The following is a 55,749-nucleotide window of genomic DNA, read 5'->3' on the forward strand; positions in this document are numbered from 1 at the left end:
GCACGACATCCATGACAGCCTTGAAGACCTGGTTCGCATACACGCCTGGGCGAATGATCTGACAGGCATGCTCCACACCGCGCAGCAGAGCATGATGAAGACGACGTGCTTCCAACGGTGCCTCGCCAAGCACGGCATTGCGCGCGATGTCTGCGCGATAGTGACCAAAGCGGCCGCCGACATCGAAGCGAATAATCTCCCCCTCTCGCAGCTGACGCTCCGAGGGTTGGACATTGGGCAGTGCGCTGCGCTCGCCAAATCCGATGCATCCCAAGACGGGCATGGCCCCTTCGACGACAGTTTGAACGTGAAACGCGCGAGCCAGCTCATGCTCGCTTGCGCCCTCCCGCACGACAGACAGAGCAGCTGCGATCGAGCGTTCAGAGATCTGCGCGATTTGACGCAAACGTTCTATCTCGACAGGTGTTTTTATAGCTCGGACATGTCGAAGCACGCCGGCTCCAGGAACCCAGATGACGGTTGGCAAGGCTTCCTTAAGCTGCTCAAGATAGCCTTGCTCAAGACCCGTCTCATCAATTGCGATGCGTCCCGTCTGAAGTCCTTTGTCTTTCAACGTTTCAATCAACGCTGTCAGTGCGTCGCTATAGGAGAGCTCTTCGCGCAAAGCGAGGTGCCGTTTATCGACGGGATTGCTAGCGGCATCGGAGTCCATTTCAATGTGGAATTCGCCGTAGCGACGCACATCCTCAACCTGAGGGGCCTGGTCGGCGACAAGATCCAGCGTACTCGTGCCCGTTATGATCGCTGGTTTAGCTAGATCGGCCCGCGGCCAAACCACATAGGCCTGGGGTCCGCGTCGTATCCATTGTGGCAGAGCCCAGAAATTACTGAGATAGGTTACGTTTTCAGGGCTCGTTGCGATGATGGCATCGAGGGCTAGCTCGGCCATACGGCTGCACAGTCGCGGTTGGTTAAGGAGCATCGCGCTAATCCTCTCCTTGTGGGTTGGCGTCGTCGCGATAGCCAAGACGCATCGAAATCCGCGCGACGGCGGCGGCGATTTTCTCTCCGACCTGAGGGAGTTCGACTTGAGGCCCGACAGCTTTGGGATAGGCCACGCTGATCGCCCCGACGAGCGTACCCCTGGCATCTCGAATGGGAGCGCCCACAGCGATCAAGCCGGCAAAGTTCTCATCCAGCGACGTCGTATAACCTGTGGACCTCGCAGCCTGAATCTGACGGTTTAGTCGGTCGATATCGGTAACCGTGCGCGGCGCAAGGCGTTCGAACGGCCCCGCTCCGAGAATAGCGACGATCGCATCACGATCGAAATCGAGGAGCAGGGCCTTACCCATTGCGGTTGAGTGAAGAGCAAAAGTCTCGCCGGCCGACGAACGGATTACAACGGGGCTCCTACTTTGGGCGACACGTAGATAGATGCCCTGATCGCCGCGTCGAATACCTAGGAAGGCATTGAAGCACCCCTCCCCTGCAAGAGTGTCGAGTTCGATTTGCGAGGCTCGTATCAGCCGGTCCTCGCGGAGCATGTGCTGAGTCAACGAGACGAGGGCGGGGCCAAGCCGATAGCGGCGGGTCGCAATATCCTGCTCGACATAGCCGTGATCGGCCAACGTATTGAGGATGCGCTGGACGGCGGGAGGACTGAGATCGAGATGGCGGGCGATCTCTCGAACGCCAAGAACGCCCTGGGCCTCTCCCAGCTTCCGCATCACGCCAAGTCCCCGCTCAAGCGAAAGATTGCCGGACATCTGTGTTCCTTAAATCGGAATAATGTTCCTTATTTTGATCAATACAGCATGCCAACTCCATGTGTGTCAATGTCGAATGTTCACTATAGTGTGTCGTCCTAAAGTGAACGCCGTGGCGACCATGACGCCATGGATGTTTTTGCGTTGGTGGGGCTGAATCTTCAGCGACTGCGCCGGAATCGCCAGGTTTCGCAAGAGGAACTGGCCTTTCGCGCAGAATCGACGCGCGGCTATCTGAGCGGCATCGAAAACGGCAAGCGTAATGTGACGATCGAAGTCCTCGACAGATTGGCCAGAGCGCTCGAGGTCGACATCGCAGAATTTTTCATAAACCCGCTTGAGGCTAGGCCACCTGCAAAAAACAGGTCACTTAAGAAGCGCGCGGTTAAGAAATCAGCCCCAAAGCAGAAGCCAATTCGTGGCCGCCGCGTGAGATAGGCGGTTCCTTACGATTGAGCGCCGCTCTCCGCCTTCATTCTTGCTGGCAAGTCCCGATCGAGCATCGAATCCAAATCGAGTTGTAGCGCGATAACGATTGCCTCGACCTTATCGAGTGTGGGCGAATTGGCTTCGCGTTCAAGTTTCCCGATGTAGCCGCGGTTGGTTCCCGCAAGGCTCGCCAATTGGCTCTGAGTCAGACCTGCTTTGCTCCGCAGGAGCCGCAAATTGCGGGCAAAAATAGCCGTCAATTTCATAGCGCAAGCGAGCCAGAAGCACGCTACGGCATCCACCTACTATAGTACTCATTCGTATTCTGCTTACTTGCTCGGCGAACGATCTGCGAGCTATGGTCCTTGCGTATGAGACAATAACCTCAAGAAGTTTGTAACGGTGCAATCAGTATTCCAAAAGGCATTGTTTGAGACCCTGGAGGCGATACATCGAATTGACCGCGCCTCCACCCCACGCGAAATCGTGGCTGAGCTTCACTCTGGCACTGAACACTACGGCGTCACAGCCAGCATCATCACGGAGCTGCCTTCACCCACAATCGATGACTGGCAAGATTGCATCCTGGCGAACGGGTTACCCACTGAGTGGTATGTTCGCTACATCGCCGAGAAGCTCTATCGCCACGATCCCTGTGCGGAGCGGTGTCGTATGACTGTCGAGTCCTTCTTCTGGCACGAACTCGACCAACGCACTATGACGCCATCGGCAAAAGAAGTCTTGGTGAAGGCGGCCGAATTCGGCCTGTCCGACGGTTTATGCATACCGTTTCACCTACCAACCTCATATCCTGCGGCCGTCGCCTTGGCTGGAGAGCGCTTCGACCCACCACCCTACGCATGCACTTTTCTGCACGCCCTTGCCTGGCACGCCCTTCACGCGGCGCTGCGACTTGCTGATCCATCCAAGTGCGGATCCGTTACGGGACTTTCAGAGCGTGAACGCGAGATACTGCAGTGGACAGCGTCAGGTAAAACAGCCTGGGAAATATCTCGAATTCTGGGAATCTCTTGTCATACGGTCAACACACACCTGCGAAACGTTCGACAGAAATACGATACAGCTAATAATGCACATTCAATTGCCGAAGCAATTCGAAGGCATGACCTTCAATTTTGACAATAATATATAAAATACCCAAATTATTTTGAGATATTTCTGCAGCACCCATCTACCTAAATCATGCGATAGGCAAGAAGTCAGGTGACCGCCCTAATTCCTTTTTGGGATCGGCAGCATTCGCTAAAAAGGAGTCCTACGATTGTCGATTGATTTGCGACATATTCGCTACGCGATTGCCGCTGCGGATCACGGCAGTTTTCGACAGGCAGCTCGTGTGCTTGGTGTGCAGGGCTCTGCGCTCAGCCGGCGTATTCGGGATTTAGAAGATCAGAGCGGCGCCTCCCTGTTCATTCGCCACAAAAAAGGAGTTGCGACTACCTACGCCGGCCGATATTTTGTTGAACAGACGCGCCACGCCGTAGAACAAATCGAAAGAACCCAAAAATACATCGGAGCTTCGGGGCGAGGCGAGAATGGTATAATTAGAATTGGCCTTAACTTTTCGATCGGGTCCAGCTTCCTATCAGAAATTATTAAAAATTTTTATGACAAGCACTCTGCTGTACAGCTTGAATTTTCTGATGGAATTCTGTCTGAGCAACTGATACGCCTTCGCGATTATCGCCTTGATGTTGTCTTTATGATGGGACTGGGCGCAATTGCAGGTCACGAAACACTGGGACTGTGGAGAGAAGACATCTATGTGGCTATGCCGGCAGGCCATGAGCTGCAAGACTACACACAGATCGAATGGCAAGATTTAAGGCAGCATCCCCTTGTTGTCAGCGATATGGCCCCTGGTCCCGCAATAGTGGGCCATATTATCGAGCACGTCATGAAGTTTGGACATGCGCCTCGCATTGAACGCCAAATGATTCATCGCGATACACTCATGCAAATCGTTGCATGCAACCGGGGGCTGACCTTGGTCAATGAAAGCATGTCAACGACGCGATTTCCTGGCGTGATTTATCGCCGCTTGGTCGCGCCTCCCATCTCATTTCAAGCGGTCTGGTCCGCCACAAACGACAATCCACCTTTCCGGCGTTTTTTGAGCCTAGCCAGAGCCACATCGAATGTCTTTGATCACGATAAGTTAAATCGAGAGCCCCGTTTCCAGAGGACGACGCAGACGCCGCAATATCCTACTTATTCGTCTTCCGACCCTTAGCAAATCCGCGATCGGTTGCCATGAACCGCTCCAGCATGGGAACGATCAGCCTGACTGCATCGGGAGGCTTGGCTGCGCTCTCGCGGCCCAGGATTTCGGCATAGGCAACAAGATCGCGATGAAGGCCGGCCGGCAGATCCAGCGTCACCTTGACCGGTTTGTCGTCGGCAATCGGTCCGAGCTTCAATTTAGTCATGGTCATCCTCTGTAGGGTTCGAAGACGAGGTCGCGGGTGACGATGACGCACACCGGGAATCCCGGGCGAATGGTCAGTGTCGGCGCGACGTTGAGTTGGCGGCGGATGATCTGCTGACCAGCCTCGTTGATGGTGTCCTGCGTGCCGTTGCGGATCGCGCGCAAAAGCCGATTCTGGTCATCGACGGCGAGTTCAGCCCCGACCGCAAGCAGCGTCGACAGACCCGCCGCCTTGGCAAGATCCCACCAGTGGTAATCGACACCATCCTCAAGGCCGGCATAGCCTTGCGGATCAGCACCCGGCTGACGCTCCAGGACGATAGAGCGTCCATTCGGCAGGATCAGCCGATTCCATACGAGCAGCACCCGGCGCTGGCCGAACTGTACGTTATTGTCATATTGGCCGATGATCCGGGTTCCCTGCGGCACGAGCAGAATACGCCCCGTCGGACTGTCATAGATGTTTTCTGTGACCTGCGCCGTGATTTGGCCGGGCAGATCCGAACGGATGCCCGTCACGAGCGCAGCTGGAATGACGGCACCGGCCTGCAGCACATAGGGCGATGCCGGCGGCATGACGTGGTCGGGCGCAACAGTGCGCCGATCCGCTACAGCATTGAGGAAGGCCAGTTGCTTGTCCTGCGCGGTCGGGGCACCGGCCTGACCGCCGAGATCAAGCCCTGCAAGACCCGGCGTCTGTCCGCCGGCTGTTCCCGCCACCGCCGATCCCGCCCGTGCCTGGAAGAAGACGGTGCTGGTACGGGCCGCCTCTTCCTCGGCCCGACGGCGTTGCTCCGCCTCATCGACGCCCGGCGTGGGAACCGCCGGCGACACGACGGGTTGCCCTTTGTTCTGCGCGTCCAGGATCGGACGGCCGAGGTCACCTGGTAGTGCCGGCCCGAGGATCGGACCGGTATAGTCGCGCGGCAGGCCGGCAAGGCCATCGGCGGGCTGCCGATTGGCGGTGGAATAGAGCTCTTCACCGCCCGATCCGCCGCCGGGGCCTTGAAGAGCATAGATCAGCGCCCCGCCGATGCCGAGCGAGGCGACGACACCCATGCTGATCAGCACCTTGCGCGACAGCCGGGTCACACGTGGCGGTTCAGCCCGCAGGCGCATGGCTGCGGCGTTGTCGTTCTCGGTCATGACGAAGGCCTCGCATCGGTCCGCACGATCCTGACGGTCTGCTGGCGATCGCCGCTGCCAAGACGCAGTTCGGCCGCGCCGAACAGGCGATCGACGATCTGGATGTGCTGGTAGGTGCGGCTGTTGGCGATCTGGGCTTCGCCGTCCGGGCCGATGACAAAGAGAGGCGGCATTTCGCCTTGCACGATACCGCGTGGGAATTCGACATAGACGCGTCGGCCATCATCATAGACGGCAAGGGGTTTCCAGGGCGGATTGTCACCGGTGAGGCCATAGCGATAATTGCGTGCCGCGACCGCGGGAATAGCCGGGACGGGTGGGACGACTTGGCGCTGTGCGCCGGCCGATCGAGGATAGGCCCAGGAGACAGCCGGCATGTAGGGTTTTTCGCCAGAGCGCAGCTCCAGCATATAGGTGCGACGGTCGGTGGTGATAACGAGATTGGTGGCGATACCCGCGCGGCTGGGTTTCACCAGAACATGAACGCGTCGTGTCACGCCCGATCCGCTCTCGGTGTCACCAATGATCCAGCGGGCGGTATCGCCGGCGGCGATCGGCCCAGATCCGGTCAGGCTCTCGCCGGGCTCGAGCGCGATATCACTGATCTGGCCGGGGGCGGCATAGACCTGATAGAGAGCGCCCTCCGACCAGGGATAAACCTGGATTGCGTTGTAATAACCTTCGCGGCGCGGCTGGACGCGGGCGGCGGCATTGGCATTCTCGACACGAGCCGTGGGTGCTGTCGCGGCCGCTCCGCCGCGAACCGGCGACCAAGCCGGGGGAGTGTGCAGCGGCCGCAGCCGATCGTCGGTGGCTGCGGTCGGTATAGCCGGAAGTGGCGGCACGTCTTTGTCATAACGGATTTCAGGTGGCTTTTGCGGCGTGGCGCAGCCTGCCAGCATGGCGCCAGAGAACAAAACGGCCGCTATTGCGGATTTACGGAAAATCGCATCGCCTTCTTTATAGGTCCTTAGCCAGCTCATTGGCTCATCTCCCGCGACCAGTTGATGGCATTGACGTAGATCCCGAGCGGATTGGCCTTGAGGCGGTCGGCATCACGAGGCGGCTGGATGGCAATGGTCAGGATCGCGGTCCAGCGTTCGGTCGCAGCAAGCTTGCCGTCCTCATAGCGACGCTCCATCCAGGAAACGCGGAAGGAATCCGGCGAGGCGCGGATGACCGACGACACCTCCACGGCGATCTGCTGCTTGCCGACCTTGGCGAAGGGATCATTGGCGCGGGCGTAGTCGTTGAGTGCCCCGGCGCCGCGGTCCGTCGTCCAGTCGTAGGCCCGCAGCCAGTTCTGGCGCACGATGACCGGATCGGCGGGAATGGAACGAACCTGCTCGACAAAACGAGCAAGATGCCAGGCAATCTGCGGATCGGTCGGGCGATAGTCGGCCACAGCGGGCGCCACGGCCTGCGCCTCACCGAGCTTGTCGACCTGAACCACCCATGGCACGACCGTGCCGTTGGCCGATTGCCAGACCAGGGCTACAGCAAAGCCTGTCGACAGGATCAACGAGCCGAAGGCCATGTAGCGCCAGTTCCTGGCCTGCAGGCGGGCCGAACCGATACGCTCATCCCAGACGTGGGCGGCCTTCTGGTAGGGGGTCTCGGGTTCGGGAGTCCTGCCGTAATGCGCGGCATGCCGCCGGAAAAGGTTCATGAGCGGTCACTTTCGGAAAGATTGACGGAGGAGCCGGTGCCATGGCCGTCGCCAGAGCGAATGGCATGGGCTGCCGTCTGGACGGCATGCGCTGTGTGGATGGATCGGCGAAGACGCTGTGCTCGGCCTGGTGCGGCATCCACGGACCGGGTCTGTACGGGCGATGCCTCAGTCGCAGGACCAATCGTCCCCTTGGTCGAGGAACCGCCAGTCACGGAGAAACCGGATTTGACGCCTTCGGCATAACTGGATTTGCCTGATGCAACAGCCCTGCGAAGCGGCGAGACCACCGCGCTGCCGGCACTCCCTGCTGCTGCCCGTCCTACACCACCAAGACCGGAGGCGACGCCAGCCGCGCCAGACTTTCCCAAGGCGCCCAGCGAATAGGCTGAGCTCGCAGAGCCCGCTGCGGTCGCGCCAGCGCGAATGGCGGCAGCTCCACCGGAGAGTGCCGCGGCCCCTCCCCTTGCTGCCAGCATCGCCCCGCCGCCGACGGCAAGGGCGGCTCCGCCGGCAACCAGCCCTGTGCCGACGGCAGCACCAGCGCCAAGCTGCGGCCCACCGGAGACCAAGCCATTGGCGATGCCGGGACCAAAAATGCCAAGGCCGAGGAGCGACAATGCGGCGAGGACAACAGCCATGGCGTCGTCGATGGTCGGCGTCCGCCCGCCAAAGCCCCGAGTAAACTGATCGAACAGGGTCGAACCGATGCCGATGACGACGGCGAGGACCAGGACCTTGATGCCAGAGGAGATCACATTGCCGAGCACACGCTCGGCCATGAAAGCGGTCTTGCCGAACAGGCCGAACGGGATCAGCACGAAGCCGGCCAGTGTGGCGAGCTTGAACTCGATCAATGTAACGAAGAGCTGGATCGCCAGGATGAAGAAGGCGAGGATGACCAGCGCCCAGGCAAACAGCAGGCAGGCGATCTGGATGAAGTTCTCGAAGAACGCCACCCAGCCCATGAGGTCGGAAATCGATTCGAGCAAAGGTCGAGCAGCGTCGAGGCCGGTTTGCGCAACCTTGCCGGGACGCATCAAATCGGCTGCCGAAAAGCCGGTTCCACTGGCCTTGAGGCCGAGGCCCGCGAAGCTTTCGAAGACAATCTTGGCCAGATTGTTCCAATTGGAGATGAGATAGGCGAAGGCACCGACGAACAGCGTCTTTTTCACCAGCCTGGCGATGATGTCGTCATCCGCGCCCCAGCTCCAGAAGAGCGCCGCCAGCGTCACGTCGATGACGATCAGCGTGGATGCGATGAAGCCGACTTCACCGCCGAGCAGCCCAAAGCCGGAGTCGATGTAGCGGGTGAACACCCCGAGGAAATTGTCGATGATGCCGCTACCACCCATGCGTCAACGTCCTTGGTTCGAGGGTGATGAGAGCGGCTCGAATGTCCGGCCGAGAAAGCGATCGCGGGTCTGGCTCCACACACGCAGGCACTCGGCGTCCTCGACCGCCTTTTGTCCAAGCTGCTGGCAGCGGCGCTGACCTTCACGCAGCGGATCGCCATCGGATGGGATCAGGCGCATTGGCGAAGTCGGCGACCTCTTTTGCCTATCGATCAGTTCGATCACCGTCACCGTCAGGGCGACAGCGACGAACACCATCGCGCCGAGGCGCGTAAACGTCTTGCCGTCCATGACGATATCCCTCTCCACCTCAGTTGCCGTTGTTGAACATCCGGGCATTGCCCGGTTGATAGGCCGAGCCCGGCGTGAGGAAGCGACGACGTTGCTCGCGTCCTTGTTCAGCCGCGGCGGCGCGTTCCGCATCGGTCAGCGCTCCGGCCCGGCCATTGGCGGCGAGCAGTGCGAGCAGATCGGAGAGTTGCTGAGATTGCAGAGCGAGAATCTGATTGCCGGCTTGGGTTGCCTGCAGCGCACCGGTCGCGCCCTGGCTCTGGTTGACCAGGGTCGACATCTGCGTCCGGTTCGCATCGATATTGCCGACGACACCGGCCTGCACCCGCATGGCGTCCTGGAGACTGCCAACCGTGTTCTGCCAGCGCGAGCGGGCGTCGGCGACGAGTTGCCGGTCGCTCGCAGATAGCGAGACAGTCGCGTATTTTTGGCTGAATATCTGGTCGACCTTCTGGACGTCGAAGGCAATGTTCTGCGCCTGGTCGAGAAGTTGCTGGGTCCTGCGAACCGACTGCTGGATCTGCTGAAGCGAGGAGAAGGGCAGGCTCGCGAGGTTGCGCGCCTGATTGATCAGCATCTGTGCCTGGTTTTGCAGTCCGGTGATCTGGTTGGTGATCTGCTGGAGCGAGCGCGCGGCCGTCAGGACGTTTTGCGTGTAGTTCGATGGATCGAACACAATATCCGCGCAGGCCGGCGGCACCATCATCGGCGCCAATGCCAGGGACGCAGAAAGCAGGGTCGTCGCCAGAACGGCAGCGTGTGGTCGGAGATGGCGAGCTCTCATGACTGAGTCTCCTGTTCGGATGAGGGGATCAGAGGTGGAATAAGATCGATCGCCCAACCGGTATTGCGGGCCTCGAGCCAGGCTTTGAGAAAGCCCTCGCGGCCATGCTCGGCGAGCAGCTTGCCAATGAGCGTCTGATCGGATTTGGAGGATGCGGCGCACAGCGCCAGGCCAACTTCGGACAGGCCAAGCTCGAAGAGGCGATTGCCGCGCCGCGACTGGCAGTAGTAGTCGCGTTTGGGTGTTGCCCGCGCGAGGATCTCGATCTGCCGGTCGTTCAGTCCGAACCGGCGATAGATCGCGGTGATTTGCGGCTCGATCGCGCGTTCATTCGGCAGGAGAAGCCGGGTCGGACAGCTTTCGATGATCGCCGGCGCGATCGCCGAATTGTCGATGTCGGACAATGACTGCGTGGCGAAGATGACGCTGGCGTTCTTCTTGCGCAGCGTCTTCAGCCATTCGCGAAGCTGGCCGGCAAACCCCTCATCATCCAGCGCCAGCCAGCCCTCATCGATGATGAGCAAAGTCGGACTTCCATCGAGACGGTCGCCCATACGATGGAACAAATAGGACAGCACGGCCGGCGCCGCGCCAGTACCGACCAGGCCTTCGGTCTCGAAGACTTGCACGTCGGCGCCCCCGAGATGTTCTGCTTCGGCATCGAGCAGCCGGCCATAGGGACCGCCGACATAGTAGGGTCGCAGCGCCTGTTTGATGCTGTTTGACTGGAGCAGGACCGCCAGGCCCGTGATGGTACGCTCTTCGATGGGGGCGGAAGCGAGAGAGGTCAGCGCCGTCCAGATATGGTCCTTGACCTCCGGAGTTACGGGTACACCCTCGCGCGTCAGGATCGCGGCGAGCCAGTCAGCCGCCCAGGCGCGTTCATAGGTATCGTGGATGCGACCCAGCGGCTGAAGCGCGACGGAGGCGTCGGAGCCTTCGGTCAGGCCGCCGCCGAGATCGTGCCAATCGCCGCCCATGGCGAGTGTCGCGGCCCGGATCGAACCGCCGAAATCAAAGGCGAAGACCTGGGATCGCTCGTAGCGCCGGAACTGCAAGGCCATCAGGGCCAGCAGCACGGATTTGCCGGCACCGGTCGGTCCAACAACGAGCGTATGACCGACATCGCCGACATGAAGGGATAGCCGGAACGGGGTCGAACCTTCCGTCCTGCCGTAGAGCAGCGGGGGCGCATCGAAATGCTCGTCCCGTTCCGGCCCCGCCCACACGGCGCTGAGGGGGATCATATGGGCGAGATTCAGCGTCGAGATCGGCGGCTGGCGGACATTGGCATAAGCGTGTCCGGGCAAGGAACCGAGCCAGGCATCGACGGCATTGACCGTCTCGATCATGGCCGTGAAATCGCGGCCCTGGATGACCTTCTCGACCAGGCGGAGCTTTTCGTCGGCAAGGCGTGGGTCGGCGTCCCAGACTGCGATGGTGGCCGTGACGTAGGCCATGCCGGCACGGTCTTGTCCGAGTTCCTGCAAGGCGAGGTCAGCGTCACCTGCCTTGTTCGCCGCATCCGTGTCCACGAGGACGGATGCCTCGTTGGTCATGACTTCCTTGAGAATCGCGGCGATGGATTTTCGCTTGGCGAACCATTGCCGCCTGATCCTGGTCAACAGCCTAGTGGCATCGGTCTTGTCGAGAAGAATGGCACGCGTCGACCAGCGATAGGGGAAAGCCAGCCGGTTGAGGTCATCGAGCAGACCGGGCGTGGTCGCGCTCGGGAAACCGACGATCGTGAGGATGCGCAAATTCTGATCGCCCAGACGCGGTTCCAGGCCGCCAGTCAATGGCCGATCGGCCAGCAATGCGTCGAGATAGATCGGCGTCTCGGGGACACGGACGCGATGGCGTTTGGTGGAAACGCACGAATGCAGATAGGTCAGCGTCTCGGCGTCGTCGAGCCAGCCGCATTCCGGCATGAAGCCATCGAGCAGGGCCAGAATGCGGGTGGTGCGATCGGCAAAGCCTCGCAGGATCTCCGACGGATCCACGCCAGCGCGTTCCTTGCCCTCATAGAGCCATGTCTCGGCGCGCGCCGCTTCCTCGGCTGGCGGCAGATAGAGCAAAGTCAGGAAATAGCTTGAGATGAAATGGACGCCCTGCTCCTCGAAATCAGCCTTGCGCTCGGCATCGACGAGGCTGGAGGCTGGATCGGGAAAGATGCTGTCGGGATAGGTCGCCGTTTCATGTCGCTGCGCCTCGACGAAGATGCTCCAGCCCGAGCCGAGGCGGCGGAAGGCGTTGTTGATGCGGCCGGCGACCGCAACCAGTTCGGCCGCGACGGCAGAGTCCAGATCGGGACCGCGAAAGCGCGCGGTGCGCTGGAACGAGCCATCCTTGTTGAGCACGATGCCCTCGGCCACGAGCGCAGCCCAGGGCAGATAGTCGGCAAGACGTGCGGCGGAGCGGCGATATTCGGCTAGGTTCATCATGGCCGCCGCTCACACCGAGAGATGAGCGGGAATGCGCAGATGCCGGCGTCCAACTTCGATGAAGAGCGGATCGCGCTTTGCAGCCCAAACCGCCGCGAAATGCCCGATGGCCCAGATCAACAGCCCGACGAGCCACAGACGCAAACCGAGGCCGACCGCCCCTGCCAGCGTGCCGTTCACGATGGCGATGGAACGAGGCGCGCCGCCGAGCAGGATGTGCTCGGTCAGCGCGCGATGAACCGCAACCGTGAAACCCGGCACGGCGTCGAGTTGCTCAAAAGCCATCGCCATCAGACCAGCGCTCCGCCGCCGAAGGAGAAGAAGGAGAGGAAGAAGCTCGAGGCTGCGAAGGCGATCGACAGGCCGAACACGATCTGGATCAGGCGGCGAAAGCCGCCCGACGTATCGCCGAAGGCAAGCGCGAGGCCGGTTGCGATGATGATGATGACGGCGACGATCTTGGCGACCGGCCCCTCGATCGACTGCAGGATTTTCTGAAGCGGCTGTTCCCATGGCATCGACGAGCCGGAAGCATCGGCGGCGGAAAGGAGGACGAGGTTGACATAGGTGACGGCAGCGGCAGTCGCGACCGTGTGGCGGACGCGCATGGTGGTGGTTCGGATCATGAGAAATCTCCTGTGTTCGAGGTGTCTTGGGTGATGCGGTAATCGCCGTCCGGGCCGAGCCCTTCGATGAAAGCGAGTTCGGTCAATCGCCTTGCAGCACCGCGGCCCGACAAAACGGCCACGAGATCGACGGTCTCGGCGATCAGGGCGCGGGGAACGGTGACGACCGCTTCCTGGATGAGCTGTTCGAGCCGGCGCAACGCGCCGATACCCGATCCGGCATGGATGGTGCCGATGCCGCCCGGATGGCCTGTGCCCCAGGCCTTCAGGAGATCGAGGGCTTCCGCACCACGGACCTCGCCGATGGGAATGCGGTCCGGCCGCAGGCGCAACGACGAGCGCACGAGATCGGACAATGTGGCGACGCCGTCCTTGGTGCGCATAGCAACTAGGTTGGGTGCCGCGCATTGCAGTTCACGCGTGTCCTCGATGATGACGACGCGATCAGTGGAATTGGCGACCTCCGCGAGCAAGGCGTTGGTGAGCGTCGTCTTGCCAGTCGAAGTCCCGCCCGCAACGAGGATATTGGCACGTGATATGACCGCGGCGCGCAACGAGGTGGCCTGGCGGGTCGTCATGATGCCCGCGGTCACATAGTCGGCAAGGGTGAAGACGGCGACCGCAGGCTTACGGATAGCAAAGGTTGGAGCAGCGACAACGGGAGGAAGCAGGCCTTCAAAGCGCTCGCCCGTCTCGGGGAGTTCAGCGGAAACGCGCGGTGCACGCGCATGAACTTCGGCGCCGACATGGTGGGCGACCAGGCGCACGATGCGCTCGCCATCGGCCGCCGATAATGTCTTGCCGGTGTCGGCCAGTCCCTCAGAGAGGCGATCGACCCAGATGCGGCCATCGGGGTTCAACATCACCTCGACGACGCCGGGCTCTTCCAGGAAGCGGGTAATGGCCGGGCCGAGCGCGGTGCGCAGCATGCGCGCTCCCCGTTGGATCGCCTCCGGTCTGAGGTGGGTGGATGCCATGTCGTCCCCATTTCCGTGGGGACGCGATGAACGGCTCCCCGAACGGGGATGATTAAAGGAACCCGAAATCGGGTCGGTTCAACAACTATCTAAACGCGTGCGGGGATCGGCGGCGAATAGGAGGGGCAATGCCACGCAAGCTGAGTGCAGAGCTAGGGTCAGGACCCATTGAAATGAGAGGCTCGATCTGATTCAGGCTCCGCAAGGAGATTTTGATGAGCGATCTTTATTAGCTGACGGACGAGCAGATGGGGCGGCTGCAGCCGTATTTTCCTAAGAACCATGGCAAGCCTCGGGTAGACGACCGTCGCGTGTTGAGCGGGATCATCTTCGTCAATCGCAACGGGTCGCGCTGGCGGGATGCGCCGAAGGATTATGGCCCGCACAAGACGCTCTACAACCGCTGGAAGCGTTGGTGCGAGATGGGCGTTTGCGCCCGAATGATGGAATGGCTGGCCGCCGCCGGTGCCAAGCGTAAGACCGTGATGAGTGACGCGACCTATTTGAAGGCGCACCGCACGGCATCGAGCCTGCGGGTAGAAAAGGTGATCTCGGGCGGCTGATCGGCCGCACCAAAGGCGGCATGAATATCAAGCTTCACGCTGTCACCGATGCGAACGGCCGCCCTTTGAGCTTCTTCATGACCGCCGGCCAGATCAGCGATTATACCGGCGCAGCGGCGTTGCTGGACGAAATACCCAAGGCTCAATGGCTGCTTGCCGACCGCGGCTATGACGCCGACTGGTTCAGGGATGCCTTAGCGGCAAAGGGCATCAAGCCGTGTATCCCAGGCCGAAAATCGCGCAACCAGCCCAGCAAATACGACAAGCGCCGGTTCAAACGGCGTAACCGCATGGAGATCATCTTCGGCCGCCTCAAGGACTAGCGACGCGTCGCCACGCGATATGACCGATGCCCGACCGTCTACTTCTCCGCCATCGCTCTCGCTGCTCTCCGGTTTGTGAGTGCAGAATGATCTCAGCACTTTTCTCAACACGATCGTCGTCCGTTGGGCAGGATCTTGATGTTCTGCACGGGGCAAAGGGTGGCCGCTCTCACGATTGAGCGCTTCATGGCGAAATAAGGTAGCCATGATCTTTCTCAGCCAAGCGGGAGCGCGCCCTAAGACCTGCAAAAAATGCCAGCAACCTCCTTATTGCGAGCGGAACGAACCTAAGTCGGCGCAGTTAAGTCGACTGCAGCCGCCGAGGTTCGGCGGGATACCAGGCGTCGGCTACTATTCGGCCTCTAAAACTGTCCTTCAATAAAGGAAACGCAAATGGCTAAAGAACTCAAAGATCTCTTTTTTGAAACGCTGAAAGACATTTACTACGCCGAAAAACAGATTTTGCGTGCGTTGCCCAAGATGGCGCGGGAGGCGCAATCCCCGGAGCTGAAAAAAGCTTTTGAAACGCACCGGGAGGAGACTGAGGGGCATGTCGATCGGTTGCAGCAAATCTTTGAAATGCTCGAAAAGCCGGCCCGCGGAAAAACCTGTGACGCCATCCTCGGGATTATCGATGAAGGCAAGGAAGTCATGGAGGAATTCAAGGGTGCCCCTGCCCTCGACGCCGGCCTGACAGCCTCAGCGCAAGCCGTCGAGCACTATGAGATCTCCCGCTATGGCACGCTCAAGACCTGGGCTGGACAGCTCGGTCTGAAGGATGCCGCCCAACTTCTGGATCAGACGCTGCAGGAGGAGGTGAAGACGGACGCTCTCCTGAGCAAACTCGCAACCGCCAGCGTCAACAAGAAGGCTGCGTAGGCGTTAAAGGGAGCCTAGCTTCGGCGAGGCTCCCTTCTCTCACCATGAATAGCAAACCCCCTCTCCATCTTGGCACCCTGGGTTCGCAAACCGCTCATTTGTGTGTGGACATGCAAAACATCTTCATGCCAGAGGCAACTTGGGGGGCCAAATGGGTGGAACGCATCATTCCGGCGGTCGCTCGCATCACGGGAAAATATGCCGAGCGAACCGTCATGTCGCGGTTCGTGCCCCCATTAACGCCCGAACAGCGTCCTGGCATGTGGAAGCGTTACTTCGAGCGCTGGCGGGAGGTCAATCGGGACCACATGGACCCGCAAGCCTTTGAGATCGTTCCGGAGCTCGCGCGGTTCTCGCCACCCGCGATGATCGTTGACAAACCAACTTATTCAGCCTTCACGCAACGCAAGCTTCACGACTGGATCAAAGCACGTCATGTCACTGGCCTCGTCGTGACCGGGGCCGAGACGGATGTCTGCATTCTCGCCACTGTCATGGCGGGTGTGGATCTTGGCTTGCGCATGACGATCGTCACAGATGCCGTGTGTAGTTCCTCCGATTCAAGTCACAATGCACTGCTTCGTCTCTACGCCACACGCTTCTCGGAGCAGATTGATACGGTTGGGCACGAAGAGCTTTTAGACGTGTGGAACCCCTAATTTTGTTTCAGCGGCCTGGGCTCCCCAACCCGGGCCATTGTTCCTTTGAAAACTCAACGGATGCGCCGATGAAAGTGATCATCTTCGGCGGCACGATTGCTGCCGGGGGTCTTGATGGTTTGACCTAGCGTAACGGTGCTGTCGGTAATGCGATCTTGCTGGTCGTTCGTCCGGTCGTGGCTTGGTTCAGCCTTGCCCGACCTAGGCTCCCGGCCACCGCTCGTGGCTTGATCTGTTGCTTCGCTTGCTGGCGCTGAGCTCGTTCGTCGTGCTCGCCTCGGTGTTGCTGAATGGCATGTCGTCAGGTCCGATCATGATGTGGGTCGATCGACGTCGAACGGCGATCCGGCACAGTTGAAGCAGCGATTGGGTGTTCTATCTGAAAGGGGTGCTGGCGCGATGCCGCTCGGAGCCTGCCTTGTCCGGACGAGGCCAGCAGGCAAGCGGAGACGGAAAAACCACCGTGCCGGCACCGTACGCAGCGGAACTTCCGGGGCATCCCGAGGTTCGGAAGGCTCCTTGAAAACATATCGCGAGGAGATACCAATGCGCAGAATGTTGATGGTAGCGACCATCATTCCGTTGCTGGCAACCCCGGCGCTTTCGCAAACAGCTACAACGACGACCACAGAGACTTTCATCACCGCCAAGCCGACGGACGCGCTCAGCAGCAACGTGATCGGGCTGAACATCTACAATGCGGCAGAGGAAAATATCGGCCAGATTGAGGATCTGGTGATTTCCGACGGCCAGCTCACTGGCTATGTAGTTTCTGTCGGCGGGTTCCTGGGTATCGGCGAGCACTACATCATCGTGTCGCCGGCAAGCGTGAAGGTCAACTATTCCGACAGCGACAAGAAATGGTCCGCCAAGATGGAGGCCTCCAAGGACCAACTCAAGGCCGCCGCGCCATTCAAATATGAAGGACGATGGAGGAAATAGTGAGGACTATTCGCGCAGAGTACATTCCGACCAGGAGTGCTGACATAGGCGGTGGATGATCGATGAGGCCGGCTCGCATGCGGCGCTGCCAGCCGCTATTCGGAAATAGGATGGCAGCAATACAAGCCAAAGCTTGATCGAGGGTGGGCTCAAGCCCGGGAGAGGTCTCGATGAAATCAAAAAGCTCTCGGGCGGCACGACGCAAACAACTTTCGTCCTGGCTCTTGAAGCCGGTGAAGAGGCTTTTGCCACGCTTACCTATTTCGCCAGGCGCGAGAATATCGCCGGTGCGTCGCTGATGGCGATCGACGCCTTCAGCGGCGCGACGGTCGACTGGTTCGACTTCGGCGGCCGCACCTACGGCGGGATTGCGGTATATCAGCAGTGCGAGACTGCGCCAATCGTGGAATGCTCCCCTGATCCGTCCTCATGCCGGCGGATCCCCGTCCGCGACGATAGGCACTCGGGGCGGCCCGCTGTTCTGGGAAATACTCGCCGCTTGGTGCGAGACAAGAGGGGCCTTCCGGCACTTCCGTATCGATCGGAGACGAGACCTGAAAATTGCCGATCAGCGGGCCCGCTCGCCAGCAAACGACTCGTAGCGAGCTACCGCGCGAGGTCGCACCGGATACCGCCCTGTGACGTCTCCTGACACGAATTTTCAGGATGAGACGTTAGGGTGGGTGCAAAAGAGGAGATGCCGATGTTCCTTATTATGGGAGCGAATGGCCATGTGGGATCGGCGGTCGCAAGGACGCTGATGGAACGCAACCAGCCCCTAACGGTGGTGACGCACGATGAAAAGCGTGGCGCACGGTGGCGTGCCCAGGGGGTTGAGGTGGCCATCGCCGATGTGAATGATCCTGCGTCGCTGGGGCGCGCTTTCGCACGCGGGCGGCGCGCCTTCCTGCTCAATCCTCCCGCCGACGTGAAGACGGACACGGACAAGGTCGAGCGCGCCGGCGTTGCTGGCATCCTGGCCGCCCTCGATGAGTCGGGATTGGAGAAGGTCGTAGCGGAGTCGACCGCCGGCGCGGAGCCGGGCGAGCGGGTGGGTGATTCTTCCGTCCTTTGGGAACTGGAGCAAGGTCTGCGGGATCGATCGATCCCGGCTGCGATCAATCGCGCCCCCTTCTACATGAGTAACTGGGACGATCTGCTGGAGCCAGCCCGCGAAACAGGCAAGCTGCCGACGATGTTGCCCGCCGACCTTAAGTTGCCGATGGCCGCGCCGGACGACCTCGGCCGCATCGCCGCGGACCGGCTGATGTCCGGCCTCGACGATATCGGCATCCGTTACGTCGAGGGGCCGTCGCGTTATTCGCCTGCAGACGTGGCGGCTGCATTTTCCAAACTGCTCCAAAAACCGGTCGAAGTCGAAGTGACGCCGCGCGAAGGCTGGCGGGCAGGTTATCGGGCAATTGGTTTCTCGGAGCCGGCGGCGGAAGCCTATGCTCGCATGACGGCCGCTGCCTTGGATCGCGGCTTCGATCACATCGCCGACCCCATCCGCGGCCGGATCACGCTGCACGCTTATCTCGACTGTCTCACCAAGTCCTGAGTACTCCAGCGATTGGGCAATCGCCTGCACTCAATGGGCAAGGACGATACGTTCGGCGTTTGTGATCTTTCCTTGGAGGTTGGGGTTGAGGATCGCAGGTTCATGCCAAGCGTCGTCGAAAACTGAATTGGCAAAATCCTCGGCGAGGGTCGTCCTTGGCGCCCTGTAGCACATTGTTGCACTCTGGCGAAAGGTCCGTGCAGGGTGCGAGGGATCTGGCAAGCAACTCGACCAAGGATATGGCGAGCCTCACTTGGGCGCCTGCTCCGGCACGTTCCCAGGAGGGATGACCGGCGTCGTGCCGGTATCGGGCCCGAGCTTCTCAATTTCCTCGTCGCCAATCGGCGGCGGCGTCAACACGCCTTTGCAGCGCTGCAGGTCCGGCGATGCCGTCTTTAGCCGTCTGTTGTCGCCGCCGTCTTCCTTGGTGCCGTTCGTTGACTTGTCCTCAGTTTTTGACCGGTCCTGAGGGTGCGATTGGCAAGGATCGGGAGAGCCTTTTGCATTGGCGTCATGGTTTGGCGTCTGTGATGCTGCTGGACTGCACACGGCCAAGCAAGTGAGCGATGCCGCTGTCCGGAAGGCGGTCCACGCCGCGACGTCAGAGCCTTGCATTATCGGCCATGCCTCCAATTGTCTCGAGCTCGGCATTCCATCCCTTACAGCCCCGGCCGTTGACGACGGTACTGGCACGCAGCAGATCATGTCGATTGATCGCTCTCTCGGTAGGCCTTCCGTCTGCGGTTGTGCTATTGGCATGCGACTTGTTCGAAGCCACACAAGAATCAGGCTCTCGGCCGGCTTATCGAGTCTTGGTCTTCGAACAACCCATGCCTCGCTTGGTTCCCGGCATATATCCGAGATCTCCTGTCGCCGCGACGGCGCATCTTCCATCAGTACGGGAGCGGCGGAGAGCGGGGTTATCGTAAGCCGGCTATCGCTGCCGAACTCGTTCATGGAAGCCGTCAATTTGTCGGTGGCATTCGTTTCGCGATTTCAGGGGGGAACCAAAAGACCTGGCAGTCCGGAACTTGGGACTGAGATGGCCCGTTATAGAGCCGCGAGGGGTGAAGGCAGCCTTCGCATCGTCAGTGAAAGGGATGTTGCTGACGACGCGGCCCGATCAATTTCTCCAGCCAGACGAAGCTTGGTCGGGCCGCACAATCATTCGAGCAACAATAATCTCCAATCATTTGAGCGCCCGAGGTCGGTGATGAAATGCCCGCGCTGGCTGCACCCGCTGGTGTAGTTGCGGTCCGGCTCCCAGCCCATATCTCGGCCCGTCGAGCCGGCCACCCTCCCCAGCTAGGCGGTCTCGCTGGTGCACTTTTGATGTAACGAGAAGCTATCACGGTCTGCCCGCCAGCGGCAAAGCCTAATACCGCGGACACTCATCCCCGATGAAGTCGACGTACTCAACGTGGCGCTCGCAGTCGATGCAGCACGTTTCCCGACTGGTAGCATCTGAATCAATAGGGGAACCACCAATCGGTATCTTTGTTCGTTGGTGGACAGACTTTTATCGCTGGCGCGCTCATAAAAATGGATTGGAATCTTGCATGCAAAATCCCGACCACGAAATAGGGCGGCGCGGCCTGCTGATCGGCGGGGCTGCGTCCGCGGTACTGGGGTTTCCGTCGCAGGCTCCGGCCGAGACGGCTGCCAGTGTCAGGAAATCAATGATGCTTGACCATCCCAGAGTGTCCGATGTGTCGATCGTCGTAAATGGCGAGATGCGCAAGCTCCGGCTGGATGTGCGCACCACCTTGCTCGATGCGCTTCGTGAGCATCTCCATCTCACCGGAACTAAAAAGGGTTGCGATCACGGCCAATGCGGAGCTTGCACCGTGATCGTCGAAGACCGCCGGATCAATTCCTGCCTGACGCTGGCAGTGATGCATGAAGGCGATCGTGTCACCACCATCGAGGGGCTAGGCACGCCCGAGAAGCTGCATCCGATGCAGGCGGCCTTCGTGGAGCATGACGGTTATCAATGCGGCTATTGCACTCCCGGCCAAATTTGCTCGGCGGTCGCGGTGCTGGATGAGATTAAGGCAGGCATTCCCAGCCATGTCAGTGCGGATTTGATCGCTCAGCCAGAGTTGACTGGCACGGAGCTTCGCGAGCGCATGAGTGGCAACATTTGTCGTTGCGCGGCCTATCCCAACATCATCGACGCCATCATCGAGGTGGCAGGGAGGAAGGCATGAGGTCGTTCACCTACGAGCGCGCAGCGTCGCCATCCGAAGCCGTCGCCGCTGCGACGCGCATTGAGGGCGCCAAATTCATCGCTGGCGGCACCAATCTGCTCGATCTCATGAAGCTCGAAATTGAAACTCCCACCCATCTCATCGATGTCAATGACCTCGATTTCGACAAGATCGGGGCCACGCCTGGTGGGGGCCTGCGCATCGGGGCGTTGGTCCGAAACACCGATCTCGCCGCGGATGCGCGTGTGCGGCGCGACTATCCCTTGCTTACGCGCGCATTGGTTTCCGGCGCCTCGGGCCAGTTGCGGAACAAGGCGACAACGGCCGGGAATCTCCTGCAGCGCACGCGTTGTCCCTATTTCTACGACACCGATCAGCCCTGCAATAAGCGTCAGCCCGGCAGCGGCTGTTCGGCTATAGGCGGGTTCACGCGCAATCACGCGATCCTCGGTGCAAGCGATGCCTGCATCGCGACGCATCCCAGCGACATGGCCGTGGCCATGCGCGCCCTCGACGCGACGGTGGAGACACTGCGCGCCAATGGAACGACACGAAGCATACCGATTGCCGAGTTCTATCGGTCCCCGCGGGAGACGCCGGACAAGGAGACTGCCCTCGCACCGGGTGAATTGATCAGTGCAGTCACATTGCCGAAGCCGATTGGCGGAAAGCAGATCTACCGGAAAGTTCGCGATCGTGCCTCTTATGCCTTCGCCTTGGTCTCGATCGGAGCGATCGTCCAGCAGGACGGCAGTGGGCATGTGGCGCTTGGCGGCGTGGCGCACAAGCCCTGGCGTATCGAGACGGCGGAAGTCGCGTTGCCGCGTGGCCCGAAGGCGGTCATGGAGCAGCTTCTCGCCGGCGCCAACCCAACCCAGCAAAACGCATTCAAGCTGCCGCTCATCGAGCGCACCCTCAGTGCCGTCCTTTCAGAAGCAAGGGGATGAGCCATGAGATTCGATACCCCTGCGACCACCAATCCGATCGACCAGCTCAAGGTCATCGGCCGGCCCGCCAGCCGGATCGACGGTCCACTCAAAACCACGGGTACGGCGCCCTATGCCTATGAACGCCACGATGTCGCGCCGAACCAGGCCTATGGTTATGTGGTGGGGGCGGCGATTGCCAAGGGGCGGATCGCCTCGATCGATCTTGCGAAAGCCAAGGCTTCTCCCGGTGTGCTCGCAATCGTCACGGCAGAGAATGCCGGCAAGCTCGGCAAGGGCAGCCGAAACACCGCGGCTCTGCTCGGTGGCCCCGCCATCGAACATTATCATCAGGCGGTTGCACTGGTCGTCGCCGAGACATTCGAGCAGGCGCGCGCTGCCGCCAATCTGGTGGAGGTAAACTACACGCGGGCCGAGGGTGCCTTCGATCTTGCGTCGGCGAGGAATTCGGCCGGGATACCCAAACCGGGCTTCGGCGGACCCGCCGATACCGCCGTGGGCGATTTTGCCGGCGCCTTTGCCGCGGCTCCAGTCCAGCTCGACGCAACCTACACGACACCCGATCAATCGCATGCGATGATGGAGCCCCATGCCTCGATCGCAGCCTGGGAGGGAGACAAGCTTACCGTCTGGACGTCCAACCAGATCATCGCCTGGGCCGCCGGCGATCTCGCCGAGACGCTTGGCATTCCCGAAGACAAGGTTCGCGTCATCTCGCCGTTCATCGGTGGTGGCTTCGGCGGCAAGTTGTTCCTGCGGGCGGATGTGCTGCTGGCGGCTCTTGGCGCACGTTCAGCAGGGCGCCCGGTCAAGGTCGCCTTAACGCGCCCGCTCATGGCCAACAATACAACTCACCGGCCGGCGACCATCCAGCGCATTCGCCTCGGTGCGACGCGCGTGGGCAACATCACCGCTATTGGGCACGAGAGCTGGTCGGGCGATCTGCCGGGTGGTGCCCCGGAAACAGCCGTGAGCCAGACGCGTCTGCTTTATGCCGGTGCTAACCGCATGAGCTCGATGCGGCTTGCGGTGCTCGACCTCCCCGAGGGAAACTCAATGCGTGCGCCGGGCGAAGCATCAGGCATGATGGCGCTGGAGATCGCGATCGATGAGATGGCGGAGAAGCTCGGACTGGACCCGGTGGAATTTCGTATCCTCAATGACACACAGCTCGACCCTGAGCACCCGGGGCGTCCGTTCTCACAGCGTCAGTTGGTCGAATGCCTGCGCATTGGCTCAGAGCGGTTCGGCTGGAGCAAGCGCCAGGCGCATCCCGGTCGAATCCGTGATGGGCGCTTTCTTATCGGAATGGGGGTCGCTGCTGCCTTTCGTAATAACCTGTTGACCAAGTCTGCGGCCCGCGTTCGGTTGGACGGCGGTGGCACGGTGACGGTCGAGACCGACATGACGGATATCGGCACCGGTAGCTACACCATCATCGCCCAGACCGCGGCGGAAATGATGGGCATTCCGCTCGACAAAGTAAGGGTTCGCCTCGGTGACTCGACATTTCCGGTTTCCTGCGGTTCCGGCGGGCAATGGGGCGGCAACAATTCAACTGCCGGTGTCTACGCCGCGTGCGTCAAATTGCGCCAAGCCGTTGCCCAGAGGCTCGGCTTCAATTCTGCCGAAGCCGTCTTTGCCGACAGCCAGGTCCGCTCGGGCAATCGCAGCGCCTCATTGGCGCAGGCGGCTGGCACGGATGGGATCGTCGCCGAGGACGGGATCGAATATGGCGATCTCGACAAGAAGTATCAGCAGTCGACGTTCGGCGCACATTTCGTCGAGGTTGGCGTCGATGCCGCCACAGGCGAGACGCGGGTCAGGCGCATGCTTGCAGCCTGTGCCTGCGGCCGCATCCTAAACCCGAAAACGGCGCGCAGTCAGTTGATCGGCGCGATGACCATGGGTGTTGGCGCCGCTCTCACGGAGGAATTGGTCGTCGATAAGCGCTCTGGCTTCTTCGTCAATCACGACCTCGCGAGCTATGAGGTTCCGGTCCATGCCGACATCCCGCACCAGGAGGTAATCTTCCTCGATGAAGCAGATCCAGTCTCCTCGCCGATGAAGGCCAAGGGCGTTGCCGAGCTCGGGATCTGCGGCGTCGCCGCCGCTGTCGCCAATGCGATCTACAACGCCTCGGGCATCCGAGTGCGAGACTATCCGATCACGCTGGACAAGCTCATCGACCGGCTGCCTGAAACGGAATGAGTGTGTTCCGTTCGGGCACTCTTGCCCTCGGGCTGAGGGTGATAATCTGCGGAACTTAAGAGTTAATCTGACAATTGGTGTCGTAAAGCTGAGGACGCCAAACGGTATACTGGGGTGACTGCCAAGGTAAGGGAGACCGCTCAACTGGTTGCGGAAGAGACCGAGGCCGCGGCCGATGCTGCCAGAAAAGCAGCCGTGTATGCGACGCTCTGGGCATTCGCTGCACTGTTGATCGGAGCACTTTCGGCTTCTTATATGGCGACGGTCGGCGGGCGCATTCGCGACGATTTGCCCGCAGTGTAGTATTTCAAACCGCCGGGTTCGGGATGCGCCTGGAGATCGCTCAGGCGCATCCTTGGCGCGACGCCAGCACCCGTGCTGAAAACGGCCAGAGCACCCACAGCACCCCTAAAATCACGCCGGCGAAGACAGCCATCCCTGCGGCGATCGCCGAACTTTCGGTTATTTTCATGGCGACCACGTAGGTGTCGCTCGCTAGGCCAAGGGCCAGGAAGATAGTGGCCGATAGTAACAGGTGGTTCGCGAGACGATAAAATTCTGGAACATTGTTGCCGGCATAAACGATCCTGTGAAAGGCTGCCGGTGTTATCAACAACACAGTCGAAATGCCTATGAGCCCAAGCGAAACGCCGTGAATTTGCTTGACTGACGCCTCCAGTTGCGAAAACCCTGTTGTCAGAGCAATTGCTAGTTGGAACCCGAGCATTGCCTGGGCTCCCGGCAGAACAACTCTCGCTTCTGTTAGGACATAGTCGATTTTGGCGTCGAGCGGGGTTTTTTCGTCCGACGTTGTCATGTTCTCGACCTTCCCTTTCCACAAGGCAGGCGCATACCATAACCCGAGTGACGCCCCGCACGTCAGGACACCTCCCGCCCAGCCGGCGTAGGTGCCGCCAATTCTCACCACGGCGATTCCCACGTCGATCGCGAGAGCGACCGCAAAGGGTGCCAGGGTGAGCGCGGAAATATGATTGATAAAACGATCCAGATTAGCGCTCGCGCGACCGTCGTAAACCACGCGGTGCCGCGCGCTCGGGGCGATGAGGAGACCGACGACGGCTATGATCAAAATGACCACGCAGAGCTCCAACAGCTTCTCGCCATGCGAAAGTTGATCGAACGCAGTTTGAAACGGCGCTTGAAATTGAAAGCCAAGGAGCACCTGGGCGCCGAGCATCAGCATGCGGGATTCGTCGAAGGCGGTCTTGGTCCTGTCTTTTTGCGACATCGTCTCCGCCCAGGCGGTCAACTGCGCTGATGTCGGGTCACAAAGCGTACAAGCCGCTCGGTAACCGCACCTATGACCAGGCCGGCCACGACGTCGGATAGCCAGTGAGCCAAGACAACCACCCTGGTTGACGCTACAGCACCTGCTCCCAGCCAGATCGGAAAACTAAAACGGGGGGCTTGATGGGAGAGCGCCGAGGCGATCGCGCCCATGTACACGGCATGCCCGGAAGGAAAAGCGTCGTAGGCGTTGCCGGCGTGGCGAATACCCGCCCCTTCCAGCGGCGCCTCGGTGCGGTCTGGGCGGCGCTGGTCCACAAAGTGCTTTGAAAGGTGCACGATGGCGGCCGCGGACAGTGTGGTCGCCCACAGGCGAGTGACCGCCTTGGGTTTCGCACCCCCGGCCGCAACGCAGACAAGCGCAACTGCCGCCAAAGCTGAAAAGACGACGCGTTCGTCGCCGGCCAGGGTGAGAGCGTTGAAAACCTCCTCGGTCCCAGGTGAGATATGTGAAGCGATCGTATCGGCTACCTTGCGATCGATCGCTGTGGGCCCGAATGCAAGAGCCAAGGTCAATCCTCCCTGTCGCATGTGAGCTAAGCAACGTCGGCGGACCGCTGCAGGTTCCAATGCGCCCGGTTTGGGAGACCTGCGCGAAAGAAAGCTTCCTTTTAGTGGCCTTGGCAACCAGAATTGCTGGCGACAAGGCTGCAGGTCACGAGGGCGCTGCTCACTTGAGACAGGGAGATCCCCTTGCTTGAAGGGGCCAACCGGCTTATGCGCCAAAGCCAGATTGGAGGCAGACGGTGCGTGAGCGGATGTGAAAACAAACGCCAATCCGCAGTGCCGCTGGCGAGCCACTTAACACTGCCCGTGATCACTTTTTTTCTCCCCACCTTTCAGCTCTAAGGCAGCTAACCTGTCACACATGCCGTGGGTTGCACGCGCGGATGGCGAATTCTAGCGGCAGCCGGATCGACCGAGTTCACGGTCAGGAGCATCTTTCGCCTATACCGCCGTCTGGCGAAAAAATTCCATGGCTACCGGGAGTTGCTGCCTTGCTCCCTCCGGCCCGTCGGCATCCGGAGGCAAATCGACGCCCTATTTAGCGACTCCTCCTGGTTCTTTGTAAATCCTAGTTTCGGTTGCAAGGCGATCGATCCGATCGGCCAGTGAGGCGTGATCGTCGGGTTTAGCAACGAAATCGGTTCCGCCGAGAATTTGACCCTGGGCAGTGCCCATGGTCATGACACGGTGGATCTGCGGCTAACGCCTGCGGCTCACCCGGCCAAGCGCAATTCCATCCGTCTTCCCCGGCATGTTTATGTCGGTGGCAACGCCGAGGAAATCTACCGACGCTTCGTCTCTACATGGAAACAGCAATCACCGAAAGGGTGCTCAGGTGTCGCACATGAGGCGCAACGAATATTGGCTGCGCGACAGGCTTACAACCTCGATCCTGCTCTTTGCCACGCGGTCACCCGAGCCGCGACACGATAGCAAATTCAGCTTTGCTGTCCCATCCCACTGGCGGCGAATGATAGCGACGTGCTCGCTCCGTCAAGGCCAAGCCACGGATACCGCGCGGTGGCCTGCCGGCCAGCCCTGACCTTGCTGCGCGCGACGCTTCCTCGCCCGTCTATCGGGGAGAACGCCCTGAACGAATGCCGAGGTGGCAACTTCCCGGACATTCGAACAAGATCGCGCGTGTCAAATGCATCCGTGAGATACTGGCTCTACCGGCTTCGGATCGGAACCAATACTCGCGGTGACCGGCCGCGCAAGCGGTACCCACCATCACGGCTCGTTTGCGCCGGTTGAAGCGTTTAAGAAGCAACGGCGAGAAGTGAATGAACCAGCGATGGATCGTCGAGATCGACGCCGATACCCCGTTCCGCCATCCTCTCTTTCAAGTCGCGGCGCACACGCTCAAGGGAGCCTTAAGAGGATGATGACGCCCTCCCGCCTCCGCCAAACAACTCAAGCTCGAATGGTAGCTGGCCGATTTGCTCACCAGCCAGCAGTTTGGTCACAATAGCTACGGTCTCAACCACTGTTTCGGGCGCAAACGGCTTGCAGAGGACACCCAGTGCAACATCGGTATGACGTCGGGCCGTCTCGCTCTGCCCGGTCACAAAGAGCGATGGAATGCCGAAAGCTTTCTCGAGCCTCTGTGCGACCTCGACACCGGAAGCATGATCCTTGAGGTCGATATCGACGAGAGCGAGTTGGGGCCGAAATCGGCCGGCCAAGGCAATCGCGTCCGCCGGCGTACTTGCGGGACCTATCACCTGGTATTCCGCTTCCGTGAGCACCTCTTCAATCATGAAGGCAAGAAGCGCGTTATCTTCGACAATGAGGATGAGCATGCGATCATTTTCCGGCTGGCGCCCATGATTTATAACTGCCCGACTCTCCCGGTGTTCCAGACCCTACTCGTTCCATCTCAGTTAGGTTGGCTTGGCGACGGGGATCGCAAATTTGCAGCGCAGGCCTTCGGGCAGGTATTGAATGTCGACCGCACGTTGGCCCGCTCCACCCATCGCAGACCGCACAAAGCGCGTTCCATAGCCTTGCCGCGTGGGCGGCGCGACCGGGGGGCCGCCATACTCGATCCAGACGACCTCAGCCCGATCCAAGTCTCCAGTCTGCTCAAGCATCCAGGTTAGCGACACCGATCCTTCTGGCGTGGAGAAAGCACCGTACTTGGCGGCGTTGGTTGCGAGCTCATGCACGCTGAGCGCAAAGGTTACCGCTGTGTCGGGTTGTAGCTCGACCTCGGGACCGTGGATGATCACGCGATTGCTGCCGGCCGTTTGATATGGCGAGAGCACCCTGTCGGCTATCGTGCTAAGGAGTTGTGAATGCTGGGAAACGGCCATAGCGCTGTGGACTTGTGATAGCGCCACCAGACGACCTTCGAAGCTCTCGGCGAACGCATCGAGCGTTCCGCTCTTGACCTTGGTCATGTGATAAATCGCCATGACGTTTGCAAGAATGTTTTTGACCCGGTGGTTGAGCTCGCGCTGCAACTCATCCTGCCACTCGATATGGTCGCGTAATTGCAGTTGCCTGCGCCGCGCCAGCATGCCGGTATAGGCGGCAGTCACGAATTCAGCGGCGCGCACGGGGCGCTGCAACACCGTCATCTTCGAGTTGGGAAATCGATGACGAAGAACCGATAAGACTGTTCCATTTTGATCGACATTGTCCAAGAGCATGATGAGAGGCAGCTCCGACCATCGCGGCTGAGCCTCGAGGTAGTCGGCAACCGTCGAGAGCATAGTGGGCGTCAGCGCTTCCTGGCTCATCACCAGTGTATAACAATGGTTCAGTTGTTCGGCCACTTGCTCTTCGTCCCCACAAGTGACGGCGGACATTCCATTCTGCCTAAGTACTTCGCCAAGTACTATCGCGTCCGAACGAAATGGCGCCGCCACGAGCACATGCGGAAGCATGATCTCTGCCTGATTATGAGGATCAACCGCGCTCATGGGAAAGCGGCCCACTTGGACCGAGTGGCGGCGGATTGAATGCCTGAACCGAAATGCCCTCAGGTCGGATGATCAGCTCATGCACGTTGAGGTCGTGCGGGCCATGGCGCTTCTTGACGACGGTGACGCTGCGCCGGATCGTGCCCGGCCATTCATACATCCGGAGCAGCAGGACTGCGTCTCCCAGAAAGCTGACATCGATATCCGTCTCGACATTGTGGCCGAGAAGACCGTGATTGGCGACGATCAGAATCGAGAGTACCCCGCGCCGCGAAAGATACTTGACCAGCGACTGAATCTGCATCACCGCCTGGTCGCTCCTCGGCAGCGCGCTCAGATAGCCGGTGAAGCTATCGATCAACACCACACGGACATCATGCTCGTCTACCGCCCGCTGGACAATCTGCGAGAATTCTCCAGGCGAGACCTCGGCCGGATTGAAGTCCCGGATCTGTAGTTTTCCCGATGCCTGATGTGGGCGCAGATTCATGCCCAACCCTTCGGATCGGCGAAAAAAGGTCTCCAACCGCTCCTCAAACAGGAACATTGCAACGCTTTCCCCACGTTGGAGGGCGGCGTGCGAATAGATCGAAGCCAGTGTCGATTTGCCTGTCCCTGCCTGACCGACGATCAACGTTGTCGTACCGGCCTCCAACCCTCCTCCAAGCATGTGATCGAGTGGTTCGATGTTGGACTTGATGAGGTCGGCACGTCTGGTTTCCGGTGCAAGATTGGGTACGATCCGCGGAAAGACCTGGACGCCACTCCCGGTACGGATCGCGATGTCGTGGTAGCCGTCGGAAAAGGCCACGCCGCGCATCTTCTTCACCTCGATGCGCCGGCGCGCCACCCCATATTCAGGCAGTAACTTGTCAAGGCAGAAGATGCCGTGGGCCACACCTTCCATCTCGGTGTCACCCCCTTGGTCCGAGGTGGTGTCGAGCATCAGCGTGGTGATGTTGCGCTCGGCGAGAAACAGCTTGAAGCCGAGCAATTCACGCCGGAAACGCAGGCTGTCGCCGGACAATTGGCGGATCTCAAGCAGTGAATCGTAGATCAGGCGGGCCGGCTTATGCCGTTCGATCGCTCTTTCGATTGCTTGCCTGGTCTTATCGAGGCGGATATCGGCGGTATGAAAAATCGTCTGGTCGGCCGCGACATTCAGCGTATCGCCAGTCTCGAGCTGCTCGATGATTACGTTATCAAGCGACCAGCCATGCGAAAGAGCGATTTGCTCCAGTTCCGCCCGCGATTGAGATAAAGTGACATAAACGACGGCTTCGCCGCGCTTTGCGCCCTCCAGAAGAAACTGGAGCCCCATCGTGGTCTTTCCAGTACCCGAGCCGCCTCGGACCAGATAAACCCGCGGCCCGGGCAAGCCGCCGCCAAGAATTTCATCGAGCCCTGCAATGCCCGTCGATATCGCTTCGATTTGCGAAGACATGTCCACTCCGTGCCGACATCCCGCTTCACAAACATTCGCGTTGTAACAAAAGTTCCTGAAACTCAGGAAGACTCGTTGGGACGGACAAGCATGCTCGAGGGCGGTGCGACGTACCGGATTTGCAACACAGGATTTTCTCGAGGGAATGGTCCGTCCCACACTTGAAGTGACACTCGTTGAGACATCTATTCAACTGCGTCGCCGCAAGCGACCAGGCGTCGGTATTGGCTTGGTCGACCTTTCTGCTGAAACCCGATGACTCGACCAAGCCAAGCGAGCCCCTCCCCTCCAAGAGCGCGATCGTTCAATCGCCGGGTCGCTTGGGCGTTAAGGTCTGCCGATAGACGCTGCGGTGCGTTTGGACAACGGTACTCTCGGTCGCGCCCGCGGACACCCCCAAGCCCGCTACAGGTGCTCGGTCTGGATGTTGAGTACTGCCTTTGCAATAGGCAGATCGACTTCAGCGTTCGTCGTGATCGATCGTGTAGCCCGTTCTCGCCGTCACAGTCCGTAGTATCTTCCTAGTTAGTGCGGCTGACGTCGGCGAGAACGCGGTCTGGGCGTCTATGGCGAGCAAATGCCTTGCGCAGGAAGTGTTTGGCGGCGACCAGGTTTCGGTGTTTGCCGAAAGAACTCGATTGTGTCGCCGAAACTGTCGATGGCGCGGTATAGGTACATCCATTCGTAGCGAACCTTGATGTACGTCTCGCTGATCCGCGCTGCTCTTTGGGTCATCACAGGCCGCCTGCCGGTAGCCACTCGTTTCCGAGGATTGAACCGTTCAAGCAAAATCGGCGAGAACCGTTGACCTAGCGATGGATGGTGGAATTATCAACGCGGGCGCCGCGCTCGGCCATCGTCTCTTCCAGATCGCGCGGCCCCCACTAATCCTTTCTGTTCGTTTTGCAACAAAACCTTTCAAGCACTATGTGGCTCTTCAAATGGCATCCTTGTCCAACACGAGGATGGTGAAGACCAGACACACGAAAGGTCACGATATCAAAGCGCGGACAAGCAGCATTGACGCGCATGAACCCGATGATCTGTGTACACCCAACACGTGCTTGCGCTTCGGTCACCCAGAGTGGAACGGTGAGTACGTCGATCACCTGGTCGACTGGATCCTATTGTTGGGGTGCAATAGCTGATTGAGGGAATATCAGCTCAAGTTGAAGTCCTTTGCGGTGCCATTGGCGCGATATATCACCGCCAAGCGTTCGGCTGACGAGTTTTTCCATCAGGGAGCCAAACCCACTCGCCGCTGGCGCTTGATCGATCGCGGGCCCTCCCTTTTCGACCCAGTTCATCCTTACGTGTCCATCAACCATGCTGAGGCGAATGTCGATCAATCCGCCGCAGGCAGACAGCGCACCATATTTGACCGAGTTGGAGGTAAATTCGTGTAAGAGCAGCGCCAAGCTTGTTAAGATCTTCGGGTCAACGTCAATCTCGGCTCCCGACACGCGAACTCGCTCAGTTTCATGGTCTTGATAGGGTGCGGTGATTACTCGGATAAGGGCGGCGAGGTTCGTAATGCCCCCCAACGCCGTCGATTGAGGATCTACGCTTAAAAGCGTCAGTCGATGAGCTGCAGCAAGCGAAGATAGGCGCTGCTGCACCGCTCGCGAAAGCTCTTCGGCGGTTTGGACGTGGCGAGCGCTCAAGGCCACAATGGTGCTCGCCAGGGTAAAAAGGTTTTTGACTCTATGGTCCATTTCATGCAGGAGAAGGACCTGCTTTTCCTGGAGCTGCTTTCGCTCAGTAATATCTCGTGCCAATTTTGACGCGCCGATCACTGCTCCGGTTTTGTCCCGAATGGGGGAAATGGACAATAATACATCAAACTCAGTGCCATCTTTGTGCCTGCGAACGGTTTCAAAGGGCGCGACGCGTTTTCCGGATCGAATTTGACGCAAAATCTCGTCCTCTTCGCCGCGGCGACTCGAGGGAATGAGAAGATATATATGTTGGCCTATCGCTTCTTCAGCGCTGTAGCCAAACAATCGTTCTGCTCCGGCATTCCAGCTCACTATCACGCCATCAATGCTTTTGCTGACAATGGCGTCCTCTGCGTCTTCGACAATGGCCGCAAGCCAAGCTTCGGCATCCCATCGTTTCAGATTCACAGTTATCCTCCATGGGCGCATCAAAGCATTATTTAGGAAGCCGTAGCGCAACTGTGCAAGATCTTTAAGTACGTCTCGATTGCAAGACGGGCAATCCGTTGTGCCAGGACAGCATGGTCATACGGTTTTGCTACGAATAGGGTGCCATTGGGCAATCTCTCCGTGTGAGGCGCCCGTCGTTACGATCCCGCGGCTATGGGGCCAATGCCTGCGAATCGGTTTTGGCAGCGCGATTCCATTCAGATCGCCCGGCATGCTTGTATCTGTCAGGACAACTTTCACATTGCGCCGTTATTTCGGGATCTGAAAAGCATTTCGAGCATTTTCTGCCTCAAGAACATCGAGACAGCGGTCCAAATGAAAATAGGCGATTGCCATTCGGACGCGGGCCTCGTTCACGACAGCGACCACAGTCGGATGTGAATGAACGGTTTGCGCGACGAGTTGAATGATCTTGGTTTAATTGAATAACCAAACTCGATGCACGCGAGCCTTGCAGGATATAAGAAGGGTGTCGACCGCGATAGTCGCTCGTCCCAGAGTCTCGCCCACCGGCTCCATTGTGCCTGCTGAAACGGCCAACTGCGCCAAGTTCCCAGTCTTCCAAGTCGAACCCAGGTCTTCGTAACAATCGGTACGCTTTTGTGAACGGCCTAAGCGAGCCGCGAGTGGAACCTCTTATCGCGGATCAGGTTCGGATTGCGCTTGCCTCACTGGGGCGCTGAGGTGCGAACAGGAGACCGACCATGACTGCAAGATCATTTCTTCTCGCCACGGCTTTTACACTTTGCGTCGCTGCACCGACAGCAGTGTTAGCCCAGGGCGTGCTGCCGGGGGCGAAGAATGGGGCCGAACAGGGCAACGATGCTGCAGGCCCGGTTGGCGGTGTCGTCGGAGGCACCGTTGGCGCCGTCACCGGCGGGATCAACGGATTGCTCGGCATCAAGGAAAGGCCGCGTTTCAAGAAATACGTGATCGAACAGCATCCGCGGGTGTTCACGTACGATCAACCAGTTGCGGTAGGTACCGTACTGCCGGCAGAAGGTGTCGAATATTACGAAGTCCCGGCTGAATATGGGCACATCACCTATCGATACGCGTATGTGAATGACGAGGTCGTCCTCGTCGACCCGGGTACCCGGCGGATCGTACAAATCGTGGAGTAGGCAGATTGCTTCCAGCAAGGCCGCGTCAACGCGGCCTTGCTCCACTCTGATTCCCGCCGAACACCAAGTGCACGTGTCTACGCCCGTTTGTTGCGGCAGCCGACGTCCAAGCAGGCCCCGGTGAGCGGCACACCAACGAGTTGCAGCCGGACCTACGATTTCCTAGGTTCAGGAGGCTGATCCAGGCTGACGGCCTCACAATGGCGGCCACCGCGCGCCAAACAATGCTGCATGCCAGTGGCAACGCAAATACTATGACATTAGAGGCAATGGTCGATGCACTTTGGCAAGGTTTGACGGCGTATTCATCGGACCCTCTCAATGATTGGGTGAATTGATTGGTCCCACTGCTCTCGCGCATCGTGGTCCACGCGGCAGCAAACCGGGTCGGGAGCCATCTCGACGAAGACAGGACAATGCTCCTTACGCGCCGGCAACCGGTCCGGACGGCATTTCAGCCTCCACCCTAGCCTCCGACGATCGGCAATATCTCGCCGGCGATGAAGCTCGAGCACTGAGGCGAGGCCAGGCAGACATAGGTCGGCGCGATTTCCTCCGGCTGCGCCGGTCGCCCCATCGGCGTATCGCTACCGAACCTTATGATGTCTTCGCGGTTTTGTCCGAAGGGTTGAGAGGCGTCCACACAGGTCCGGGCGCCACCGCATTCACGTGGATCCCCTCTGAAATCAGATTTGCTGCGAGCGCCCGGGTAAAGGCGTGGATGGCTCCCTTGGTCACAGAATAATCGAGGAGCTCCTTGGGGCCAAACATGCCAGTAACCGATCCGGTGTTGATGATGACACCCCGTTCCTTTACATGCGGTACGGCTGCCTGCGCCACAAAGAAATAACCGTAGAGGTTGGTTTCCACGTCAGATCGAAGTGGTCCTCGATCAGATCCTCGATGTTCTTGGCATGGACCTGGAAGGCAGCATTATTGACAAGAACATCCAGCCGGCCATCGTGCCGGACCATGTCGGCGACAGGACTCGCGCAGAAGGCACGCGAGCGGACATCATCTTCGATAAGCAGGCATTGCCGACCTTCCCGCCGGACGGCATCGCGGGTGACATTCGCATCCGACGGCTCACCAGGTCGCGAGTGTCGCCATCCTGGCCTCCTTGCCCTTCATGCCATTGTCGGTTTGCTGTTCGATCTTGGGAGGATGCCCCTTCAAGGCCCGGTGTGTGTCAGCACGACACCGATAATATGCGCTGCATGTCACAGTTAAATCGCGCTTGCTCGGATGTGATGACTCCATGTTTTTTTCCCTCATACCAGCCTCCGTACAGCGACGCCGGCCGTTGCTTCCCTCTTTATTCTCAAGTGTCGGAATGGAACTGCCCAGGCGTCCAATCTGCCAAGCATAAGGATAGATTTCCATTCTGCCTGCGATGCCTTCACTAAATCCGCCGAAAATACTTCAAAGAAAGCGAGCTATAGCAAATGCCACTCCCAAAACGGGAGTGGCATGACCATCATGGATCAGAAGTCCATGCCACCACCGGCAGGCATGGCGGACCGGGTCTCTTGCTTCGGCTTTTCAGCTACCATCGCCTCAGTGGTTACCAGAAGGCCGGCAACTGAGGCCGCATCTTGCAAGGCTGTGCGAACGACCTTGGCAGGGTCGATCACGCCTTGCTCGAAGAGATTGCCATACTCGCCTGTCTGGGCATTCCAGCCATGGGCGTAGTCGGCGGTCTCCCGCAGCTTGCCGACGATGAGTGATCCTTCCCATCCAGCATTCTCGGCGATCTGCCGTATGGGCGCTTCGATGGCCCGGCGCACGATGTCGATGCCGTATTTCTGGTCCGCGTTGTCGGGCGCCAGTGTTTCAAGAACCTTGGCGGCTCGCAACAAGGCTACCCCGCCGCCTGGAAGGATGCCTTCCTCGACCGCGGCCCGCGTGGCGTGCACGGCATCGTCCACGCGATCCTTGCGTTCCTTGACCTCGACTTCGGTGGCCCCGCCCACACGAATGACCGCAACGCCGCCGGCAAGCTTGGCCAGGCGCTCCTGGAGCTTTTCGCGATCGTAGTCGGAGGCGGTCTCCTCGATCTGCGCCCTGATCTGGGCAATACGGCCGTCAATATCCCTACTGGCGCCGGCTCCGTCGACGATGGTGGTGTTCTCCTTTTCGATCACTACCTTCTTGGCGCGGCCGAGCATCTCAAGGGTCACGTTCTCCAGCTTGATGCCAAGATCGTCACTGATAACCGTACCGCCGGTGAGAATTGCGATATCCTCGAGCATGGCCTTGCGACGATCGCCAAAGCCCGGAGCCTTGACCGCCGCAACCTTCAGGCCGCCGCGCAGCTTGTTCACCACCAGCGTCGCCAGAGCTTCTCCTTCCACATCTTCCGCGATGATGGTCAGGGGCTTGCCCGACTGTACGACCGCTTCCAGGACCGGCAACAGGGCCTGGAGATTACCCAGCTTTTTCTCGTGAATCAGGATGTAGGGATCCTCGAGTTCGACGCGCATCTTCTCCTGGTTGGTGACGAAGTAGGGCGACAGATAGCCACGATCGAACTGCATCCCCTCCACGACCTCGAGCTCGGTCTCGGCCGTCTTGGCCTCTTCCACGGTGATGACACCCTCATTGCCGACCTTCTGCATGGCCTCGGCCAGAAACCGCCCGATCTCGGTGTCGCCATTGGCGGAGATCGTGCCGACCTGGGCGATCTCGTCGTTCCTGGTGATCTTCTGGGCGTTGGCCTTCAGCTCGCCGACGACGGTGTCAACTGCCTTGTCGATGCCGCGCTTGAGGTCCATGGGATTGATGCCCGAGGCCACCGCCTTGGCGCCTTCCTTCACGATGGCTTGGGCAAGCACGGTGGCCGTAGTCGTGCCGTCGCCAGCCAGATCGCTGGTCTTGGAGGCGACTTCGCGCACCATTTGGGCGCCCATGTTCTCGAACTTGTCCTCAAGCTCGATTTCCTTGGCGACGGTGACGCCGTCCTTGGTGATGCGAGGAGCGCCGAACGATTTTTCAATCACGACATTGCGCCCCTTGGGACCGAGCGTGACCTTCACGGCATTGGCGAGAATGTCGACGCCACGCAGCATCTTCTCGCGTGCTTCGGAATGGAACTTGACTTCCTTGGCAGCCATTGAATCTCTCCTGAATAGGCAGCTATCTCAAACTATGATGGCGAAGAAGCCGTCAGGCGGCCTTCTTCACGCGGCCGGCGTTCTCGATCACGCCAAGAAGATCGCTTTCCTTCATGATGATGAGATCCTCGCCGTCGATCTTGATCTCGGTACCTGACCATTTGCCGAAGAGGATGCGGTCGCCGACCTTGATGTCGAGTGCGACCAGCTTGCCGGATTCGTCCCGCGCGCCAGGGCCGATCGCGAGGATCTCGCCCTGCTGCGGTTTCTCTTTGGCGGTATCGGGGATGATGATGCCGCCCGCGGTTCTTTCGTCGGCTTCGATGCGGCGGACCAGAACGCGGTCATGCAATGGACGGAACGTCATATCGTTCTCCTTCAAGGACAAACAATTTTGAGGTGTTCCACCGCTCCGATCCGACGACCGGAGCGGGGTGCGCGACCCAAATGGCGTCGCGCGTAAAATCACTTGGTTGAACGCTTTTTTGATTTCAAGGGGTCGGTCGAAAATTTTTGGCACTCCGCAGTCGAGAGTGATAATCGCTTGAATATACGCGTGTTTTAGCCCTATCCGCGCTGTTCCGCCTTGAGGAGGGCGCCTGCCAGCGGGCTATGGCGAGCACTCTCTCAAAGTGCGCAAGAATGATCTGAACGACCTCTTGAAATGTCCGAAACGCCGACTAGATCGTAACCGCCGGTCGCCATGCGGGATCGGCATTTCTCCCCTGGACAACAGCGTGTCCGGTGGAGGGATGAAACTTGTAACCATGTTGCTTTTAGGAGGATGTGGCTATGAGAACCACTCTCGACTTTACACCGTTTTTCCGGTCGAGCATCGGCTTTGACCGGATGTTGAACGCGCTCGAAGCGACGAGCCGTATTGAGACGGCCGACAACTGGCCTCCCTATGACATAACCAAGACCGGCGAGGACGATTATCGTATTACCATGGCAGTCGCCGGCTTTGCGCAAGACGAACTGGGCATCACCCAGGAGCGCAACGTCATGGTTGTGTCGGGGCAGAAGGCTGGGGAGGACAAGGGCCAGTATCTGCACCGCGGCATAGCGGCGCGTGCCTTCACGCAGCGTTTCGAACTGGCCGACCACATCAAGGTTGTTGGCGCAAATCTCGACAAGGGCCTGCTGACGATCGATCTCAAGCGCGAGGTTCCCGAAGAGATGAAACCGCGCCGTATTGAGATCGCAGCTGACGATGTATCGACGAAAGACGCAACCAAGCAGACCGAGATCGGAAAGCAAGCCGCCTAGGGCTGCTTTTCAAGACCGCTCGGGCAAAGCGCCGGACATCTTCGTCCGGCGCAACCCAGAAGCTTTTGTCACTTGCATGAACAAAAAGGAGACAGATGATGAGTGTGCGTGATCTGATTCCATGGGCGCGCAACAACGGCGATCAGCTTCCAACTCTATTGCGCAATAGCGACCTCGGTCCGTTCCTGTCATTGCACCGGGAGGTGAACAGGTTGTTCGACGACGTCTTCCGTGGCTTTGACACTAGGCTGCCGGCTTTCGGCAGGTTAGGCGCTTCCGGCGCTGGCTGGCCCCGCGTCGAGATCTCCGACAACGATAAGGAAATCAAGGTCACCGCCGAAGTGCCGGGCCTTGCGGAAAAGGATGTCGAAGTCTTCCTGAGCGAGGGCGTGCTGACATTGAAGGGTGAGAAGCGTTCGGAAACCGAGGATAAGGAAAGGCAATTCTCCGAGCGTTTCTATGGTCAGTTCGAGCGGCGCATCCCCGTTGGTCTCGAGGTCGAGGAAGACAAGGTCAGTGCGCGATTCAAAAACGGTGTGCTGACCGTTTCGCTACCCAAGACTGCGAAGGCCCAAACGCAGGCCAAGCGGATCGAGGTCAAGAACTGAGCAGCGCAGGGGCGGTGGCATGAGCATGACTGCCGCCCCGTCAATTAATAGGAACGAGTAGATTTGCTCTTAACTTAGCTTGGTTCAAGTCTGGCAATGAGCAAGGCATCATTTGAAAGGCCGGTCGTCTTCATGCTTCGCCCGAACTTGCTGCAGCGGGTTTCTAATGCGGCTGAGGCGTCCTATTTTCTCTTGCATCGCTGGCAGCAAGCAAAAGGTCCGGCATACCTGGCAGCACGCAACGCTTGTTATGTTGCCGCTCTCGGTCGGATGAGTGCCGATGACTGCCGGCGCGCTTTTGCTTTAGCCTTGGCTGAAGCGGGAATGTCGGATCTGGACGAATTCAGCGACGCCGAAGGCGTTCGGCCGACCGAAGTCGGGATATCGGCCCGCCTGACGTCTGGTCAGGTCCAACGATCGGCCCGCAAAAATCCCAGTCTGGCCGAGAAACGGACAAGCCGGACCGGGAAAATGGGTCACGTCTGGTTTGTCACCGGCACAAAGGCCTGCGGGAGCTCGGCACATCTCAAAGAGCTTTCACGCGATCTGGCCATATCGGAAGCCGGGAGAGTTCTTCGGCCGATGCGGGAGCTACAAGAAGCCCGCGACCGGAATCTGGCTTCAATATGAACAAGATGATTGAAATCTACGAGGGGGAGAGGGCTGAACGGCTCGTAAGGCAATATGTCGAGCCCCGGGGCTTCCGTCCCATAACCTTCTGAATATAGCGTAAGGAGGAGAAAATGGTGAACATTGGTGATGTCGTTCGCGTCAAGTCCGACCCGGTTTCGTCGCTGTCAGAAATGTTCGGTGCCGAAACAACGTTCGAAGTGATTGCTTTGCATTTCGGCCCAGGCAACGATCCCGAGGGAAACGTTGATTTGAAGCGTCCGGACGGCACAATAGAACCCTGGTTTCCAGCCTCACGCTTAGAACGCGTGTCTGATCGTCATCGCAGTCGGCAGCAGCATTAACACCGACTTCGCGGCTTGGCGGCTGTGGGATTTGTTGCATCCGCCAAGCCGAGAAAATCGCGCATCCTTTTCCAAGTTGCTACTCCCTTGAGGAAGACGGGAGCAAAATGAACGAAACAAGTTCGCTGATCGATAAAACGAAACTTGAGGACTTGATCCAGCGGGTCAAACAGAGCGAGGGGCGTGATCCCAGGCTGGACTGCGAAATAGCGGTAGCGCTGCAGTATGTTCCGGATGCCCTGGTAAAATACACCAATGTAAGAGCTCACCCATCATCAACGATCATCATGCTTTATGATTCCCCGACGAAGGAGGAAACACCGACCTTTATTCCGATGCTGACCTCGTCGCTCGATGCAGTCGAAAAGCTGAAGGCATGGGGTAGGCAGAAATGGAAGATCGATGGGTTGCAGGCAAAGAATGGTGAATACATCGTGCGCGCAACGTCCGAATCCGGCGCCACAGTGCAAGCCGCGGCTAGTACGGAGGTTCGCGCCAGACTGGTTGCAGTCCTTCACACGTTTCAGCAGGACAGGGATTGAGCGGGCACAAATGCGAGGCTGATCGATCACAAGCTTGGTGGCAGCAACGTTGAGCGCAGAAATGGCGACTTACGTCGGGATGAGGGTGTGCAAAAAATTTATTGTTCTAGCCTCTTGAAAAGGTTGCCACTCCTACCATTTCGTTGCCGTCGGGTGCCCAGTATGGGCCTGATGCGGACGTCAGCGGCGTCTGGCGTCCTGCTTGTAACCATGTTGCTTTGACGAGGATGTGGCTATGAGACCTTACGACTTCACGCCTTTTGCCCGATCGGCGATTGGGTTCGACCGCCTGTTTGACCTGCTCAACGCAGGTACTAGGCGGCGTGGACAAATTATCGATGCTTGGCGAACAGGTGGCGCTGAGCTTGATTGACCGATCTGTCGTCCCAATCCACTTCACGCTTTGACGGTGGGATATGCTTTCGCCGACGCTCATTGTCGTAGAATATGGTGCCATGGATTCCGAGTGCGTCACGCTTGAGGATCGGGCGGTCCCAAAGAGGTGTCAGCACGGAACCTGCAGCTTCTTCGCCAATCCGTTCGATTAAGTCTTCGACCAGTTCGACGTCGCGCCCATCTGGAAAGATGGTGGCGAACTCCTCATCTGTCGCCTGGAATATGCTGAAAGTTGCGTTATCAGCACCGTCAATGATCTGGATGTTCTTCATGAAAGGTCATTTTGGCACTCGAAAGGGACGATGGCAATTGACGTCGCCCACAAGGATTGATTCAAGGCTGCTTTTTGGAGGCAGGCTTGAGCCGGGGCGATCTCACCGAAACTGAATGGCGCGTTCTCAAAGGGCTGATGCCGATCGAACCCGAGAACCGTGGCCGAGGCAGGCGACCTGAGCAGAACCGCGCAATCATCAACGGGATACTCTGGCGGCTTCGATGCGGCGCTCCATGGCGTGACGTGCCGCCCAAATACGGTAGCTGGAACACTATCTATCGTCGCTTCCGGCGATGGAGTGAAGCCGGAGTATGGGAAACCGTCGCCGTGACCTTGGCCGAGATCATGGCGGACAGCGGCCACTACAGCATCGATAGCACCACGGTTCGCGCCCACGTCTCGGCAGCGGGCGGAAAAGGGGGACTCATCGACGCGCTCTTGGCCGCTCGCGGGGCGGGTTCACCAGTAAGCTTCACTGCCTGGCTGATGCCCTCGGACGACCAATCACCTTCCACCTGACGGGTGGCGAAACGGCCGACTGTAAGGCATATGACGCTCTGATCGATCTGCCCGAGCGCGCCCCAAATGCACTACTTGCAGACAAACGCTATGATGCTGACGCTATCCGTGCCGACCTTGCCAAACGGAAAATCGAGGCCGTCATTCCCGGCCGATCAAATCGCCGCGTGAAGATCGAGCATGATCGGACGCTCTACAAGCAGCGCAACCGCATCGAGCGTATGTTTGGTCATCTCAAGATCAACCGCGCCATCGCCACCCGATATGACCAACTCGCCAGCAGCTTCCTCGGAATGGTTCATCTCGCCACCGCCAGATACTGGCTCAAATTTGTCCACGCCGCCTAGGGAGTTGGCCGAGGGCTATCCCCCCTATGATATCATCCGGACCGGCGAAGATAGCTTTCGGATCAGCTTGGCGGTCGCGGGCTTTAAGGCGAGTGATATAACCGTCACGACGCAGCAGAATCTTTTGACCGTAGCCGGACGCAAAGCAGAAGGGAAGAATGGCGTAGATTACATCTATCATGGCATATCCGCCGCGCCCTTCGAACGTCGCTTCAACCTAGCCGATTATGTCGAGGTCGGCAGCGCAAGGTTTGAAAACGGCTTGCTGCAAATCGACCTAGCGCGGCGGATACCGCAAGCCATGAAGCCCCGCCGTATTGAAATCGGCTCCGCTGAAGCCGTCGATAACGGTAGATCAGCCAAGGCAGCTTGAATGCTATGGTTCGAGGGCGTTAATCTGTCGCCCTCCGGCTACGGAGGATTCTGTCATGGAAAAGCGAGCAACACGAAACGAATTCGATATTTCCCAGCTGCTTCATCCTGGATCGGCCTTCGATCATCCAAGGGATGTCGTGGCCGATCCGGATCTGACGCTGACTGAAAAGCGGGCCATCCTGGCGGCATGGGCTTCGGATACCTGCGCGTTGGAGGCGACTCCGAGCCTTCGGGAGATCCGCAAAGGACGCGTCGTTGCCTTCGATGACATCATGGACGCGCTTCGCGCACTGGACGGCGACAGGGCGAATAGTATGTACCGCTACGATCGCGCGGTACGCCGTCGTCGAGCGGCCAATGGCCGACATTCGTCGGAGGGTGGTAGTCCATCCTTGCAGTGAAGCCTCACAAAGACTTCGTCGAAAAGGATATAAGCTGAGCGGTTGGCCAATACTCGTAGAGCCGGGTCGCTGCCGAGCCCGACAGGGCTTTGGAGTATTGGCCAGCCCTCCGGCAGCGGTAACAAAGCTAGACTATGGACAGTGAGCATTTTGGCAAACCGGTTCGTTTCCTGCTGGATGCCGGGCATTGGATTGAAATCCGTGGTGTCATCGAAGCGCTGGCTTTCATGCGCACGCGGTGGCCGGACGAGGGCGGCGATCTCTATGAGCATGCTTTGGATGTGTGCCAAAAAGCCATATCCGATCTCAAGAGTGTTGAAGCTGCGCGATTTGAGTTCGTCGATGCTCTGTCTGATGCCGGCTTTCTGATCGTTCGCGATTTCGAGCATCTGTTGATGGCGGCCGACCAGTTTGGCACGTCGGGTCGCAATCCTCCGACCGGGAGCGCATCAGCCTGATTCAATGTTGAGCCGGCTGAAATCTGCCATTTCTCGAGCGGTCAGTTCGATGCTGGCCGCGCCCATGAACGTGTCCGCGAAATGCGCGCTGCCAGGATTGCCAGGTAAGTAGCGGCCGAGCCTCAATCTCAACGCCGTGAGCTCGCCTCCCATCCTTTGCGCCCCAGTCTGGTGAGTCCGAGGTGGATTACGGTCTCAGATCATCCCATCCAGAAAATGCGATGGTCTCAAGCCAAGCCCGGACAATCTCGATCCGCTACGCTAGGCTCCGTCGGCGAGCTTCATGACGGGAATGCCGAGCTTGCGCGCTTTGTCGGCAAGGTTCTCTTGAATCCCTGTACCCGGGAAGATGATGACGCCGATCGGCATGGCCGCCAGCATCTGGTCGTTGCGCTTGAAAGGCGCGGCCTTGGCGTATCTCACCCAATCCGGCTTGAAGGCGATTTGAGGTACCTTGCGATGGTCGGCCCAGCGCGCCGCGATCTTTTCGGCACCCTTTGGCGAGCCACCATGCATCAACGCCATGTCGGGATGCTTGGCGTGGATCTGGTCGAGCTTTGCCCAGATCAGCTTGTGGTCGACGGTGTCGCCACCCGAAAAGGCGATCTTCGGCCCGGCAGGCAACATGATCTCGGTTTCGGCTCGCCGCCTGGCCGCCAGGAAATCGCGGCTGTCGATCACCGCGGCGGTGAGGTTACGATGATTGACCATCGATCCGGTGCGCGGGCGCCAGCTTGTTCGGGTGTGCTGTTCGAAATGGTCGGCGGCCTGGTCGCGCATCAGTTCGAAGGCATTTCGGCGTTCGATCAGGGTCTGCCCTTCGGCGGTGAGGCGCTCGAGTTCGACCGATCTGACCTCGCTGCCATCCTGCTCGCCCTGGCTTCGCCGCTGCGCCTGCTCGTTATCGTCGAGTTGGCGCGCGATGCGGTCGCTCGCCCGGTGAAAGAGGTTGACGGTCGACCAGAGCAGGTCCTCGAGATCGGGTTCGAGGCGCGTGTCCACCAAAGTGGCAATCAGGGCGTCGAAGATATCCGCGATGGCGCCGGCGACACGATTGCCTTCGGGGAGCGGCCGGGGATCGGGTTCGATCTCGTAGGGCCGGTAGCCATAAAGCTGGAGTTCCTGCAACATGTGATCGAAGGGAGATGAGCCAGGTTGGCGTTCGTCATTGTGCGTGCTCATGGGATGCTCCGTCGGGGGACCGCGACCGTCGCGGCCTTCATGGCGACGAAACCCGCAGGCGGGCCGAACCTGCACCCGGCGCACAGCTCCGGGCCGAAGCGTGAGCGAAGGATGGCAAAGGCCGGCTATTTTGCTTGGCGATGCAAAGGCGGGCTCGTCCCGCTGGCGGAAAATAGTCGGCCGACGCCATTGCCTGTCCGGCCGGTTTGCGGGCCGATCGCCCTCTTGAAGGCCAAGGGTGGTCCCTCAAGGGCTCCAGGTATGAAGCAAACGACGATGATGGCAGCCGACGCGATCCGACCTTCCGACCATTTCAGCCGAGCATGAAACGGGCGACGTCCTCGGGCGCGAGGTGCCTCCGGATCTGCATGCGCACGGCATCTCGCCCAAGCGTCCGCAGATCCTCGTTGAAGTCTCCAAGCATAGGCGAAAGCGCCATCGTCTCGATCCCGGCAGTGTTGGCCCGTTCGATCAGCGTGTCTCGGGCACCGTCGCCAGCCGGATCGTTATCGCGGACGATGTAGAGCCGGCGCAAAGTATCGGGGAACAGGATCGCGGCAAGATGCGCTGCCGACAGGGCCGCGCAAGCCGCCATGCCGGGCATGAGCTCCCACACCGACAGGACGCTCTCAATGCCTTCGCCTGCCGCCAGAACCTCGCGGGCATAGCCGAAGCGGACCGCGTGCCCGAGCAGATTGCCCATGGCCTTGCGCTGGACGTCGACCGGCGCCTTGCCGGACCCGTCCGGGGCGAGCCAGGTTCGATGCGCGCCCGTGATCCTGCCGCTGAGATCGGTGACGGCGGCGACCATGGCAGGCCAGGTCTCGGTCGAACCATGGTGGTCTGGTCGATAATAGCATCGAGGATGGAAGCGCAGGTTTGCCGTGCCGATCAAGGCCGTGACGCCACGGCCACGCAGATAGGTTTCTACGAGCGTATCAGCGATCGGTTGCGAGATGGCAATGAGCCGCCGCGCCGCCTCGGGCGACCCAGACGGAACTGATGCACGACGCTGACTCGCCTGCCGCTCCTCGAACTCGGGCTGTGGCAGACTGAGAAAGCGTCGGGCCTCCTTGATCACATCGGCGAAGTCGGCAAGGCCAAGCGCCTCACGGATCACGTCGAGGAGATCGCCGTGTTCCCCTGTCGCGGCATCGGTCCATTTGCCGGCTGGCCCATTCGGTGAATCCTGCAGCCGCACGAACATCGAGCGGCCGGGCGTGTTGCTGATGTCGCCGACCTGCCAGTACCGGCCCTGGCGGCGGCCGGCCGACAGATAATGGCGGCATACCGCCTCGGCGCGTTCGGCAAGCCGGCGCGCCAGATCTTGCGTCTTCGCCGTCATGGCGGCCTCCTCAAGAAAAAGGCCCGCCGGCAAAGCCAGCGGGCCAGGTGAGCCAAGTCGTGGGAGTACGGGTTAGGCTGCTGCGACCGCGTGAGGTGCGCCGATCGCCTCATCACTGTCGTCGATGGCGTCCTCGATGCCCATGGCCGTTATGCCGTCTTTCGCCGCCGTTTCCTCGCCGCCCGTTTCGATGACCGGCAAGCGCAGCGGTTCGGGCAGCCAGCCGGTGTCGGCGAGCAGTGTTTCGGCTTCACTCGCCATCTCGCCTTTCTTGAGAAGGGCGATCCGGTCGGCGACAGCTCGCCCCTTCCCTTCCGCCACAGCCTGCAGGATGCGGACCTTGGTGACGCGGCCGAAATAATTGCTGGCCGTCGGCTGCCAGCCGGCCTCCGCCATGTCGAGCCCGGTCGCCCGCGCCAGCCGGTCGGCCTGGGCAAGACGAAGCTTGAGGCCTTGCTCGCTGACGCCGCTGCCACCATACGGGTTGGGCTTCTCATGAAGGGCATTTACCCCATAGCTGACGCAATGGGCTAGCACGGCCATGCGGCTGGCCTCGTCGAGCCCGGCGAGCCCATCCCACAGCGCCTCGTCATCATCAGGAATCTCCTGCATCCAGCCCTGATGGCGTTCGGCGACGGCCTTGGCCGAGGGGCTGTCGCTGAGGTCGTCGGCCTGGCCAGGAAAGAAGACATGCCGGATAGAGACCTCCAGGCAACCTGTCCCAGACTTGTGCTGAAAGGTATCGCGGACGAGCTTGTGCAGCAGCATGGTCATGGCGACCTGCGGATTCTGCGCCACGGCATCGCGTAGCGCCAGGGTGCGATGAGCGGTCAGTTCGATGAGGAGGCGTTCGGGCAACGCCTTGATGCCATCATCCTCCTCCTCATCGTCAATCGAGGCCGGTTGTCCGCCGATGGTAATGACGGAACATCGAATGGCGTGCGCAACCGGATCGTCGGCGTCGCCATCGGCTTCGTTCGCATCCCCCTCTCCTCCCGTGACCGGCACTTCATCCTCGGGGCGAATATAGCCACGGTCGACCAAAAGGGATCCATCGGCATTGATGCTGACAAAAGCGCCGGCGATAGCGATCTCTGCAGGCTCAAAAGAAACAGGCCGCTTGTCGAGGGCCTCCATCGCCGCCTCCAACGCACCGAAGCGCCCTTCAACCCCATCCGGCAGCTCCTCGATGCCGTCATGCTCGTCCGACAGTTGGTCGTATTCGGCCTGCAGGGCATCGCGGGCCATCCGATCCTCGTCGGTCAGGTCGATGATCGTGCCGACGAGCTCGCGCAGGCCATGGCTGGCGCCATAGGGCATGTTCACCGCAGCCTCGACCCACTTCCAGCCTTCCCCCGCAATCTCGTCGGCCGCGGCCTTGAGCTTTTCCGTCACCAGCCGGTCGAGCAGGCCGACATCCTGCAGCCAGCCGCCGTCGTCGGACTGGAACAGATCGCGCAACACGATGCCGCCGGCCGCTTCATACTGCTCGATGCCGACGAACACCGCCCGCTTGTCACAGGCGCGTACCGTGGTCTCGGTCAGCAGACGCCGGATATGATAGGGATCCTTCTGCCAGCTGTTGCGGATGGCGTCCCAGACCTGTTGCTGGCGCTCATAATCTTCGCAGACCGTAAAGGCCATCAACATCTCCAGCGTCATGCCATCCTCGGCATAGACCTCGAGCAATACCGGCGAAACCACTGCCAGGCGCAGGCGCTGTTTGACCACCTGCACCGGCACGAAGAAGGCGGCGGCGATCGCTTCCTCGGTCATGCCCTTATCGCGCATGGCGAGGAAGGCCCGGAACTGGTCGAGGGGGTGCAGTGGAGCCCTCTCGATATTCTCGGCAAGCGAGACCTCGTCAACCAGGATGCCGCTTTCCGCGTCCGAGACCACGCAGGGCACTGGGACCGTCCTTGCAAGGCGCTTCTGCCTGATCAGCAACGCCAGGGCCCTGTAGCGGCGGCCGCCGGCGGGGACCTCGAACGTGTCGGTCTCCACACCCTCGGCATCGAGCACTGGCCGCACATGCAGGCTCTGGATCAGGCCGCGTCGGACGATGGACTCGGCCAATTCCTCGATCGAGACGCCGGCCTTGACGCGCCGGACATTGGCCTGGCTCAGCACCAGCTTGTTGAAGGGGATGTCGCGCGACGACGACAGGACGATCTTGCGAACGGCATTGGCCATGATGTTCACTCCGCGACGGGCGCCGAGAGCCTTTCTCTCGAACCCAACCCGTCACGAAGCAAAGCGCCGCCCTCTAACTCTGGAGGGCAGCGCCACGGAACCAGCAATTCGAAGTGACAACATCAACGTCGGAGACCGCAGGCCCGGCTCTCCGGCCGCGCCGGGGGTCAGGCGGCGTGATCGAGCAGCCTCTTCGCCTTGCCCTCGAGTTCGAGCCGGGCGTCCTGGTGGGGCTTGTCGCGCGCAACTGCGGTGATGCCGGCCACGAAGTCGAAGATCGTCTCGGGCGGACGCCCCTCCTCCGCCAGCACCGTCTCGATGATCCTGCCGGTCTCAGCCTTGGAGAAACCGCGCTTGCGCAGAAAGTCCGACCGGTCCTCGTCGGATCTTGCGACGATCCGCCCGCGCGCAGCCTTGATGTCATTGACAAAAGGCACGGGTGAAGAGTTCGCGAAGTTCAGCAGGGCCGGGGCGGCCTCGTGGGCGAAACGAGAGGCCGCATATTTGGAATGGCGGATGGTGATTTCCTCGAAATCCTCCACGCCCCACAGATTGCGGTTCTGGCAGACGGCCCTGAGATAGAAACTTGCCATTCCAAGCGTCTTTGCCCCGACCTCGGAATTCCAGCAGTAGAACCCCCTAAAGAAGAGATCCGGCGATCCGTCTGGCAGCCTGCCGGCCTCGATGGGGTTGAGGTCATCGACCAGGAAGAGAAAGACGTCACGATCGGAGGCATAAAGGGTGGTGGTATCCTTGGTAATGTCCACACGGGGATTGTAGCTGCCTGTCGACCAATCGAGCACGCCGGGCACCTTCCAGCGCGTGTCGCCGGTCCCGTTACCGGCAATGCGCTGCACGGCTTCGACCAGTTCATGATCATAGATGCGCCCATAGTCCGGGCCAGTGACGGCCCGCAGTTCGAGCCGGCCATTGTTGGTTTCCAGCGTCTTGATCTGCTCGGCCCGGTGGGAGGCCAGACCATACTGCAGATTGATGCTGGCGAGCGCCGCTGGGAGCTGACGCAGATAGGCTGCAGGCGCACCGACCTGGCTTGCAAGCTGGCCGAAGCTCCAATGGGTGGGTGCGACGGGCCTATCCACACCTGGCAGGATGAGAGACATCCGCTCGGGATCCTCCCGGCTTGCCTCAACGTGGATCAGCGCGCTCTCGACCACCCGCGTCCGGCTGCGCTCGGTCCTCTCTCGAACGGCAAGGCCGAGTTCCGATAGCGACAGATAGCGCTCGTCGCCAGGGCGCGAGAACCACTCGGAAGACACACGGCCGATCCGTTCACCGCGGCTGACATCGACCTTATATCCACCGCTTGCGTCGCGACGGCTATCAAGAACCTCAATGGTCATGGAACCAATCTCCATGACGGGCGCCGGAAACCTCTCTCCCGACCCTCAACCCGTCACGAAAATCCCATCCACTCTCTCACTCTAACGGGCGCTACGGCACCGCCTTATGCAGGAGGACACCGGCATCGACGAAAGGACGGACGAATGCTTTCCGATCGATAGTTAAATCGTCAGCTTCCCTCGCACGCCCGACTATCGAGGGCATTGTCATGTCTTTGCGGCCGATCCCGTCCCGTTGAAGCCATCCAGTTTTGCGCCGATCGAAGCCAGGCCGACCTGGATCGTCAATAAGGCTGAAATTCTTTGCCTTTCTGGCAGCGCGTTCAAGCCTTGCTGAATGGCTGCACGCCAGTTCGGGCCCCGATTCCAAGCCTCGGTGAAGGCTTCGGCAAGATCGTCCCCGCAGCGGGTTTCGCCGAGGGCCTCGATCAGCAGGCTCGCCTGCTGGATGTCCTTCTCACGCTTTGCAGCACTGCCGGCATCCGATTGCCGCCGTGAGGCGACAATCAATTTATGCACCGCATATCGCTGCGGCGACGGCACGACGACCGGGACGCCGGATCGGTGGAGCATGACGGTCCGCACCGGCTCCTGGATCAGGAAGTCGAGAAAGCGCAAGGGCTGGGCTGACGCACCTCCCAAAGCCGGCATCGGGCTGGCGTGATCGACATCGTCATCAGATCCGCGGTTCGGTGTGAGGAATTCCACCCTGTAACGGGCGGCATTCTCGAATTGCGTCACACGCGCCGGATCCAGCCGGTGGGAAATTGCCCGAAAGCTGGGATCGATCGCCTTCAGAATATCGAGAACAGGGGGAAGGGTATCCTCGAGCGACGACGACACCGAATAGTGCTGGGCGAAGTCGGCATCGCCCGTCTGCAATGACGCACCGGGCAAGCGGACGCCGAGCAGGCCGGCATAGGTTTGAAAAGCAACCGTGCCAACGAGCAGTCCTCGTAGACGAAAAATGCCGGCGTTGCCCATTGCCTCCACGATGTCACCGGTGAAGCGATCGGGTGCCGCCAGGCCGGCGTCCCGGGTCAAGGAGGAAACAAGCCTGCGGCGGGCGCGCAGATCACCTTTGATTTCCTGGAAGGCCTCGACCCTTCTGGCGATATCGGGATCGTTCGCGGGGCCTACATATTTGCGGGTTTTCCTTGGCTGCGTCTGTTCGAAATACCAATAGTCCCTGCCCTTGACCGGCACCCGCACAAAATTGCCGGCCGTTGAGAAATCGGTCTCAAACGATGCATCGAGGCTGCGCTGCACCAGTTCGGCGAACATGGTGCGGTAGGCAAGGTCAATGGTCTTCATATGCCCCGCCTATAAGAAATATCTTATTCTCTTATAGGCGGGGCATATTACACAGGCAAGGTTGTTATAAGAAATTGACAAAATTTTTATAACGCCCTCAGAGTTCTTGGCCTCTGCCAAGCCATCAGCGTTATCCCTCTAATAGGCCGAAAGCCGGCTTGATCAAAGTCACCCAGAGATCAGGTACTACAGGTTGTCAGCCAGATGTGCAGACCCACGAAAAGCCAGAGCCATAATGGTCAGCACGGGGTTGAATCCACCATTGGTCGGGTGCAAGGAGCCATCGCATATATAAAGATTGTCGTGCCCCCAAACGCGGCCATGGACATCCGTGACTGAGTGCAAAGGATCGACGCCCATCCGCGCCGTGCCGGCCTGATGTTGTCCCCCGGAAAGCCGAGGCGGCGGAATCATGCCCCAGACCTTGATGGCTCCGGAGGCCTTCAGCCAAGCATCCGCCTTTTTCCGAACATAGGCGGCCGTTCGTCGGGTTTCCGGATGGGTGAGGCCGGAAAGCCGCGCTACGGGTAGTCCGCAACGATCGCGGTGTGCCCGAGCAAGAGTAACCCGGCAATCAGGCGTCGGAACCTCGTGGACAGGTCCGCGCAACTGAGTCACATGCCGATAGCCGTCGCGCATGAAATGCTTGGCACTCAAGCCGTAACGCGGCAAATCCGGCGGTAGGGCGGTCTTCCAAAATTCGACCGGTGTCATGACGAAGTCGTCTGCCAGCATGGCTCCGCCAACGATTCCTTCGTTACCGTGATTGTAGTCACAGCTGGCGATGGTGACGCCCGGCCCGTATGACGTCTCCACCACCTCTTCGAACAGACCGAAGCTGATGGGATAGGTGTGGCCCTGCAAATTGCGGCCGACCAGATCGCGACCATTGCCCAGGCCGTGTGGTTCACGATCACTGGCCGACAGCAGCAGAAGGCGAGCCGTCTCGATGGCACCGGCACTGACCACGACACTGCGCGCCGCCACACGGCGCCTCCGCCAGTCTCCATCCTTCGCTTCGAGGACATCGACGCCGGTGACGCACCCCCCTTTGTTGGTATTGATTTGCGCGACGACAGTATCTGTCAGGAGCTCGCATCGCCCGGTTGCCAGGGCCCGGGGAAGCGCGGTGTTATGCGTGCCGTTCTTGGCGTCGCTCGGGCAAGGAAAGCCGACGCACGAGCCGCACTCCACACAGGCCCGCCGCCCGGAGCGGGGCACGGTGTTGATGAGAAGTGGCGGCGGAAAGGTGCCGATGCCGAGGGCTGCGGCCCCACGTCCCAGGACGCCTGTCGACGCGCTGGGAGAAACCGGCGGCATCGGATAACCTCGCGATCGCGCTCCCTCATGTCGGTTGGCACCGCCGAGACCGGCGACACCGATCTCCCATTCGGCCCGATCGTACCATGGCTCCAGCTCTTCATAACCGAACGGCCAGTCGACGAGAGAAGAGCCAGCAGGCACGCCGTAAAGAGTAGCCATGCGGAAATCGCCAGGATGAAGACGCCAGGCTAGGCCGCCATAAAGCAATGTGCCGCCGCCGACCACAGAGGCATTGGCGCTGTAGGCTTCCTCATGCGGGCGGACCAGGCACTCCTCGCCATTGGCATCGACGTGGATGCGCGGATTGCCATCGACATAAGGACCGGCATTGAGGCCATAGCGCTGAACGCGGTGATTTCTCAGATGATCGCGGTGGCCACTGTCGGAATAGCTGCGTAACCTGCCCCGCTCGACCAGAAGCACGCGCTTGCCGGCTTCGGCCAGCACGCAGGCTGCGATGCAACCGCCTGCGCCGGCACCCACGATGACGGCATCGTAAGCGCTCATGCCCGTAACTTCCCAATCACCACTTCAGGGCTATCGGCGGGCGGACCGGCGGGGCCTTCTGGCAAGCCGTGACGATAACCGATCATCGCCCAGGACCTGGCCGCGGGGTTTGCGCCGTTGCCTGGGTCCGCATAATAGCCCTCGGCCGCCAATTCGCAGAGGCAGCGAAACCAGGGCTTCATCGCAACTTCCACCAGAGCAGCATCCTGTTCGGCACTCGCGAGGCGGACAAAAGCTCGGCCATGGGCTGCCAGGCATTTTTCGCCCAGCGCCACAAGGCCTTCGGCGACAAGGCCGGCGGACGGTTCGCTTCCTGACCACCATAGAGCCAGGATAAAGCGATCGACGCCCGCCTCGCAGGCCGAGGGAAAATCGTCACCCGGGATGATGCGATCGAGCACCGCCTTCAGGCTCCCCAGATCCGCGAACTCACTTGCCGGAGCCACCGAGCAGCCCTCGCACGAAGGATTTCTGGAAGGCCAGATAGGCCAGCATCACCGGCAGGGTGGAAACGACGGTCGCCGCCATCAGCGGTCCATATTCCACCTGCGTGCCGCTGGTGAAACCGGCGATGGCGACTGTAACCGGGCGGGCATTGTCGCTACTCGTTAACGTGATGGCAAAGAGCAGATCGTTCCAGATTGCACGGCTTTGGATGATGGCGAGCGCCGCCAGGCCCGAGGTCGAGGCCGGCAGCAGCAGGCGCCAGAAATAACCGGTGACGGTGCAGCCATCGATCCGCGCTGCCTCGAACATCGATCGCGGCACCGAGGAGAAAAAGTTGCGCATGAAGAATGTGCAAAAGGGGACCGCGTAGGCGGTATGAACCAGCCACATGCCGGGAATGGTGTCGTAGAGGCCGATCGCATGGATCATCACGAAGAGCGGAATCTGGACGATCTGAAAAGGGACGAGCATGCCGGAGAGCAGCACGAAATAGACGATCTTGCCACCACGCCCCCGCGTCATCGCCAGTGGATAGCCGGCGATCGAACCGATGAGGATCGAGAGCACCACCGCAGGCGCCGTGATGAGTAGCGAGTTGAGGAAACTGCGCCCCATCTCGGAAAAGGCGACACCGTAGTTCTGCACGTGCAAAGACAAAGGCGGGGCCAGGACGCGGGTGATTTCTTCGGGTGACTTCAGCGAGGTCGACAGCGCCAGGACAAGAGGCGCCAGGAAGAGGGCTGCGAAGACCAGCACCACGACATAAGCGGCGATCCGGCGTTGCGGCAGAGCACTGGCCATCACTCGGCCTCGCTATCGGCCACGCGGCCTGACATGTAATAGATGTACGGCATGATGAACACGGCGGCGATGCCCAACAGATAGACGGAGATGGCGCTCGCCTGCCCCATCTGGAAGCGCCCGAAGGCAACGTCGTACATTTGCGTCGCGAGGACCTCGGAAGAATAAGCCGGCCCACCGCTGGTGGTGGCCCAGACCACATCGAACAGGCGCATGGCGTCGATGGCGAAGATACCGAGCACGATGATGGTGGAGGGCCACAGCAGCGGAAAGCTGACTTTCCAAAACACCTGCCAGGGCGTTGCACCCTCGATGCGTGCAGCCTCCAGAAATTCCTCAGGGATGTTGCGAAGACCAGCAAAGAAGACGAGAAAGGCAAAGCCCGTCGTCCACCACAGCACTGCGCCCATCAATGAATAGGTGACGATTTTGGGATCGCCCAACCAGTTCTGTGCCAGGTCACCAAGACCGATCAGTGCCATCATCGTGGTGAGCAGGCCGCTCGAGGGTTCGTAGACCCATCGCCAAATCGCCGCGACCGCCACCGCCGGGATGGTGAAAGGCAAGAAAAACAGGATCCTGAACCAGCGTTCACCCCGGATGCCCCGGTCAAGCAAGGCTGCCAACAAGAGACCCAGCCCCGTTGGACAGATCAACATGAAAGCGAGCCAGGACAGGTTGTTGGCAAGAGCGTGCAGGAAGCGAGGCTGGCTTGCCAGCGTCGCGTAGTTGCGCCAACCGACATAGCGCATCGTCGGAGCGATACCGTTCCAGTCGTGCAGGGAGATGTAGAGGGTCTGAGCGATCGGATAGATGAAGAAGAGCAGGAAAAGAGCGACGGGCAGCACCAGGAAGGCGCCGAAAGCGATTGTAGACCTCTGAAGGCCGAAGACGCGCGTGAAACTTGCCATACGGATCGCTGCCTACCGTGGGATTGGAGGGCGCGCCGGCGGGAGAGAACCGGGCGCGCCCTGGGCATTTTCCGGGAGAACCGGCCGGCCTTCTGGCAAATGCATCAGAACAAGCGCCAACTCACCATTTGACATAGGCGTTGTTGGCGATCGCCTCCTTACGCAAGCCCTCAAGGGCAGAGATCATGCCATCTTCATTGGCCTGGGATGGATCGATAGCGAAACGCTCGATCTGGTTGCCGAGCTCTGCGCCGACATCCGGCGGCAGCAGGAAGAACAGGTTCGGCAGCACCGCCTGACTCTTGGAGGCAAGGGCCAACTGCTCGGCGAATTTCGCGCCGGCATAACCGTAGATCTTCGGACTGACCTCGATATTGGGAGCTAAAGACCCCTTCGGCACAGCGAAGGCTGCCTGGCCGTCGACACTGGCTGCCGCCTTGATGAAACTCTCGGCCGTCTTGATATTGTCGGCCGGACCGTCCGGCACGGCGAAGGCATCCATCTGGAAGATGACCTTGTCCTCGGTGCCGGGTGCTGGGAACAGATCGAACGTTTTGCCAGCTTCCATGCCGGCCTTCTGCAGGTAGGCGGCTGCCCAGATGCCTATCATGAACATGCCGGCCTTGCCATTGGCCAGATCATCGGAGGCCTGCGTCCAGGTCTTGCCGCTCCAGTTCTTGGCGTAGCAGCTCACCATGGTCTGGCGGTAGAGGTCGAGAGCCTTGCGAAACTCGGGGGACTCGAAGGCCAGTTCACCGCGTGCGATCTTATAGTAGCCCTCGACGCCCACGGTCGAAACCAGCGGCGCATAGAAGTTGTAGAGGCTCCAGAACGGTCCACCGGCATTGGCCATGGGCTCGACGCCACCCTTGCGCAGGCTGCCGCAGGCTGCAACGAATTCGTCCCAATTCTTCGGTGGATTGATCTTCAGCTTTTCGAAGACCGTCTTGTTATAGAATACTTCGTTGATGAGAGAAAAATCGAAGGGGATGCCGTATGGTATGCCATCTATCTTTACAGCACGCTGCACACCTTCCGGGAATATTTTGTCTCCATTGATTTGTTTCCAGACATCCGTGAGCGGATGAAGCCTGCCGCCATCGACAAACGTCTTCAGTTCGGAGGCCATCGAGCTCTGATAGGCCGCTGGCGGCTTGCCACCCATCAGCGAGGTCTGCAACTGCCGGCGAAGCTCCACCACATTGCCGGGGATAACCCGGCTCGCGACCGAGGCCTGTGGATTGTGCTTGTTGGCATAGGCGATGAGTGCATCCATGCCGGCTTTTTCCGAGCCTGCGGCGTAGTAGTTCCAGATTTCCGGCTTGTCCTGAGCCTTTGCAACTGCGCACGAGGCGAGGACGGCGACGAGGGCGGTAGCCCATCTCAGGGTTCGCATGATCTTCTCCAGACGGTGGC

The 55,749-nt window shown here is 59.9% G+C and carries 55 protein-coding genes and 4 pseudogenes (1 of these 59 cut by a window edge); 22 read left to right on the forward strand and 37 right to left on the reverse strand.

The genetic code is table 11. The features are described from left to right. A protein-coding gene (locus tag ACR9ZN_RS06555; RefSeq protein ID WP_434960183.1) for a M24 family metallopeptidase crosses the window boundary here: on the reverse strand, nt 1-943 show its 5' portion. The gene continues 251 nt to the left of window position 1, outside the view; only the first 943 of its 1,194 coding nucleotides appear in the window; it begins with the start codon at nt 941-943; the stop codon falls past the left edge of the window. Between the two features lie 4 nt (nt 944-947). Further along, nucleotides 948-1,730 (reverse strand): IclR family transcriptional regulator, encoded by a 783-nt coding sequence (locus tag ACR9ZN_RS06560; protein ID WP_481271686.1) that lies wholly within the window; start codon nt 1,728-1,730, stop codon nt 948-950. Between the two features lie 129 nt (nt 1,731-1,859). Here ACR9ZN_RS06560 and ACR9ZN_RS06565 point away from each other — a divergent pair, with 129 nt between their 5' ends. Beyond that, nucleotides 1,860-2,168, forward strand: a complete 309-nt coding sequence (locus tag ACR9ZN_RS06565; RefSeq protein ID WP_481271687.1) for a helix-turn-helix domain-containing protein — start codon at nt 1,860-1,862, stop codon at nt 2,166-2,168. 8 nt (nt 2,169-2,176) lie between these two features. Here the strand turns inward: ACR9ZN_RS06565 and ACR9ZN_RS06570 are convergent, their stop codons facing one another. After that, nucleotides 2,177-2,425: a helix-turn-helix domain-containing protein gene (locus ACR9ZN_RS06570; RefSeq protein ID WP_481271688.1), complete on the reverse strand. Its 249-nt coding sequence runs from the start codon at nt 2,423-2,425 to the stop codon at nt 2,177-2,179. Nucleotides 2,426-2,561: 136 nt separating this feature from the next. Here ACR9ZN_RS06570 and ACR9ZN_RS06575 point away from each other — a divergent pair, with 136 nt between their 5' ends. Both ACR9ZN_RS06575 and ACR9ZN_RS06580 read left to right on the forward strand, forming a co-directional pair. Continuing rightward, nucleotides 2,562-3,299 (forward strand): autoinducer binding domain-containing protein, encoded by a 738-nt coding sequence (locus ACR9ZN_RS06575; protein WP_481271689.1) that lies wholly within the window; start codon nt 2,562-2,564, stop codon nt 3,297-3,299. A 142-nt stretch (nt 3,300-3,441) separates the two neighbouring features. After that, nucleotides 3,442-4,413: a LysR family transcriptional regulator gene (locus tag ACR9ZN_RS06580; protein WP_481271690.1), complete on the forward strand. Its 972-nt coding sequence runs from the start codon at nt 3,442-3,444 to the stop codon at nt 4,411-4,413. On the opposite strand, the gene ACR9ZN_RS06585 is transcribed toward ACR9ZN_RS06580, so the two are convergent. Genes ACR9ZN_RS06585 through trbB form a run of 11 tightly spaced genes read right to left on the reverse strand, consistent with a single transcriptional unit; the run spans nt 4,388 to nt 13,900 of the window. Continuing rightward, nucleotides 4,388-4,609, reverse strand: a complete 222-nt coding sequence (locus ACR9ZN_RS06585; RefSeq protein ID WP_481271691.1) for a DUF2274 domain-containing protein — start codon at nt 4,607-4,609, stop codon at nt 4,388-4,390. The two genes, ACR9ZN_RS06580 and ACR9ZN_RS06585, sit on opposite strands and share 26 nt — an antisense overlap. 2 nt (nt 4,610-4,611) lie before the next feature. Then, on the reverse strand, nt 4,612-5,754 hold the full coding sequence (locus tag ACR9ZN_RS06590) for a TraB/TrbI/VirB10 family type IV secretion system protein (RefSeq protein WP_481271692.1): 1,143 nt from the start codon (nt 5,752-5,754) through the stop codon (nt 4,612-4,614). After that, nucleotides 5,751-6,737, reverse strand: a complete 987-nt coding sequence (trbG, locus tag ACR9ZN_RS06595) for a P-type conjugative transfer protein TrbG (protein ID WP_481271693.1) — start codon at nt 6,735-6,737, stop codon at nt 5,751-5,753. Before trbG ends, ACR9ZN_RS06590 begins: the two co-directional genes overlap by 4 nt. Continuing rightward, nucleotides 6,734-7,423 (reverse strand): conjugal transfer protein TrbF, encoded by a 690-nt coding sequence (gene trbF / locus ACR9ZN_RS06600; RefSeq protein WP_481271694.1) that lies wholly within the window; start codon nt 7,421-7,423, stop codon nt 6,734-6,736. Before trbF ends, trbG begins: the two co-directional genes overlap by 4 nt. Next, complete coding sequence (gene trbL, locus ACR9ZN_RS06605; protein ID WP_481271695.1) at nt 7,420-8,778, reverse strand: P-type conjugative transfer protein TrbL; 1,359 nt, start codon at nt 8,776-8,778, stop codon at nt 7,420-7,422. Before trbL ends, trbF begins: the two co-directional genes overlap by 4 nt. A 3-nt stretch (nt 8,779-8,781) precedes the next feature. Beyond that, nucleotides 8,782-9,069, reverse strand: coding sequence for a putative entry exclusion protein TrbK-alt (gene trbK-alt, locus ACR9ZN_RS06610; RefSeq protein ID WP_481271696.1), 288 nt, complete (start codon nt 9,067-9,069; stop codon nt 8,782-8,784). A 19-nt stretch (nt 9,070-9,088) separates the two neighbouring features. Beyond that, nucleotides 9,089-9,853 (reverse strand): P-type conjugative transfer protein TrbJ, encoded by a 765-nt coding sequence (trbJ, locus tag ACR9ZN_RS06615; RefSeq protein WP_481271697.1) that lies wholly within the window; start codon nt 9,851-9,853, stop codon nt 9,089-9,091. Beyond that, a complete protein-coding gene (gene trbE / locus ACR9ZN_RS06620; protein WP_481271698.1) occupies nt 9,850-12,297 on the reverse strand; it encodes a conjugal transfer protein TrbE in 2,448 nt (815 codons plus the stop codon). Before trbE ends, trbJ begins: the two co-directional genes overlap by 4 nt. Before the next feature lie 9 nt (nt 12,298-12,306). Continuing rightward, nucleotides 12,307-12,588 (reverse strand): VirB3 family type IV secretion system protein, encoded by a 282-nt coding sequence (locus ACR9ZN_RS06625; RefSeq protein ID WP_481271699.1) that lies wholly within the window; start codon nt 12,586-12,588, stop codon nt 12,307-12,309. After that, complete coding sequence (locus tag ACR9ZN_RS06630) at nt 12,588-12,923, reverse strand: TrbC/VirB2 family type IV secretion system protein (RefSeq protein WP_481271700.1); 336 nt, start codon at nt 12,921-12,923, stop codon at nt 12,588-12,590. The genes ACR9ZN_RS06625 and ACR9ZN_RS06630 overlap by 1 nt, the downstream gene beginning before the upstream one ends. Next, a complete protein-coding gene (gene trbB, locus ACR9ZN_RS06635; RefSeq protein ID WP_481271701.1) occupies nt 12,920-13,900 on the reverse strand; it encodes a P-type conjugative transfer ATPase TrbB in 981 nt (326 codons plus the stop codon). The genes ACR9ZN_RS06630 and trbB overlap by 4 nt, the downstream gene beginning before the upstream one ends. A gap of 248 nt (nt 13,901-14,148) precedes the next feature. Here trbB and ACR9ZN_RS06640 point away from each other — a divergent pair. The 5 genes and pseudogenes from ACR9ZN_RS06640 to ACR9ZN_RS06660 all read left to right on the forward strand — a co-directional run bounded on the left by ACR9ZN_RS06640 (nt 14,149) and on the right by ACR9ZN_RS06660 (nt 18,827). Next, nucleotides 14,149-14,876 (forward strand): annotated as a pseudogene (locus tag ACR9ZN_RS06640) (IS5 family transposase). Between the two features lie 303 nt (nt 14,877-15,179). Then, complete coding sequence (locus tag ACR9ZN_RS06645) at nt 15,180-15,665, forward strand: YciE/YciF ferroxidase family protein (RefSeq protein WP_481271702.1); 486 nt, start codon at nt 15,180-15,182, stop codon at nt 15,663-15,665. Between the two features lie 44 nt (nt 15,666-15,709). Next, the gene (locus ACR9ZN_RS06650; RefSeq protein WP_481271703.1) at nt 15,710-16,324 is read left to right on the forward strand and encodes a cysteine hydrolase family protein; all 615 of its coding nucleotides are present in this window, start codon (nt 15,710-15,712) and stop codon (nt 16,322-16,324) included. A 546-nt stretch (nt 16,325-16,870) separates the two neighbouring features. Next, nucleotides 16,871-17,266 carry a PRC-barrel domain-containing protein gene (locus ACR9ZN_RS06655; protein WP_481271704.1) on the forward strand — a complete coding sequence of 132 codons (396 nt, stop codon included), beginning with the start codon at nt 16,871-16,873 and terminating at the stop codon, nt 17,264-17,266. Between the two features lie 703 nt (nt 17,267-17,969). Further along, nucleotides 17,970-18,827, forward strand: a complete 858-nt coding sequence (locus tag ACR9ZN_RS06660) for an NmrA family NAD(P)-binding protein (RefSeq protein WP_481271705.1) — start codon at nt 17,970-17,972, stop codon at nt 18,825-18,827. Nucleotides 18,828-19,076: 249 nt separating this feature from the next. Here the strand turns inward: ACR9ZN_RS06660 and ACR9ZN_RS06665 are convergent, their stop codons facing one another. After that, nucleotides 19,077-19,442 (reverse strand): hypothetical protein, encoded by a 366-nt coding sequence (locus ACR9ZN_RS06665; protein ID WP_481271706.1) that lies wholly within the window; start codon nt 19,440-19,442, stop codon nt 19,077-19,079. Nucleotides 19,443-20,386: 944 nt separating this feature from the next. Here ACR9ZN_RS06665 and paoA point away from each other — a divergent pair. From paoA to ACR9ZN_RS06685, 4 genes are all read left to right on the forward strand, one after another. Further along, nucleotides 20,387-21,037, forward strand: a complete 651-nt coding sequence (gene paoA, locus ACR9ZN_RS06670; RefSeq protein WP_481271707.1) for an aldehyde dehydrogenase iron-sulfur subunit PaoA — start codon at nt 20,387-20,389, stop codon at nt 21,035-21,037. Further along, complete coding sequence (locus tag ACR9ZN_RS06675; RefSeq protein WP_481271708.1) at nt 21,034-21,984, forward strand: FAD binding domain-containing protein; 951 nt, start codon at nt 21,034-21,036, stop codon at nt 21,982-21,984. The genes paoA and ACR9ZN_RS06675 overlap by 4 nt, the downstream gene beginning before the upstream one ends. 3 nt (nt 21,985-21,987) lie before the next feature. Beyond that, nucleotides 21,988-24,195 (forward strand): aldehyde oxidoreductase molybdenum-binding subunit PaoC, encoded by a 2,208-nt coding sequence (gene paoC / locus ACR9ZN_RS06680; protein WP_481271709.1) that lies wholly within the window; start codon nt 21,988-21,990, stop codon nt 24,193-24,195. Between the two features lie 114 nt (nt 24,196-24,309). After that, nucleotides 24,310-24,498, forward strand: coding sequence for a hypothetical protein (locus ACR9ZN_RS06685; RefSeq protein WP_481271711.1), 189 nt, complete (start codon nt 24,310-24,312; stop codon nt 24,496-24,498). A gap of 40 nt (nt 24,499-24,538) precedes the next feature. Here the strand turns inward: ACR9ZN_RS06685 and ACR9ZN_RS06690 are convergent, their stop codons facing one another. From ACR9ZN_RS06690 to ACR9ZN_RS06725, 8 genes and pseudogenes are all read right to left on the reverse strand, one after another. Then, nucleotides 24,539-25,444, reverse strand: coding sequence for a DUF6328 family protein (locus ACR9ZN_RS06690; protein ID WP_481271712.1), 906 nt, complete (start codon nt 25,442-25,444; stop codon nt 24,539-24,541). Nucleotides 25,445-25,461: 17 nt separating this feature from the next. Next, nucleotides 25,462-26,013, reverse strand: coding sequence for a phosphatase PAP2 family protein (locus ACR9ZN_RS06695; protein WP_481271713.1), 552 nt, complete (start codon nt 26,011-26,013; stop codon nt 25,462-25,464). Between the two features lie 1,231 nt (nt 26,014-27,244). After that, nucleotides 27,245-27,362: pseudogene (locus tag ACR9ZN_RS06700) on the reverse strand (IS6 family transposase); the annotation flags it as partial. Nucleotides 27,363-27,383: 21 nt separating this feature from the next. After that, nucleotides 27,384-27,812, reverse strand: coding sequence for a response regulator (locus ACR9ZN_RS06705; RefSeq protein WP_481271714.1), 429 nt, complete (start codon nt 27,810-27,812; stop codon nt 27,384-27,386). 81 nt (nt 27,813-27,893) lie between these two features. Then, nucleotides 27,894-28,823 (reverse strand): sensor histidine kinase, encoded by a 930-nt coding sequence (locus tag ACR9ZN_RS06710; protein WP_481271715.1) that lies wholly within the window; start codon nt 28,821-28,823, stop codon nt 27,894-27,896. A 100-nt stretch (nt 28,824-28,923) separates the two neighbouring features. Next, nucleotides 28,924-30,381: an ATPase domain-containing protein gene (locus ACR9ZN_RS06715; RefSeq protein ID WP_481271716.1), complete on the reverse strand. Its 1,458-nt coding sequence runs from the start codon at nt 30,379-30,381 to the stop codon at nt 28,924-28,926. 419 nt (nt 30,382-30,800) lie between these two features. Further along, nucleotides 30,801-31,256 (reverse strand): annotated as a pseudogene (locus ACR9ZN_RS06720) (DDE-type integrase/transposase/recombinase); the annotation flags it as partial. Nucleotides 31,257-31,505: 249 nt separating this feature from the next. Beyond that, nucleotides 31,506-32,507, reverse strand: a complete 1,002-nt coding sequence (locus tag ACR9ZN_RS06725; RefSeq protein ID WP_481271717.1) for a PAS domain S-box protein — start codon at nt 32,505-32,507, stop codon at nt 31,506-31,508. Nucleotides 32,508-33,253: 746 nt separating this feature from the next. Here ACR9ZN_RS06725 and ACR9ZN_RS06730 point away from each other — a divergent pair. Continuing rightward, nucleotides 33,254-33,673 (forward strand): DUF1236 domain-containing protein, encoded by a 420-nt coding sequence (locus ACR9ZN_RS06730; RefSeq protein ID WP_481271718.1) that lies wholly within the window; start codon nt 33,254-33,256, stop codon nt 33,671-33,673. A 466-nt stretch (nt 33,674-34,139) separates the two neighbouring features. On the opposite strand, the pseudogene ACR9ZN_RS06735 reads toward ACR9ZN_RS06730, so the two are convergent. The 3 genes and pseudogenes from ACR9ZN_RS06735 to ACR9ZN_RS06745 all read right to left on the reverse strand — a co-directional run. Continuing rightward, a pseudogene (locus ACR9ZN_RS06735) lies at nt 34,140-34,761 on the reverse strand (SDR family oxidoreductase); the annotation flags it as partial. A 396-nt stretch (nt 34,762-35,157) separates the two neighbouring features. Next, nucleotides 35,158-36,786 carry a chaperonin GroEL gene (groL, locus tag ACR9ZN_RS06740; protein ID WP_481271719.1) on the reverse strand — a complete coding sequence of 543 codons (1,629 nt, stop codon included), beginning with the start codon at nt 36,784-36,786 and terminating at the stop codon, nt 35,158-35,160. Between the two features lie 52 nt (nt 36,787-36,838). Then, complete coding sequence (locus ACR9ZN_RS06745) at nt 36,839-37,153, reverse strand: co-chaperone GroES (protein ID WP_481271972.1); 315 nt, start codon at nt 37,151-37,153, stop codon at nt 36,839-36,841. Nucleotides 37,154-37,578: 425 nt separating this feature from the next. Here ACR9ZN_RS06745 and ACR9ZN_RS06750 point away from each other — a divergent pair, with 425 nt between their 5' ends. The 5 genes from ACR9ZN_RS06750 to ACR9ZN_RS06770 all read left to right on the forward strand — a co-directional run bounded on the left by ACR9ZN_RS06750 (nt 37,579) and on the right by ACR9ZN_RS06770 (nt 40,179). Next, nucleotides 37,579-38,055 (forward strand): Hsp20 family protein, encoded by a 477-nt coding sequence (locus ACR9ZN_RS06750; protein WP_149249089.1) that lies wholly within the window; start codon nt 37,579-37,581, stop codon nt 38,053-38,055. 98 nt (nt 38,056-38,153) lie between these two features. Next, nucleotides 38,154-38,663 carry an Hsp20/alpha crystallin family protein gene (locus ACR9ZN_RS06755; RefSeq protein WP_481271720.1) on the forward strand — a complete coding sequence of 170 codons (510 nt, stop codon included), beginning with the start codon at nt 38,154-38,156 and terminating at the stop codon, nt 38,661-38,663. Nucleotides 38,664-38,759: 96 nt separating this feature from the next. Then, a complete protein-coding gene (locus tag ACR9ZN_RS06760; protein ID WP_481271721.1) occupies nt 38,760-39,293 on the forward strand; it encodes a DUF982 domain-containing protein in 534 nt (177 codons plus the stop codon). Between the two features lie 113 nt (nt 39,294-39,406). After that, nucleotides 39,407-39,637, forward strand: a complete 231-nt coding sequence (locus ACR9ZN_RS06765) for a hypothetical protein (RefSeq protein WP_481271722.1) — start codon at nt 39,407-39,409, stop codon at nt 39,635-39,637. Between the two features lie 107 nt (nt 39,638-39,744). Beyond that, nucleotides 39,745-40,179 carry a hypothetical protein gene (locus ACR9ZN_RS06770; RefSeq protein ID WP_434960162.1) on the forward strand — a complete coding sequence of 145 codons (435 nt, stop codon included), beginning with the start codon at nt 39,745-39,747 and terminating at the stop codon, nt 40,177-40,179. Between the two features lie 332 nt (nt 40,180-40,511). On the opposite strand, the gene ACR9ZN_RS06775 is transcribed toward ACR9ZN_RS06770, so the two are convergent. Next, entirely contained in the window at nt 40,512-40,847 is a 336-nt protein-coding gene (locus ACR9ZN_RS06775; RefSeq protein WP_481271723.1) for a hypothetical protein, read from the reverse strand. Between the two features lie 86 nt (nt 40,848-40,933). On the opposite strand from ACR9ZN_RS06775, the gene ACR9ZN_RS06780 reads away from it, so the two are divergent. The 4 genes from ACR9ZN_RS06780 to ACR9ZN_RS06795 all read left to right on the forward strand — a co-directional run bounded on the left by ACR9ZN_RS06780 (nt 40,934) and on the right by ACR9ZN_RS06795 (nt 42,949). Next, nucleotides 40,934-41,715 (forward strand): IS5 family transposase gene (locus ACR9ZN_RS06780; RefSeq protein ID WP_481271724.1). Its coding sequence is split into 2 segments (ribosomal slippage): nt 40,934-41,258 and nt 41,258-41,715, totalling 783 coding nucleotides; the frame shifts between segments, so codons are not numbered across the junction. Between the two features lie 4 nt (nt 41,716-41,719). Then, a complete protein-coding gene (locus ACR9ZN_RS06785; protein WP_481271725.1) occupies nt 41,720-42,088 on the forward strand; it encodes an Hsp20 family protein in 369 nt (122 codons plus the stop codon). Nucleotides 42,089-42,143: 55 nt separating this feature from the next. Further along, nucleotides 42,144-42,491: a hypothetical protein gene (locus ACR9ZN_RS06790; protein WP_481271726.1), complete on the forward strand. Its 348-nt coding sequence runs from the start codon at nt 42,144-42,146 to the stop codon at nt 42,489-42,491. Between the two features lie 134 nt (nt 42,492-42,625). Next, complete coding sequence (locus tag ACR9ZN_RS06795) at nt 42,626-42,949, forward strand: DUF982 domain-containing protein (protein ID WP_481271727.1); 324 nt, start codon at nt 42,626-42,628, stop codon at nt 42,947-42,949. 261 nt (nt 42,950-43,210) lie between these two features. Here the strand turns inward: ACR9ZN_RS06795 and ACR9ZN_RS06800 are convergent, their stop codons facing one another. The 10 genes from ACR9ZN_RS06800 to ACR9ZN_RS06845 all read right to left on the reverse strand — a co-directional run bounded on the left by ACR9ZN_RS06800 (nt 43,211) and on the right by ACR9ZN_RS06845 (nt 55,729). Then, nucleotides 43,211-44,131: a DUF2493 domain-containing protein gene (locus ACR9ZN_RS06800; protein ID WP_481271728.1), complete on the reverse strand. Its 921-nt coding sequence runs from the start codon at nt 44,129-44,131 to the stop codon at nt 43,211-43,213. 313 nt (nt 44,132-44,444) lie between these two features. Then, nucleotides 44,445-45,476 (reverse strand): DUF7146 domain-containing protein, encoded by a 1,032-nt coding sequence (locus ACR9ZN_RS06805; RefSeq protein WP_481271729.1) that lies wholly within the window; start codon nt 45,474-45,476, stop codon nt 44,445-44,447. A gap of 72 nt (nt 45,477-45,548) precedes the next feature. Next, nucleotides 45,549-47,669, reverse strand: a complete 2,121-nt coding sequence (locus ACR9ZN_RS06810) for a ParB/RepB/Spo0J family partition protein (RefSeq protein WP_481271730.1) — start codon at nt 47,667-47,669, stop codon at nt 45,549-45,551. Between the two features lie 167 nt (nt 47,670-47,836). Beyond that, complete coding sequence (locus ACR9ZN_RS06815; RefSeq protein WP_481271731.1) at nt 47,837-49,030, reverse strand: DUF932 domain-containing protein; 1,194 nt, start codon at nt 49,028-49,030, stop codon at nt 47,837-47,839. Nucleotides 49,031-49,237: 207 nt separating this feature from the next. Then, nucleotides 49,238-50,344 carry a nucleotidyltransferase family protein gene (locus ACR9ZN_RS06820; protein ID WP_481271732.1) on the reverse strand — a complete coding sequence of 369 codons (1,107 nt, stop codon included), beginning with the start codon at nt 50,342-50,344 and terminating at the stop codon, nt 49,238-49,240. A 186-nt stretch (nt 50,345-50,530) separates the two neighbouring features. Next, nucleotides 50,531-52,174 (reverse strand): GMC oxidoreductase, encoded by a 1,644-nt coding sequence (locus ACR9ZN_RS06825; RefSeq protein ID WP_481271733.1) that lies wholly within the window; start codon nt 52,172-52,174, stop codon nt 50,531-50,533. Beyond that, nucleotides 52,171-52,620 (reverse strand): gluconate 2-dehydrogenase subunit 3 family protein, encoded by a 450-nt coding sequence (locus ACR9ZN_RS06830; protein WP_481271734.1) that lies wholly within the window; start codon nt 52,618-52,620, stop codon nt 52,171-52,173. The genes ACR9ZN_RS06825 and ACR9ZN_RS06830 overlap by 4 nt, the downstream gene beginning before the upstream one ends. Continuing rightward, nucleotides 52,604-53,422, reverse strand: a complete 819-nt coding sequence (locus ACR9ZN_RS06835; protein ID WP_068285013.1) for a carbohydrate ABC transporter permease — start codon at nt 53,420-53,422, stop codon at nt 52,604-52,606. Before ACR9ZN_RS06835 ends, ACR9ZN_RS06830 begins: the two co-directional genes overlap by 17 nt. Continuing rightward, nucleotides 53,422-54,333 carry a carbohydrate ABC transporter permease gene (locus tag ACR9ZN_RS06840; protein ID WP_068285012.1) on the reverse strand — a complete coding sequence of 304 codons (912 nt, stop codon included), beginning with the start codon at nt 54,331-54,333 and terminating at the stop codon, nt 53,422-53,424. Before ACR9ZN_RS06840 ends, ACR9ZN_RS06835 begins: the two co-directional genes overlap by 1 nt. A 121-nt stretch (nt 54,334-54,454) precedes the next feature. Then, nucleotides 54,455-55,729 (reverse strand): ABC transporter substrate-binding protein, encoded by a 1,275-nt coding sequence (locus ACR9ZN_RS06845; protein WP_481271735.1) that lies wholly within the window; start codon nt 55,727-55,729, stop codon nt 54,455-54,457. Nucleotides 55,730-55,749: the final 20 nt, after the last annotated feature.

Source organism: Labrys sp. HAY1-8F (assembly GCF_056754975.1).

Excerpts from the sequence above, each read along its gene's own strand:
- ACR9ZN_RS06560 (WP_481271686.1), bottom strand. The coding sequence starts at position 1,730 with ATGTCCGGCAATCTTTCGCTTGAGCGGGGACTTGGCGTGATGCGGAAG.
- ACR9ZN_RS06565 (WP_481271687.1), top strand. The coding sequence starts at position 1,860 with ATGGATGTTTTTGCGTTGGTGGGGCTGAATCTTCAGCGACTGCGCCGG.
- ACR9ZN_RS06570 (WP_481271688.1), bottom strand. The coding sequence starts at position 2,425 with ATGAAATTGACGGCTATTTTTGCCCGCAATTTGCGGCTCCTGCGGAGC.
- ACR9ZN_RS06585 (WP_481271691.1), bottom strand. The coding sequence starts at position 4,609 with ATGACTAAATTGAAGCTCGGACCGATTGCCGACGACAAACCGGTCAAG.
- ACR9ZN_RS06590 (WP_481271692.1), bottom strand. The coding sequence starts at position 5,754 with ATGACCGAGAACGACAACGCCGCAGCCATGCGCCTGCGGGCTGAACCG.
- trbG (WP_481271693.1), bottom strand. The coding sequence starts at position 6,737 with ATGAGCTGGCTAAGGACCTATAAAGAAGGCGATGCGATTTTCCGTAAA.
- trbF (WP_481271694.1), bottom strand. The coding sequence starts at position 7,423 with ATGAACCTTTTCCGGCGGCATGCCGCGCATTACGGCAGGACTCCCGAA.
- trbL (WP_481271695.1), bottom strand. The coding sequence starts at position 8,778 with ATGGGTGGTAGCGGCATCATCGACAATTTCCTCGGGGTGTTCACCCGC.
- trbK-alt (WP_481271696.1), bottom strand. The coding sequence starts at position 9,069 with ATGGACGGCAAGACGTTTACGCGCCTCGGCGCGATGGTGTTCGTCGCT.
- trbJ (WP_481271697.1), bottom strand. The coding sequence starts at position 9,853 with ATGAGAGCTCGCCATCTCCGACCACACGCTGCCGTTCTGGCGACGACC.
- trbE (WP_481271698.1), bottom strand. The coding sequence starts at position 12,297 with ATGATGAACCTAGCCGAATATCGCCGCTCCGCCGCACGTCTTGCCGAC.
- ACR9ZN_RS06625 (WP_481271699.1), bottom strand. The coding sequence starts at position 12,588 with ATGGCGATGGCTTTTGAGCAACTCGACGCCGTGCCGGGTTTCACGGTT.
- ACR9ZN_RS06630 (WP_481271700.1), bottom strand. The coding sequence starts at position 12,923 with ATGATCCGAACCACCACCATGCGCGTCCGCCACACGGTCGCGACTGCC.
- trbB (WP_481271701.1), bottom strand. The coding sequence starts at position 13,900 with ATGGCATCCACCCACCTCAGACCGGAGGCGATCCAACGGGGAGCGCGC.
- ACR9ZN_RS06645 (WP_481271702.1), top strand. The coding sequence starts at position 15,180 with ATGGCTAAAGAACTCAAAGATCTCTTTTTTGAAACGCTGAAAGACATT.
- ACR9ZN_RS06650 (WP_481271703.1), top strand. The coding sequence starts at position 15,710 with ATGAATAGCAAACCCCCTCTCCATCTTGGCACCCTGGGTTCGCAAACC.
- ACR9ZN_RS06655 (WP_481271704.1), top strand. The coding sequence starts at position 16,871 with ATGCGCAGAATGTTGATGGTAGCGACCATCATTCCGTTGCTGGCAACC.
- ACR9ZN_RS06660 (WP_481271705.1), top strand. The coding sequence starts at position 17,970 with ATGTTCCTTATTATGGGAGCGAATGGCCATGTGGGATCGGCGGTCGCA.
- ACR9ZN_RS06665 (WP_481271706.1), bottom strand. The coding sequence starts at position 19,442 with ATGCAAGGCTCTGACGTCGCGGCGTGGACCGCCTTCCGGACAGCGGCA.
- paoA (WP_481271707.1), top strand. The coding sequence starts at position 20,387 with ATGCAAAATCCCGACCACGAAATAGGGCGGCGCGGCCTGCTGATCGGC.
- ACR9ZN_RS06675 (WP_481271708.1), top strand. The coding sequence starts at position 21,034 with ATGAGGTCGTTCACCTACGAGCGCGCAGCGTCGCCATCCGAAGCCGTC.
- paoC (WP_481271709.1), top strand. The coding sequence starts at position 21,988 with ATGAGATTCGATACCCCTGCGACCACCAATCCGATCGACCAGCTCAAG.
- ACR9ZN_RS06690 (WP_481271712.1), bottom strand. The coding sequence starts at position 25,444 with ATGTCGCAAAAAGACAGGACCAAGACCGCCTTCGACGAATCCCGCATG.
- ACR9ZN_RS06705 (WP_481271714.1), bottom strand. The coding sequence starts at position 27,812 with ATGCTCATCCTCATTGTCGAAGATAACGCGCTTCTTGCCTTCATGATT.
- ACR9ZN_RS06710 (WP_481271715.1), bottom strand. The coding sequence starts at position 28,823 with ATGTCCGCCGTCACTTGTGGGGACGAAGAGCAAGTGGCCGAACAACTG.
- ACR9ZN_RS06715 (WP_481271716.1), bottom strand. The coding sequence starts at position 30,381 with ATGTCTTCGCAAATCGAAGCGATATCGACGGGCATTGCAGGGCTCGAT.
- ACR9ZN_RS06730 (WP_481271718.1), top strand. The coding sequence starts at position 33,254 with ATGACTGCAAGATCATTTCTTCTCGCCACGGCTTTTACACTTTGCGTC.
- groL (WP_481271719.1), bottom strand. The coding sequence starts at position 36,786 with ATGGCTGCCAAGGAAGTCAAGTTCCATTCCGAAGCACGCGAGAAGATG.
- ACR9ZN_RS06745 (WP_481271972.1), bottom strand. The coding sequence starts at position 37,153 with ATGACGTTCCGTCCATTGCATGACCGCGTTCTGGTCCGCCGCATCGAA.
- ACR9ZN_RS06750 (WP_149249089.1), top strand. The coding sequence starts at position 37,579 with ATGAGAACCACTCTCGACTTTACACCGTTTTTCCGGTCGAGCATCGGC.
- ACR9ZN_RS06755 (WP_481271720.1), top strand. The coding sequence starts at position 38,154 with ATGAGTGTGCGTGATCTGATTCCATGGGCGCGCAACAACGGCGATCAG.
- ACR9ZN_RS06760 (WP_481271721.1), top strand. The coding sequence starts at position 38,760 with ATGAGCAAGGCATCATTTGAAAGGCCGGTCGTCTTCATGCTTCGCCCG.
- ACR9ZN_RS06765 (WP_481271722.1), top strand. The coding sequence starts at position 39,407 with ATGGTGAACATTGGTGATGTCGTTCGCGTCAAGTCCGACCCGGTTTCG.
- ACR9ZN_RS06770 (WP_434960162.1), top strand. The coding sequence starts at position 39,745 with ATGAACGAAACAAGTTCGCTGATCGATAAAACGAAACTTGAGGACTTG.
- ACR9ZN_RS06775 (WP_481271723.1), bottom strand. The coding sequence starts at position 40,847 with ATGAAGAACATCCAGATCATTGACGGTGCTGATAACGCAACTTTCAGC.
- ACR9ZN_RS06790 (WP_481271726.1), top strand. The coding sequence starts at position 42,144 with ATGGAAAAGCGAGCAACACGAAACGAATTCGATATTTCCCAGCTGCTT.
- ACR9ZN_RS06795 (WP_481271727.1), top strand. The coding sequence starts at position 42,626 with ATGGACAGTGAGCATTTTGGCAAACCGGTTCGTTTCCTGCTGGATGCC.
- ACR9ZN_RS06800 (WP_481271728.1), bottom strand. The coding sequence starts at position 44,131 with ATGAGCACGCACAATGACGAACGCCAACCTGGCTCATCTCCCTTCGAT.
- ACR9ZN_RS06805 (WP_481271729.1), bottom strand. The coding sequence starts at position 45,476 with ATGACGGCGAAGACGCAAGATCTGGCGCGCCGGCTTGCCGAACGCGCC.
- ACR9ZN_RS06810 (WP_481271730.1), bottom strand. The coding sequence starts at position 47,669 with ATGGCCAATGCCGTTCGCAAGATCGTCCTGTCGTCGTCGCGCGACATC.
- ACR9ZN_RS06815 (WP_481271731.1), bottom strand. The coding sequence starts at position 49,030 with ATGACCATTGAGGTTCTTGATAGCCGTCGCGACGCAAGCGGTGGATAT.
- ACR9ZN_RS06820 (WP_481271732.1), bottom strand. The coding sequence starts at position 50,344 with ATGAAGACCATTGACCTTGCCTACCGCACCATGTTCGCCGAACTGGTG.
- ACR9ZN_RS06825 (WP_481271733.1), bottom strand. The coding sequence starts at position 52,174 with ATGAGCGCTTACGATGCCGTCATCGTGGGTGCCGGCGCAGGCGGTTGC.
- ACR9ZN_RS06835 (WP_068285013.1), bottom strand. The coding sequence starts at position 53,422 with ATGGCCAGTGCTCTGCCGCAACGCCGGATCGCCGCTTATGTCGTGGTG.
- ACR9ZN_RS06840 (WP_068285012.1), bottom strand. The coding sequence starts at position 54,333 with ATGGCAAGTTTCACGCGCGTCTTCGGCCTTCAGAGGTCTACAATCGCT.
- ACR9ZN_RS06845 (WP_481271735.1), bottom strand. The coding sequence starts at position 55,729 with ATGCGAACCCTGAGATGGGCTACCGCCCTCGTCGCCGTCCTCGCCTCG.